The sequence below is a fragment of the Thermococcus celericrescens genome (assembly GCF_001484195.1).
GTDB classification, from domain to species: domain Archaea; phylum Methanobacteriota_B; class Thermococci; order Thermococcales; family Thermococcaceae; genus Thermococcus; species Thermococcus celericrescens.
The window spans coordinates 55427-110809 of sequence record NZ_LLYW01000035.1; the positions used below are offsets into that span (position 1 = coordinate 55427).

The following is a 55383-nucleotide window of genomic DNA, read 5'->3' on the forward strand; positions in this document are numbered from 1 at the left end:
AGAACGGCATCGAGGCTGACCCGAGGAGCGAGATAATGATCCTCGTGGGCGCCAACCAGGCTTTTATTCTGGGTCTCGCCGCGTTTCTCAAAGAGGGCGAGGAAGTCCTCATTCCGAGCCCGATGTTCGTTAGCTATGCCCCGGCCGTCATCCTGGCGGGCGGAAGGCCCGTCGAGGTGCCGACCTACGAGGAGAACGAATTCAGGCTGAGCGTGGACGACCTTGAGAAGCATGTGAGCGAGAAGACCCGCGCGCTCATCATCAACAGCCCCAACAACCCGACTGGAGCAGTTCTCACCAAGAAGGACCTCGAGGAGATAGCCGACTTCGCCGTTGAGCACGACCTCATCGTCTTCAGCGACGAGGTTTACGAGCACTTCGTCTACGACGGCGTCAAGAACCACAGCATAGCCTCCCTCGACGGCATGTTCGAGCGCACGATAACAATAAACGGATTCTCCAAGACCTTCGCCATGACCGGCTGGCGCCTCGGCTTTGTCGCGGCCCCCTCCTGGGTAATCGAGAAGATGGCGCGCTTTCAGATGTACAACGCCACCTGCCCCGTTACGTTCGTCCAGTACGCCGCCGCCAAGGCCATCCACGACCCGCGCAGCTGGGAAGCCGTCGAGGAGATGAGGCAGGAGTACGACCGCAGGAGGAACCTCGTCTGGAAGCGCCTGAACGAGATAGGACTTCCAACGGTCAAGCCCAAGGGTGCCTTCTACATCTTCCCGCGCATTAGGGACACCGGTCTGAGCAGCAATGAGTTCAGCGAGCTGATGCTCAAGGAGGCAAGGGTCGCGGTCGTCCCGGGAAGCGCATTCGGAAACGCCGGCGAGGGCTACATCAGGATAAGCTACGCGACGGCCTACGAGCAGCTTGAAGAGGCCATGGACAGGATGGAAAAAGTTCTGAAGGAGAAGGGACTGGTCTGAGGCCTAAAGCCTCTCCAGCTCCACACCATCCACCCTCTTCTTTTCCGCATCATAGTCCACAACGGCGTAGTATCCCCTGAAGAGGGGACCGGGATTCACGATCACTGTTCCGCCGATTCTATCGACGCTCCTCGCCTCGTGGATGTGGCCGGTGAGAACGAGCGGGGGTTCTCTCCTCTCTATAAACTCCCTCAGCGCGGGACTTCCCACGTGGAGGCCCGAATGAACGCGGTCTGCATTCGTATCTTTTGGGGGCACGTGGGAGAGTATCACGTCCCCGTCGCGGTAGTTCCGCTCCAGAATCCCCTCAATTTCGTCCTCCGTGAGCTCCCAGAACGTGCGGAACGGTGTTATGTTTGAGCCGCCGATGCCGACGATTCCAACTCCCCCAATTTCAACGTGCCTGTCGTGGGCCCATACCCCCACACCCTCCAGAAAAGGAGGAACGTCCGGTCCATCGCAGTTGCCGTGAACCGCAACCACAGGCCTCTTCAGCTCCAGCAGGGGGTTTAGGACCTCGCGGGCCCTTTCAGCACCTCCAAAGTGGGTTAAATCTCCCGCCACCGCCAGGATGTCAAAGTCCATCCCGCGAAGGACCTCTACGAGCTTTCCAACCTTGCTCCTGTTTCCGTGGATGTCCGTGACGGCCACGATCCTCACGTTACCACCTCCTCACTGGTACGCCCCCGTTTCTCCGTGGGGAAAGCGCTCACATCCGACCACTCCCCAGCCGCAGGTATGGTAGCACCTCGTCATACACGCCGCTCCAGTCAACGATTCCAAACCGCCTTTTAATTCCCCTTTCAAGGAGTTCGGATATCTCCTCCACAACCTCGCCGGGAGTCTTTCCCGTCGTGTCAATCTCCAGAACGTTCTCATTTTCCTCAAGGGCCTCGACCAGGATGACGTCCACCAGCTCCGCCTCAACGTTCTCGGCGAGCTTCTCCTTTGAGTAGCCCCGTTCCATCAGTCTCTCAGCAACAAGCTTGGGATTGGCGCGGAGGACTATTACGACGTCCGCCGGTACAAAGTGGCTGAGGTGGCCGTCTATCACAACATCCCTCCCGTGAAACTCCCGCGACATGGCTTCGGCCAGCTCATCAACATCTATCTCCAGCTCCTCGCCCACCATCTCACCGATACCCTTTTCTCTGGCGAATTCTTTAACGCCCACGTATTCGTAGCCAAGCTTCTCGCTGAGGAGCCTCGATACAGTGGTCTTTCCGACCCCCGGCGTTCCGGTTACCGCTATTATCATCCACTCTTCACCGGGTGCGAGATACGCGCCGGGGCTTATATCCTTGTCTTCCGTCGATTGCCGAATGTACATGTAGCATTTATCGAAAACCTTATAAAGACCGAGAGCACCTAAGAGTTTAGGTGATATCTATGGAGAAGTTGAAATCCACCCTACTTCAGAAGAGGCTTGAGGTTGTTAAGAAGAGGAAGGAGCTCCTCGCCCTTGAGGAGGCCCGCCTCGTGAGGATGGCCCGCCAGAAGAAGGCCACCGCTTCTGAGCTCGCGAAAGTCAAGAAAGAGAAGGTCTCTATAGCGCTCGAAGAGGCAAAGCTCATAAGGGTCCTCAAGCAGAACGGCTACCCTGCCGTCTGAGGCTTCTTCCAAAACTTTTAAACTCCCAACCGAATCTCGGGCTTAGAAAAACCTGGAAAGAGAAAGGGGATCAGAAGACGTTGAGCTTGTCCTCGAGTATCATCTTCTGTATCTTGGTTATGTCGGCGAGCCATGCATCCGCTATCTCGTAGGCCGGCTTCTGGATGGTCTCGAGGTGGTAGCCCTTCTTCGGGATTATCTGGACGCTCGCCACGAGCGGCTCGTCGATGGGCTTGCCTATCTGGCTGAGTATCCTGACGTAGACCTCCTCGACACCCTCAACCTGCTCGGCTATGTCGTTGGCGATGAGCATTGAGAGGAGGTTGTAAATCTTTCCGACGTGGCTGACCGGGTTCTTTCCGGCCGCGGCCTCCATGCTCATATGCCTGTTCGGGGTGATGAGGCCGTTAACGCGGTTGCCCCTGCCGACGCTTCCGTCATCGCCAGCCTCGGCGCTGGTTCCGGTGACGGTGATGTAGTAGATGCCCTTCTCCGGGTCGTCGGCGGTGTTAACGTAGATGTTGACCTTCCTCTCGGTGTGCTCTTCGGCGACGCTGAGGGCGGCCTCGTAGATGGCCTCCTTGACAGCCATGTACTCGTCCGGGTTGGCAACCTCGCTGTCCACTATGGCGGCGGCGATGGTTATGTCTATCTCGTCGCCCTTCCTGAGGCCCATGACCTTGATGTCCTCACCAACCGCCGGGTACTTCCTCTTAAACTCGTCGCTGTTGAGGAGCCTCTCGGTCTCGTAAACTATCCTCTCGGTCTCGCTGAGCGGGGCGTAGCCAACGCCGAAGCTGGTATCGTTGGCGAGCGGGATCGGGGTTTCCTTGGCCTTGTTGAAGACACCGACGAGGTCAACGCTTCCCTGGCCGATGCGGGAGTCGATGATGACGTGGTTCTCAAGGTCGAGGTGCCTGACGGCCTTCCTGAGGTACTCGCGGGCGGCTTTAATGGCAACCTCGTGAACCGGGAAGAGCTCGCGGTCAACGATCTCAACGGCCCTTCCTGAGAGAAGGATGTATATCGGCTTGATGACCTCACCGCCGCCGAAGCGCGGGTAGGCCTTTCCACCAACGACCTCCACCTGGTCCGTGTTGTGGTGGAGGATGATGCCGTACCTCTTCACGTACTCCCTGCTGAGCGCCCTGCTGACCGCCTCGGCTATGCCGTCGGCAATGCTGTCCGGGTGTCCTATACCCTTCCTCTCAACGAGCTCGACCCTCTGCATCTCAACGGGGGTCCTCATAAGCTCCTCAACAACTATGTTCCTGACCTTCTCAGCCATGAGCGTCACCTCTCAGGGTTTGTATGGTCGGGTCTGTGCATCCGTTTATATACTTTTCGGCATGAATTCGGGAGTCGAATATTCCTGTCAGTTATTTATTCCGAAACCCTTAAAATTTCCCCTGAAAATCATTCGCATGAGCATCCGACGACGCCCGGCGGCCCGGTCCCGGGAGCCGGTGCGGTGCCAGCGATGAGCGGGTGCGACGATACCGGGCGGACAGGGCTCGCCCTCCGGGCCACCGGAGGACGCCGTCCGGCCGCCGATGAGGGATGGAGATGGGTCGAGCCCACATTTTTAACCTCTTTGTCGAACTTCTTCCGGTGAGATCATGGAGCTGAAGGAAATAATAGCCGAGATTAGGGAGGTTCTCGATGAGAAGGATTCGCTCAGGGAGGAGGCGCTGAGGCTAACGAGGGAGATAGTCCGGATGAGCGGGGATACGATAAAGGCCCTGCACAGGGGGGAGGTTGAGGAGGCGGAGAAACGGCTGAGACTCGTCCGCGAGAAGGTTGAGGAGCTGAGGAGGAAGCTGAAGGACCATCCCGACCTTTACCACACCGGCTACGTCCAGAGCGCCCACCAGGAGTTCGTTGAGGCCAGCCTGTTCTTCGCGTACATGACCGGGGAGGACTATCCCTCGCCCGGAAGGCTGGGCGTGCCCCACGCCGACTACGCCCTCGGTATCGGTGACTTCATCGGTGAGCTCAGGAGACACTTCCTGCTGCTCCTCCTCGACGGTAACCTCGAAGAGGCGGAGAGAACCTACCGCACCATGGAGAAGACCTACGAGGAGCTGATGACGCTGGAGTATCCAAAGGGGCTCGTGAACGTAAGGGGAAAGCAGGACCAGGCACGGAACATCCTTGAAAGGACCCTCGAAGACCTCATGAGGGCAAAGCTGAGCAGGAGTCTGGAGACAAAGCTCGACCTTGCGGCCGGGGCGCTGGAAAAACGAAAAGACGGAACAAACCAATGAAACAATTACATAAAAACATAATTCGGTGATTATGTGATTGTCGAATTACAGAAAAAACTTGAGCAGGTCGCCGCGGTCCAGGCAAAACTCGCCGGAAGGGTCGTGGAGATACCCGTTGATTCCGGCAGTGTACGGGTTGTCGCCGCCGTGGACGTGTCGTATAGGAAAAACATGGCGAGGGCGGCCCTAGTTCTCTGCACCTTTCCGGACTGCAAGGTTCTGGGATCAAAAACGGCCGTGGTTGATGTCACGTTCCCGTACATTCCCACATATTTTTTCCTGAGAGAAACCAGGCCGGTTCTCATGGTGCTCCGTGGTGAGGAATTCGATGTTCTCCTCGTCGAAGGACACGGAAGGGCGCACCCGCGCGGCTACGGACTGGCCTCCCACATCGGTCTGCTGATCGGACGGCCAACCATAGGCGTTGCCAAGGGGCCCCTGAGGGGTGCGCCGGAGGGCTCGTTCAGACGGGTGGGAAAAGCTTATGTAAGCGTCGGCCATTTAATCGACTTGGAATCCGCGGTGAGAATCGTCGAGCCGCTGCTCGAGGGGGGTTATCCCAAACCGCTCAGGCTCGCTGACAGACTGTCGAAGAGGGAAACGCTATGAAGAGGATAAAACTGCTCATCCTGCTGGCCAGAAGGGGAGCTATTGGAGAGAAGGTCAAGGTGACACTGAGGGATCTGGGCGATGAGCTCGGGGTTTCCCCACAGTCCGTTCTGAGGCTCCTCGAGGACATGGAGGGGGAGGGATTCATAGAAAAGTCCGTCGAGGGGAAGAAAACCTACGTCGAGATAAGCCCCAACGGCCTGGCCTTTCTGGAGGAACTCTGCGATGCCATATCGGGCGTCCTTTACAACGGCGTTATAATCGGCGAGGTCATCTCAGGAATAGGGGAGGGGGCGTATTACGTAAGGCAGTACTCCCAGCTGATCGAGGAGTACCTGGGCTTCAAGCCGTACCCTGGAACGCTGAATATCCGCGTTATCTTCCCAAGGACTGTATTCGATGCCCTCTGCGGCGTCAGGCCGGTCATCCTTCCGGGATTCGTAAAGGATGGGAGGACCTTCGGGGACGTCAAAGCATACCGGGTTAGGATAGGGGACGCCGAGGGTGCAATAGTTATCCCCTCGCGGACGGTCCATCCACCGAAGATAGCGGAAATAGTGGCCCCTATCTACCTCAGGGAGAAGCTGAACCTTCAGGACGGCTCAAAGATAACGATAAAGGTCGTGAAATCATGAACCCGCGGGATGTAAATTGGAGGTCGCTCCTTGCCTGGGCGGGGGTGGGTTCGTTCATAGGCTTTGCGGTAGCAGTGGCCATGTACTCGCCCAGGGCCGGAAACGAGGGGTTCGTGTATCTGATATACATCGGCCTGCTCGCGGGAGCCCTGCTGAGCCTCAGATACCCCGTTAACGTCAGGGCCTCCGCCTACGCGTTCCCCATGGGTTTCCTAGCCACTTCCCTGCTGGCGGGTCTGTGGACGGTAAGGGACGTCGGCCCCTCGGGGGCGTACGCATTCATAGCCGTTGTCATGGCGGCCATGATGATTGTGGGTCCCTCCAGCTACCTGGACATGTTCCTCGTCCCGCTCGGCTACTTCGGCGGCTTCGCCGTGGCAATGCTGGCCTTCAAAGGGTACGAACCCCTCCAGGGCACCGAGGGGGCCGTTGCGAGCCTGTTTGTTGTCGGGGTCATGGGGGCAGTGCTGGCCTTCTTCGCGGTATTTGCGAGGTGGGCCTTTGAGGTGGCCAGGAGCATTCCGAGGAGGTAACGTTTAAATACGTCCACCGACAACCTATTCCGGTGATTAAAATGGTGATGCGCCTCTCAAAGCTCTACGGGAAGCAGATATACAACACCAAGGGCTACTACGTCGGCTACGTCGACGAGATTCTGATCGATGTTGACAGGGGCCAGGGAAAGGTGCTAGCCCTTGGACTGCCGGGTGAAAAGGTCGGCGTGCCCTACAACAGGGTTACCGCGATAGGTGATATAATACTCGTAAAGGCAAAAGAAGAGTGATCAGCCTTCTTTAACTTTTAGCGCATCGAGGAACTTCTCCGTTATGGCTTCCTCCGCCAGCCTGAGGAGCGAGCCCTTGTCCTTGGCGAGCTTGAAGATTCCAAGCGGGATTCTCGCCCCGCCCGACTGGGAGTGGCCGCCACCACTGCCGATGTCGCCGAAGGCCTCCCTGAGGACCGCCCCGATGTTCACCCTGACGTCGCGGGTCCTGGCGGAAATCTCTATTCTGTCGTCCACTATGCCGAAGACGAGGACCGTGGTTATGCCCTCCAGGCGGAGGAGGAAGTCGGCTGACTCCGCTATGGCGTCGCGGTTGGTGATGAAGCCCACGTTGCTGACGACAACGTTCTTGTAGATGCGCCTGTTCATTATTGCCTTCGCCAGTATCTCGGCTGTCTCGGTGCTTATGTCCGGGTGCTCTATCTTGTCAAGGAGCTCGTAGTCCACCTTGCCCGCCAGGAACTCGATGGCCTTGAGGTCGATGTGGCTCAGCTTGGAGAACTTCTTGGTGTCGATGTAAATGCCGTAGAAGAGGGCAGTGGCCATGAGGGGGGACAGGGAGATGTTGAGCATTCTGAGGTACTCGGCGAGGATCGCGGCGGAGGAGTAAACATCGGGCCGTATGTCGAGGAAAGCGTCCTCCGGGATGAGCTCCTGAAGGTGCTGGAGTATCTGGTGGTGGTCGATGAGTATCTTTATCTTCTTGTAATCGGACTGATCAAGCGTCGTGAGGTTGCCGTTGGGCTGGCAGTCCACGAGGGCTATGAAGGGGTAGCGCTTCAGCTCGTAGGAACCCCTGGAGACCTTCCTGAGATCGATGCCGAGAAGGTTCACGAAAGCCCTGTTCTCGTGGTGGGCTATCTCGCCGCCGTAGACTATCTGGGTCTTGAAGCCGAGGGTCTGGGCTATGACGCTCAGGGCGGTCGCACTGGCTATTGCGTCCGGGTCGGGGTTGTCGTGCATGACTATCAGAAGGGAGTCTGTCTGATTCCTGAGCTCCTTGAGCTTCCTGACGAGGAGGTTAGCGTTTTTCCGCTCGCCGATCCTCTCGACCGTTCTGATGAGGGCATCCTTCAAGGCGTTCCTGGGCGAGACGGCGTAGTCAACCTTAACCTCCGCCTCGTACTCCTCGTTTATCTGGGAGACGAGGTCATCGAGGCCAACATCGTCGGGAAGAACCGTAACGATAGGCACGTCTTTGTTGTTGGTCCTTATCACGTAGACGGTTTTTCTGAGTACATCAACGTTCATGGTGGTGATTATGACGAGTTCGGCTTTGTCAACGCCGGCCTTCAGGAGGGTGGCGGTGTATGAAAAGTCCCCGTTGATGACATGGAAACCGCTCTCCTCAAGGGCCTTGGCGCGGATTTCATCCTTCTCTATCACCGCCACCTCAAACTCTCCCCTAAGTGATTCTGCTATCGCGCGGCCGATTGCCCCGCCTCCTAGTACCAGCACCCGCATGTTCCCCACCTTTTTGCACAATAATGTTTAAATACAAGCGCCAATATACTAGGACGGTGAATTCCTCTTGGGATTTTTTTTGGCTGAAGGATATATATAGCTAATGGTGATGAATATGCAGCTGCCAGACAAGGGGCCACTCATGGAAAACGTGGTAGCAACCTCTGCGGGGGAACTGGGAGCGCTCGTTCAGAAGGCGCTTTCCCAGGGCAACGGAGCTTTTCTGAAGATATTCGCCAGGGGTACCGAGGGTAAATACTACATAACCGTCCTCATTGACAGGTCAAAGGTGCTCGCAGCTGAGTGTCTCGTGGTTGACACGAAGCAGAATCTATCTGGAGAGGAAGCAATCAGAGTGCTGAACTCACTCGTTGGAAGACCCATGGTCGTTGACGTTTATACCCTTGACGAACTCGAGCTCAAACTATCCTTGGCAGATAACGTCGATGTTTACGCTCAGACCCCAAAAGTCCCGCTGGACGAGCTGTTCAAAGCTCCCAGCGAGGGACCTCCCGCAGAACCCGCGAAGAAGGGGAAACCCGTTGAGAAGAGGGCAGCAATGGCAGCAACGGCGGAAGCCGCGGTGACCTCCCAGGCCACGCCCGAGCCGCAGCCCCTGGCGGTGGAGGTGGAAAAGCCCAAGCCCGCCTCGACCCCTGCGGGGAAGCCCGAGGTTGTGGTCAACCTGACCGGTGGGAGCATACCTGAGAAGGCATTCCAGGTCTACGCGGAGGACCTCCTCAAGGAGGCCAAGAAGATAAAGGGCCTTACGATAAACAGAATAGAGTTCGACGCCAACGTGGGAGAGGGCGTTGTCTATCTCAACGTCCACATCTACGGAAACTCCACCGGCGACTCAAGGGACATAGAGGTGGCAGAGAGGAGGATGCTCCACGCCGTCAGCAAGTACGCTCCCGTTCTCCTCAGAGAGGCCGAGACAAAGCCAATAATTAGGGATGTTGGCATAATCATCGACGGCCAGGAGCTCAAGCCCCAGGAGATAGTGGACAGGGACAAGAAGAAGACCGGCAACGTCACAAAGGACGGAAAAATCTCACTGTCCGTTCTCGAAGATGTGTGGCCGTACTTCAGCGCCTACGCAAGGACCGTCGTGACGGAGATAGAGAGCGTGGGGATAAAGATAGACAAGGCCCACTTTGACATCAGGGGAAGGAAGGAGTTCGAGATAAACCTCTCCCTTGTGGTTGAGACTGGCATGGCTAGAGACTCCGTCCAGAGAATGGTCAAAGACATCCTGAATAGGCACGCGAAGGAGCTTGGAAGGAGTCTGAAGCGTTACATAACCGTCCACAACATAGAAGTTGAGACGGTGTCAAAGGCAAGCGTTTCAGGTTCTGCAGCTGCCCCCGTGGCCGGCGAGACCAGCGGCAAGGCCGCGGAGATAATCGCCAAGAAGGAGCTCCTTGAGAAGGAGGTCGAACAGCTCCTGAAGCAGGCGGGAATAGACGAGCTCTCCGCCCTCACAGAGGAAAAGAAGAAGGAAAGCGAGGAAACGATGCTGAAGAGCCGCATAGAGCCCGCAGTGGAGACCCTCAAGAACAGGATTCACGCGGAGCTTAAGCTCGTCCCGCGCGTCACGTTCAAGTGGCTCAAGCTCAATCATGAAATAAGAAGTTCCACGGTCTACGTTGATATCGAGGCCAGCTTCCTCAGGGAAAACGTTGGGGGCCTCTTCGGCTCGTTTTCTGGGGTCTCCGACGAGAAAATAAAGCAGGACATAGCGACAACAATTCAGCGGGTCATCAAGGACGTGTCCAGGGAGTACGGGATTGCACTCAACCTGAGGAAATTGAACGTGGTCATCCGCTGATTCCTTTTTTCTATTGCATTAAACGAATCAGCACTCAAGATCGTCATCATCCTGACGTCAGATATGCCGAGGTCATCATCCGTTCCAATTCCGCGGGAGGTTTAATAACTTTGCCGGCATTTCGTCGAGCATCTAAACGTTAAGCTTTTAAGCTAACTGTACCACCCCATCAACATGGACACCCTAATCCTCGGAGTTCTGGCGGCGCTGGCATCGGCCTTCTCGTGGGCGGCATCGACGGTACTGATAAAGGCAGGAATGCAGGACAAGAGCCCGGTGGCGGCCAACATATTCCGCCTCTACGCCGTCTCGGTGATGTTCGCGGTCATCTTCCTGATAAACGGCACCTTCTCGAAGGTCGCCGGCCTGTCGCCGAAGCTGCTCGCGGTGGCCTTCGTCTCCGGGGCCTTCGGCTTCGTCATAGGTGACTACTTCTACCTCAACGCTCTCAAGATGATGGGCGTCTCAAGAACCGTCCCGATAACCTCCACCTACCCGCTGTGGGCCATACTGTGGGCATTCCTCTTTCTCGGGAGAGATGTAAGCGCCCAGATAATAGTGGGCGCCGCACTGGTGGTTTCCGCGATAGTGGTCGTGAGGAAGGCGGAGGAGGAAGAGAAGATAAACCCCAGAGGCTTTCTCTTCGCTATCTTGGCCCCAATCTCCTGGAGCTTCGCGATACTCACCATGGACTGGCTCACCGGTTACGTGGACGTGCTCACGCTCGCGGGGATAAGAATGATGTTCGCGGCCCTGGCCGTGTCGCTGTTCCTGCCGAGGTACGCGGGTGAGCTGAGGAGGATAACCCTTCGGGAAACGCTCCTCCTGACCGGCGCCGCGGCCACCGGCCTGCTCCTGGGCCAGTATCTCTTCGTTTACTCGATAAATCTCGTGGGCTCCCAGATATCGGCCCCCGTTTCGGCCATAAATCCCATAATAGCCTCCACCCTGGCGATACTGATCCTCAAGGAGCCGCCCAACAGGAAGATACTCGAAGGACTGATTCTGGCGGTGCTGGGTGTCATACTAATCTCCACCGGCTGAGGCTCAGGTTTTTAAGGTGGTCGGCCATAGAACAAATCGCCGACAGTGAGGGGACAATCGTCTCCTCATGGGCTCGGTCAACCCGCCTCCGCGAGGTATCGGGTTCCGTGAGCGGAGCGTGCTCACGCCGAGCCCACAGGGCCGGGAGCATCCACCCGCGCGAGCGAATGAACGCGGGCCTCTGTACCCGGCCCACAATTCGATGCACTTCTGAGGAAGGCTTATAACCGGGAGGGCTGGAGTTAGTTTCCGAGAAGCCGACATAATCGGTGGTTATTTATGGTGATAATTCCCCGACCGATAGAACCACAGGAGATAAGGCGAATTCGCAAGGAGCTCGGAATAACCCAGGAGGAGCTGGCCGAGAAGGCAGGGGTTACGCAGGCTTACATCGCCAAGCTGGAGACCGGCAAAGTGGACCCGCGACTCTCGACCTTCAACCGAATCCTCCAGGCCCTGCTCGAGTGCAAGAGGGCCCAGCTCACCGCCAGGGACGTCATGTCATCCCCGGTTCTCTCAGTCAAACCCTACGACAGCGTTGAGAACGTCATAAAGCTCATGAACAAACACAACATATCCCAGATCCCGGTCATAGCGGGCAACAAGGTGGTGGGTTCCGTCACGGAGAGAACCCTCGTCAGGCAGAGCCTCGAGTACGAGGACATCTACGACCACAAGGTCATGGAGGTCATGGAGGAGCCGTTTCCGATAGTGAACGAGGACGAGGACCTGGAGGTCGTCAAGTACCTCCTGGAGGAGCACCCCGCTGTTCTCGTCCAGAACAGGGAGGGCAGGATAACCGGCATCATCACGAGGGTGGACATATTCAGGATAGGGAAAGGCCGCGACTGAGTTCCCCGCCCGGCAGTCCTTTGCATTCCCCTCTTCTAACCTCCGTGGCAAAAATATCCAACAAGTTTATATACCCCCGGCCCAACCATCAGTGGACAAATAATCCAGGTGGTTGGAATGAAAAAGACCGCGGTTTTGCTCATGGCCCTGCTCATCGGAGCGGTCGTGGCGTCTGGATGCCTGGGCGGTGGAACGACCGAAACGGGCACCACGACGGTCCCCGAAACATCGAGCTCATCGGGTACTGCACAGACCACCACAAACTCACCGACCCCGACTGAAACCACGCAGACGGAGACCCCCACTACCCAATCACCGTTGTTGACTTTGCCAACAGAACCCTCACGATTGAGAAACCTCCTGAGCGCGTCGTGACGCTGGCCCCGAGCATCACGGAGGACCTCTACTACCTCGGTCTCTTTGACAGAGTCGTCGGGGTTACGGACTTCGATGATTTTCCGTCGGGAGTTGCCAACGTCACCCGCGTGGGCGGCTACGGTCAGTACGCCAACCTCGAAGTGATAGCATCGCTCAACCCCGACCTGATACTGGTGGACAGTTACTCTATGACGATCCTCGAGGACCTCCAGAAGATAGCCCCAGTTCTCGTGGTTGATCCACACAGCATCGACGACATCCCAAGGGCCCTTGACCTCCTGGGAGCAGTTTTCAACGCGGAGGAGGGCGCCAGGAAGGCGACGGCAGAGTTCGAAGCAAAGATAAACACGATAAGCTCCACCGTTAAGGATGAACCCCGTGTGAGCGTTTTCTACGTGGTCTGGAACAGCCCGCTCATGACCGCAGGCGGCGGAACCTTCATCAGCGACGTCATAGAACTGGCGGGCGGAGAGAACATTTTCAACGATACGACCGGCTGGCCGACCGTGAGTCCGGAGCAGGTCATAGAGAGGAACCCCGATGTGGTGCTCCTCACCCCACACTGCGGCATGAGCGTCCAGGACGTTTACAGCGGCCCCCTCGCGAGCATAAAGGCCGCCCAAGATGGAAAAATTTACGTCATCGAGAACGAGAACGACCTTATCCACCCGAGTCCCCGCGTTGTCCTTGGACTCGAGGCGGTTGCAAGGCTCCTGCACCCGGACGCCTTTAAAGTGGGCTACCCGCTCACGGTCACAGACCTCGCGGGGAGAACCGTCACGATCGACGACGAGCCGGAGAGGATAGTCACCCTCGCTCCCAGCATAACGGAGAGCCTGTTCTACATAGGTGCAGGAGGCAAGGTCGTCGGAGTGACCGACTACGATGACTTCCCGCCGGCTGTGAGGAACATCACCAGGGTGGGAGGCTACGGAAAGTACGCGAACCTCGAGGCCATAGCCGCACTGGAACCGGATCTGATCTTGGTGGACGGATTCTCCATGGATATAATGGAGAGTCTGGAGAGGATAGCCCCCGTCGTTGTGGTGGACCCCAAGAACATCACCGCAATCTACAACGCCCTTGAGCTCCTTGGAAAGATAACCAACCGCGAGGAAGGGGCCAGGGCAGCGGTGGCGGACATGCAAGCAACAGTCGGCTACGTCACCTCAACCGTGGCGGGACAGTCAAAGCCAAGGACATTCTTCATCCTCAGCTACTACAACGGCTACTGGACGGCTGGAGCGGGAACCTTCGTCAACGACCTCATAACCCTTGCCGGCGGTGAAAACATCTTCAACGACGTCAACGGCTGGGGGGCCGCGAGCGAGGAGCAGATAATCGCCAGGAACCCGGAGGTCATAATAATCTCGCCGAACGCGGGGATAAGTCCGAAGGACCTCTGCTCCGGGCCGCTCTCCGAGGTGGACGCGGTCAAGAACGGGCGCGTTTACGTCCTCAGCGACGAGAACCTCGTCGTCAGACCGGGCCCCAGGATAATGCACGGGCTTGAGGAGATAGCGGAGTACCTCCATCCGGAGGCCTTCAGTTTCCAGCCGCAGCCGCTCGTCTGCAACGCGACTACCTCCGCCTCCGGCTGAGTTTTCATTTTTTCTGGGCAACCGTTAAAAGGTTCCCTCCCTCATTTTCTTCGGGTGGGAGCATGGAGAGAAAGACGTTCTACAGGATTCTGCTGGTCATCGTGCTCGTCCTGACCGTCGTTTATACTATGGGAATAATGGGCGTCATACCGTTCCAGTGGAGCTACTACATCACCATCTTCATGATAATCCTGTACTTCTTTCTTTTGAAAGCTTCGCCCTTTAGGGCGGGGGTGTAGTAATCGAAGAAATAGCCTGTAATCGGGAAAGCTAACTCTTTTAAACTTCTTTTGAAATGAGGCGAGCAGTAACCGTTAAACTCCAGCCGAGCAAAGAGCAGGAAAAAACACTCAAAGAGTTAGTCCTAATCAGCTCCAAAGTCTGGAACAGGGTGAACTACCTTAGGAGACAAGAATTCTTTGAAGAAAACCCATTGATTTCCTCAAAAGAGAAAATAGTTTATGAAGAGTTCAAGAAGGAGATAGGCTCGGCAACAGTCCAGCAAATTTGCAGGAAAAACGCCGAAAGCTGGAGAAGCTTCTTCTCCCTCCTAAGGAACAAACGGAACGGAGAACCCCCCCAACTGGCTCAAACCAAAACCACCAAACTACATCAGGGAAGGCGGATTAATAGTTCTGAGGAGAGACCAATACAGGATTGAGGGGAACAAGTTAATCCTCAAGGGTCTTGGAAAGTTCAAAAGATTGGAAGTCCCGTTCAAAGGGAGAATACACTTGAAGGGCAAACAGGGAAGGTTAGAGATGACTTTTGACCCAATCAAAAGGAAATGGTATGCTCACATTTCATACACGGTGGAGGAAAGGCTTTATGGTCAAGAGTGGGTCAAGCTCCCAAGACAACCATTAGGAAACCTCTCCGCTGGAATAGACCTTGGGATTAACAATCTTATGGCCGTTTACGTTGAGAACGGGGAGAGTTTCTTGGTCAATGGAAGGCCTTTGAAGTCAATAGCCTTCTACTGGAGGAAGAGGATAGCCGATTACCAGTCAAAACTCAATAAGAGTGGAGCTAAAAAGAGTAGGAAACTCTCTAGAATGCATCAAAAGGCTAAGCTTCAAGCGAAACACTACATTAATACCGCCGTAAGGCAGACAGTCGAGAGACTTTATCACCTCGGAGTTTCGAGAATTATCATCGGTTATCCTAAAGGAATTGCCAGGAACTCTGATGGGGGTAAAAAGCAGAATTTTATCCTCTCCCACGTTTGGCGTTTCAATACTGTGATTCAACGGCTCAAGGAGGTGGCCGAGGAGTATGGTATTCTGGTTGAGGTTGTTAATGAGGCTTTCACTTCGAAAACTTGTCCCGTTTGCGGGAAGCCCCACGAGGGGGCGAGGTTTGTTAGGGGATTGTTTAAGTGTCCCGCAACGGGACTTATCTTCAACGCGGACTTGGTTGGAGCTTTCAATATCTTAAAGAAGACCCTAAAAACGATAACCCCGAGTCTGAGCGGGCTTTACGCTCAGAGGAGGGGTAACGGGGGGAAGACCCTCCCCAAGGGGTCGAAGACCTGCTTTAACTTGGGTCTAAATGAAGACCCTCAAACCTCTTCGCCCTTAGCGAGGGGTTAAGCCGAACCCTTGCCCTTCACGGCGGAGAGGAGGTCAGCTGAAGCTGGATAAGATGTCGAGGGGATAACCCAGTACATGCTCAAACCGGTGACAGGCTCTTAAAAGAGAAAGTAACATTAAGAACGGAGCGTTAGAATAGGCACATCATGTTCTTCTGAGATCGAGCGAGCTTTTCCCTGGCTCCAGTGATTACATCCCCAATAAACGGATAACCATCTCTAACTTCTATATAGCCGCGTTTTTTGGCATTTTTTATAAGTTCATCAGCCTTTTTATTTCTGGCAATGAGTATCGTCCAACCCGGTTTCGTCTCAACGACTCCAGCGGAGATATCACTCCAGCTGCCAGTGTAATCTGTGCATACCAAACAGCCAACTTGGAGATACCGATAAATTTCCCTGATCGAGAGTCTCAGAACTCCTCTGGGATGATGAACCTCTATAACGTCTCCTCTGAGAACTATATCCCTCACATCTCGTCCCTTTATACCATGATTCATATGTAGGTAGTTTATGAAGGTCTCAAAGGCAAAGGTGCCCATGCAGAACAGGCTTATGATGTATTCAATTCTCTCACCGAAGTCCGTCTCCAGCATTGGAAAGTCCCTCATCTGACCAAAGAACTGTGCCTGGCAGGGCAAACAGACCACAGCGACTTGATTGAGGTTATTTTCTTCTATTTTTGTCTTTATCCGGGATGCAAAGGGCACAATGCTCCATTTATTGCCTACCGTTGCCAGGAGTTCTTTCCTGCTTCTTGCGACCACGGCGTTGCCCTCAAGTCCGTTGGTTCTCTTTGCAGTGACAACACCGTCTATAAGGCCCTCGTCAAGGGCATAGTTCAAGATGGCAGTCACAGCACCACCGCTTGCCACTTTTGTGTTGAGGACTTCCCCATCAGTCGCCTTAGCAAGGTAAATGTTGAGTACGTGTCCTACAAAGGAGTCAGCGACGTTGATCATCAGAACCACCTCCAAGTGTTAAAATCTGAGTGGCCCGGGGACATCGAATATAGCACGTCCCGCACCGTATGCACCTTTCCTGGACGAGATTTGGCCGTTTATCTACCAGCTTGAGGGCATGGGTGGGACAGGATAGTTCGCATGCCCCGCAGCCGATGCAGAGGCCAGTAAGTACTACATCATCCAAAAGGTCAAAACCGCTTAGTTTCTTTATACTTCCGCAAATTCTAAAAAGCTCCAGTCTTCGTTCGTCTTCATGGAGATAAAATCTGAAAAAGGATTGGAGCATCAGCGGCGCTGGGGGGCAGCCCGGAATGGAGTAATCGACCTTTATAATGCTGTTTATTGGCTGAAAGCTCCTGTGGTCTGGTCGGGGGTCTTGACCACCACGACAGAAGCGTAGGATTCCGCCGAATGCGGCACACGAACCGTAGGCAACGACAACATCGGAGATTTCCCGGATATATTTGAGTTTATCAAGTATTTCCCTTTCGTTCACGCACACACCCCCGGTGATGACCGCAACGTTGTAACCGTCCGATTGGGGGTACCTGTCCACCATATATGGAGTGTCCAGTTTGACGATATCCTTGATTTCAGGATATGCACGCACGATGCTCACACTGCATCCTGCACATCCACCAAAATCCCTGTGGAGAACATCAATCCTTTCCATAGTCTCACCGCCTTAGCCTGGCAACGTGTGTTGTACATGGGATGCATGGATCATAAAGCCTCACAACGGCCTCAGCAGCCTCAACACTTAACCCCTTTACGGATTCTTCCATGACGGGGATATTGAACATCGTAGGGACAACTATCCTCGAATAGAGTGTCCTTCCCTCCTCTCCAAGTTCAACAATATGCACCAAAGTTCCCCGCGGGGCCTCATAGACACCGACGCCCTTACCCGGTCCAAAAACAATGTTCTGGTTCCTGAATGGTTCCTTCATATCAAGGGAATCCAGGATACTGCTCAATCTATGGAGTGCAATGCTGACGTCATCAACCCTCGCAGTGTGGAGGTCGTAGAGCGTCGAATAGCTCTTTTCCCGATAGGTACTCAACCTGGCCCTGGGGCCAACTTCAACGGGTTTCCCCTTGTACATCGCTATCATGGTAGTCGATTCCTTGGAACTGGGGTTATCTTTCCGGAATTCGTAGTATGGAATCAGCTTTATCTTACGAACATCGATGTTGAATCTATCGCCGTAGAAGAGTCCACTGGATAGATACCGGTTATCGAGTTTCTTTTCCCTCAACTCCATCGCAACATCAGTTTGAATGTCCTCGTCAACTAGCAGGTGTGCCAGCTCATTCCACGAGCGGAGCGTCTTGGGTAGTCTGGCCTTGAGGTTATTGAATACACTCCACTTGGGGACGGGGTTTATGCCTCCAACCGTGAGATTGGGTGGATGGGTCATGGCCCCCCCGAGTTTTAGCAGAAAGTCGCCGATTTTTGTGTGGAAATCAATCAGCCTGAGGATTAACTTCTCCCGCTCTTCAGGCACTACCAAGTCGGGGACCACCATGAGGAATTCGAGTAGATGACTCTGAATCCTGTTGATGAGCCCAAGTGCCTCCCTCAGGAGCACTCCATTTTTAGGAGGCTTTACTCCAATTGCATTTTCTATGGCCTCCGCTGCAGCTATGCCATGAGAGGCGTGGCATAGGCCGCATATTCTCATGACAGCCTCCACAACGAAGAATGGGCTCTTCCCGATGACCATTTTTTCAAATCCCCTGACTGGGGCGGTGGATATGAAAAGGGCGTCCTGGACTTCTCCCCCCTCCTCGTACATTACAAGTTTTGCATCCCCGGATACCCGACAGACTTTGCCGAGTTCAATTCCCCCCAAAATGATCTCCCCCGATTTTCTTCTCAATTCGACCTGCAAACCAGCTAATAAAAAGATTTTTTGAACCAAAGGTTAAAAATAAAATACTCATAAAGCAAATAGAATATAAATTAAATCAAAAAGGGTAGAAGAAAGCGTCTCCTTATCCTCTGCCGATAGGGTAAAGTGAATCACGGTATATAGACGCTATTCTCTCCCGGGTAGCCTCCACTGGGGCCATGGAAAGGAGCAGGTCAAGGCTCGGGGTCGTCATGGCCAGCTGTGTTAGCCTGTCAACATCTGCCTCAGTGAACCCGACATCCGCGAGCTTTTCAGTGATGCCGATGCTGAAGAGCCACTCCTCCACCCTCCTGGCGACGAGTTCCACCTCTCCCGGGACACCTTTGGCCTCGGGGACGAGCGGCCTGTACACCTCGGCAAGTACCTTCGCGGTGGCAGGGTAGATGTGCCGGATTACCGCTGGAAGGAGCATTGCAAGGCCAAGGCCGTGGGGCAGGTCCGGCTTGACTGCGCTCAATGGGTGCTCAAGGGCGTGCGTAAAGTGAAGCAGACCATTGTCGAAGCTTATTCCAGCTATGGCCGAGGCGTAGAGCAGGGCATACCTTGCCTGCAGGTTGTCCGGATGATTGAGAGCCTCTGGGAGATAGTTAAATATCAGCCTCGCAGCCTCTTTGGCGAGAAGTATTGAATATGGATTGGCTACCTTGGTTGTGGCAGCTTCGGTGATGTGATTGAGTGCATCGATGGTCACGTACAGGGTCTGCTCCGGAGGAAGCTTTGTTGTTAGTGCTGGGTCATCGATTGCGTAAAGGGGGTAGATGCAGTCGTAAGCTATGGCCGGTTTGTACTCCTTCTCAGGAATCGAAGCCACTGCGAACCTGTCAACCTCGGTTCCGGTTCCATGGGTTGTGTTTATCGCTATTATTGGCTTGGCCTTTACCGGGGTAAACCTGAACTCGTAGAGGTCTCTGGCGGTCTTGTCTGGGTACTCCAGCAGAATCGCAACGCTCTTGGCACTATCGATAGGGCTGCCGCCACCTATGCCTATGACAGCCTGAGCCCCAAACTCTCTTCCCATCTCAGCCGCCTCGTCGATCATGTCAACTGTTGGGTTGGCCCCCACCTTGTCGTAATGAACATACTCAACGCCATTTTCCTCGAGGGCAGGCCTGACAACGTCCCATGCGCCGCACTTCTTGTAGGAACTCTTTCCAGTAACGAGGATAACCTTGTCCACGCCCTTCCCCTTAAGCTCCCGGACAATATCGTTAAATTTGTGTATGGCGCATAGACCAAAGTAGTTGGTTGTTTTGCACCTCATCTCGAAGACTTGGTTTATCGAAACGTGGGATTCCCACACCATCGCAGACCCTCCAAATGTACTCATTCGTATATAGTAGAAGCCCAATAAAAGGTTTTTTTGGACCAAATGTATACAACCATAAGTTTGTAACTTAAGGTGTGATATTTGGACCTATAATCGCAATATTCGAACGTTTAATCAGAATAAGCACTTATAAATGTTACGACAATATTGTCAGAAAGATGTTTTGTTTTCTCAACCCATGATGGGTAAATTATGATGTTTAATTAAACAAATTAAAAACAGACCGCTAAAGCATTCTCCCCACCCCCTCCAAATTCATGGAGGATATCCTTTCTCTTGCTATCTTCTCCGCGGTTCTTCTCATTATTCTGTCCTCAATCTCCCCAGATTCGCCGAAGAATATTGCCTCGGCGGGGCACATTTCCCCGCACGCTGGCTCCATGCCCTCGGCCCTCCTCGCGGCACACATGTCGCACTTGGTCACCACACGGATTCTGACGTTGAAGCTCGGAACTCCAAACGGGCAGACGGCAAGGCACATCAGGCAGCCTATGCACTTCCCGGGATCTATTATCACCGCCCCCTCGTGGTCCTTAGATATCGCTCCAACGGGACATATCTCAAGGCAAGGGGCCCTCTCACAGTGGCGGCAGTTTATCGGCACCGGAAGGCCCGAAACAGTGTAGTATATCCTTATGTTGGGCTTTCCATCGTGGATAAAATCACACACCCCCTGGCAGGTTTCACAGCCAATGCAGAGGCTATAATCAACGTGGAGTATCTTCTTTGCCACATCACTCACCCCCCATCATCCACATGTGCATGCTTCTCGCGGCGTAGAGACCATCTTTAACAGCCTGTCCTACTTTCGACGGGCCTGTGACGACGTCTCCCGCGGCAAATATGCCCTCAACGCTCGTCATGTGTCTCCCATCCACGACCACTCTGCCCTTTTTGTCCCTGGCTATCTCCACGCCCTCTCCGGCAGGCGGTGTGGGGGTCTGCCCCACGGCAAATATGACGTAGTCAACCTCCAACCTGAACTCCGAGCCTTCAACAGGTACTGGCCTCCTTCTTCCGCTCGCATCGGGCTCACCAAGCTCCATCCTGACCATCTCGACGGCCCTTACTTTTCCATCTCCTATGATTCTGACGGGCATGGTTTTTTCGAGCCACTTAACCCCCCTCTGGATGAGCTGATGTATCTCATACGGGCCGGCGGGGGCTTCCTTTATGCTTCTCCGATAGCTGAGGTATACCTCATCAGCCCCAAGGAGAACGCTCTCAAGGGCCGCGTCCACCGCCGTGTGTCCCGCACCAACAACGAGTATTTTCTTGCTCTCAGGATGTATTATGTCCGTCCACTCCATGTGTCCGAGCTTAGCGCTCTTTATTCTGAACAGGTATTCCAGCGCGGGATACACCCCTTGAAGTTCAGCGCCCTCAAGTTCGGGTGTCCATGGCTCCCATGCCCCCGTGGCTATCAGCACCGCGTCGTAATTCTCCTTAAGCTCCGCTATGTGCACAGTCTTCTCAACGAACTCGTCTCCTGCCTCATGTCCACACTCACCGCAGACCACCTTGGTCCTGGGGAAAAACTTGACCTCGAAGAGATCCTTGAGCTCACCACAGCCCTCTCTAACGCGGTATATCGGAATCCTGAACTCGGGGATTCCAAAGAGCATCAAACCCCCAGGCTCGGGGAGCTTGTCGTAGACGTGCACCTCGTGTCCCTGGCAGACGAGGTAACCTGCAGCGCTTAAGCCGGCAGGACCGGCCCCCACTATGGCCACCTTCTTTCCGCTAGGCTCTGGCCGGGACTTGCACAGAAATGCAAACCGCATTCCGCTCATCTTTCCACCTCCATAACATCAATAAGCCTTAGGTTCCATACTGTTGGGTAGGCGCCTTTCATCTCCACAATCCTCTTGAGTGTCCTGGAAATCATCCCCTCTGGGTCGTAAAGAACTCGAAAGTCACCAAATACCTCGGGATGGAGGTTGTGGAGGGAATTTGCCGGCACCACAATCACGTCCAGTCCCTCCCACTTTTCGGCGGCATCGGCGAGTAGCTCCGCCTTGTCCCCCTCTTTCGAAACCACAAGCCATGTCTCGCCCAGGAGTGCAATCCCGAGCAGGTTTTCACCGTAGTGCCTTCTGAACTCTCCAATCATCTACTTCACCCCCGCGATGAGCGCAGCCCGTATGTAACCCTCCACGTCCTTCAGCTGGGCCACGGCAGGGTTCACAACTCTATCGACCAGAATTGGAGAGAGTACCCCGAGAACCAGGCACGCAAGGGCGAGCGTCACAAGTACCGCCACCATCGAACGTGATTCATGGACCTTCCCCTCCCCATCCGGCTTTTTGATCCATAGCCAGTAAAGCATCCTCATATAGCTCACCAGAGCAAATAGACTTGATAACAGAAGTACTGCAACGAGAACGGGGCTTTTCTCTACGTAGGCCCTGTAAAGCAAAAGTTTGCTGAAGAAAACGTTTGTAGGGGGCAATCCCACAAGGCTCATCGTGGCTATCGCCAGGCTCACCGTAGTGAAGGGCATACTTTTCCCAAGCCCCTTTAGCTCATTCAGCTTCCTGCTTCCCGCCGTATGGATGAAGACCCCTACCGCGAGGAAGAGGAGAGCTTTCGCTATCGCGTGGTTTACCATGTGAAACACTGCGCCGGCGGTTCCGGCCTCGCTGTTCGCTCCCACGGCCATCGCCAGGTAGCCCATATTGAGTATTGTTGAGTAGGCTACTATTCTCTTGACATCGTCCTGAACGGTCATTGCGATGGATGATAAAAGGGCAGAGACCGCCCCGAGAATGAGGAGTAGCGTGCACATGATATCGCCAATATGAGAAACTTCCGGGACATAAGTCAGGCTGAGGAATCTCATAAATCCATAAATTCCAGCGTTGACCACCAGGCCAGACAGTACGGCTGAGACCGGACTTGGAGCCGCGGAATGGGCCCCTGGAAGCCAGAAATGGTTCGGCATTATCGCGGCCTTTATCGTGAAAGCCCACGTTATCAGCGCCATTGAAATGGCGAGGATGGGAACAGTGCTGTTCAAGGGTGTTGATATTGGGAATCCAATTCCGTGCAACTTCGCAGAGATGTCTGCAAAGTTCACTGTGCCGAGCCCCCGGTAGATCAGCACTAGGGCAAGGAAGTAGAGAGTCGTTCCTATGGAGCTTATTATCGCGTACCTGAGGCCAGAGTAAGCGGGATAGCCGTCCTCCGTGTAGAACATCACGAGGCCGTATGATGCTATCGCCGTCACTTCGAGCATCACGAACAGATTGAACGCGTCCCCCGTCATGAATATGCCGAGGAGACCCGCCTCAAGGCCAAGGTAAAGGGTGTAGAACCACTCCACACCGTCCTCACGACCCAGGTAGCGGACCGAGTAGACCGCCGTGAGGAACATCAGTGAGGCCGTTACGAGCACCATAACCGCCCCGAACCTGTCCACCTCATAGATTACGCCGACCGGCGCCTTCCAGCCGCCGAAGGAATAGGTTAACGGGAGCTCAGAGGAATAGACATCCCTGAAGAGCTCAACCCCCATCACGAGCGTTGTTCCGGTAATGAGTAGGGCGTAGCCAAAGATAAAGCGCCTACTCTTAATTATGGTTGAGAGTATGGGGAGTATGAAGGCGAAAGCCATTGGAATCGCGGGCAGTATTAATGGATTCATGCTCCTCCCCCCTCGAAGATTTTCTTCGCGTTTTCCTCGAACTCTTCGAGGATTTCCTCCCTGCGTTTTTCAAGGTCCGATGTGGAGACGCTTATCCAGTTCACGTACACACAATGATCGTCCATGTGGACTGTCACGGTTCCGGGAGTATTGGTGATTGAAGCGGCAACGAGGAAACGGGCGTATTCGTCTCCCAGGTTCAGGGGCACTTTAACGATACCCGGCCTGACATCCCCACTGAGTATCCTCCCGATGACGTCGGCGTGGGCCTTCGCCTCGATTACCGTGATGTACTTGAGAAAGTAGAGCGCAAAGCGCACCCATCTCGCCGGATTCAGGGCCTTGCTGGGGTTACTAACGAGGTGCTTCCCGAAGAGCAGTCCTGCCGCAAAGGCAGTTACTGCACCGGTGATTATGTCGTAAGCTGTTATCGAGCCAGTTATGATGATGTAGGTTACGAACGCCGCAATCATCACAGGGACAGACCTCATTCCTCCCACCCCGCAAGCTTCCGGACATCAACCGTCCCGTATTTCCTCTGGATGTGTATCACACCATAGGCCATGAGGACGGTAACCGCAAGGCCGATAACTATCGCAGTTATCGTCAGCGCCTGAGGGAACGGATCAACGCCTCTCTCCACGAGCTTCGTCACACCTTCACTCGAGTACTCAGTTAAAACCGGAGGAAGGGAGTTTTTGACGTCCCTGTAACCGAGGAATATGACAAGGACGTTCACCATATCTGAGAACAGGGACAGGCAGAGCACCTTCTTAACGAGGTTTGGCCTAACCGCCACCCCGTAGAGCGCTATTAGCATGGTGGCTACCGTTGCCGTTATCACCAGAGACGCTGCGAGGCTCATTGCCATCCCTCCTCCGGATTCGCAAGGAGAAGAAAGATTATCGTAAACCCTGCCCCAACGGCTAAGAACTCGGCCAGATTATAGAGAAGCAGGCTTCCGCTCACGAGGAGTCCCCCCACCTTGACTGGATAAACGGGCAGGTTCTGCATAAAATGGAGTCCCCTCAGTAGGGGGTACACCGCGACGCACACTATGGTCAAGAGCCCCGCGGTTCTTATCCCAAGTGCCCGCGTCTTTGTTATCCCGTTCCTCTCAAGGGCATTCTTGGAGAAGCCGACTATGATGAGCAGGGAACCAGCGGCGAGCATTGAACCCCCCTGGAAGCCGCCGCCCGGGGTGAGGTGCCCGTGGAACGCCACCGAAGCAGACGCCACGAACGTGATGAAGGCTACGAGCTTGACCCCCGTTTTAACTACCTCTGTGAACCCTTCTCCCCGGGATTTCGGCCCGTTAAAGCTCCGGAACACCGAAACCGCACTTATTATGGCAAGAAAGAGCACTGCCGTCTCGAAGTACGTGTCAACGCCGCGGTAGTCCCACAGGATTGACGTGACAACTTCAGGCGAGCCGGCCGAACGTTCGCCGAGGTAGCTGTTCCCCAGGTAGAACTCACCAAGCGCCCCGACACCGACGATGCCTTCGACGTGGGGCTGTAGCAGGTATGCGGCGGAGAGTGTAATCAGCATGATCACCAGCATTCCAGCGATCCTCAATCACACCACCTCTTCCCGAGTTGTTTTGCTAACGAGAAACACCATCAGGCCCGTGGATAGAGCGACGGAAATGGCAACGTAGGCGAGTACTATGTCAGGTGCCATGAGGGTGTACGCTGCGAGGATTACGAGACCACCAAAGAGCCCGGTGTAGAGGATGGCCCTCAGCAGATCCCTCTCCGTGACCACAAGGTATGCGAGCCCAAGGCAACCGAGCAGGGCAAGGGCCGCAAGCTCAATCATCCCAATCCCCTCCAAGCTCGTTGTGCTCAATCTTCACCACCCCTGCCCTCTCAGCGGCGTAGGCAAGCGCATGGCTCCCAACGGATGTCGTTATCAACAGGGTGAATGCACTCAGGAAAGCCACCCCCGCCACGGAGAGCAGTCCCCTGTCGAGAGCAATGAGGCCCGCCCCGATGAAGGGGTAGAACTTTCCCCCCACCGTACCAACGGTTGCAGCATGGAGCCTTAGGTAGAAGTTTCCAAAGCGATGCATCCCGATGGCCCCAAATATATCACAGACTGCCCCTACGATGAGCAGTACAACCCCGATGAGCGAGAGTATCATACCCCCACCTCCCCTTTAACGAGGTACTTTGACGCGAACACGTCGAGCACGAACGCCCAGAGAACAAGGAAGAAGGCTCCCCCCGCGAGCAGGTTGTTTTCGTAGTACACCGCTACGAGGAGTGCAATCAATGCGACGTCAAGGCTTACACAATCTCCCGCGAGTATTGAATCGAGAACCGTGGGGCCCAGTAGCACCCTTATGAAATAGACTACCCCCGCAACTCCGTAGAGCGCCATCAGGACGGGAATTGTGTGCTCAAACATCAGGAACCCACCCCACCGTGATTTCTCCTTTCCTGAGGGCCTCCAGATGTTTTTCTACGATCCTCCTGTCCTCCTTGGGGAACGCTTCGATGTCAAGGACACCTTTCTCCAGCAGACTCGCGGTTTCAGGGCTTATCTCGCAGATTACCTCCTCAACCAGTGCACTGGACTCGAAGTGGTCCAGCACCCGGGAGACCTCATTTTGGAAGCCCAACGAGCGCCCTCTTCGCAGCAAGTATGCCCTCATAAGTTCTCACCACCTCAAGATAGTAGGAATAAAGCTTCTCAAGGCCGTATCTGAGCCTAGAATCGCCCTCGTCATTTATGGTCTTCTCAACGAGTTTTTCCAACTCTTCTTTGCTTTCGGAGCTTTCAACGAGTTCCATAAAGCGTCTGAGCAGAGAGTAACCATCGAAATAGCCCAGCTCCTTCCTTATCCTTGCGCGGAGAAGGACCTCTACCCACGCGTTGAAGCTCTCCCTCGGGAGAACGAAGGTGCCCTCACGGAACAGTTCTCCCCTAACTTTTTTCTCCACGATGTTTTTGAGGAGCGCAATGCCGTAGAGGATTTCCTCTGGCCTCGGGGGGCATCCTGGGATGTAGAGGTGCACAGGCAGGAATTCTGAGGTTCCACCCTTCAGAGGGTATTCAAGGGACTCCCTGTACTCGCGCCTCAGGGCGTAGCTGTCGTGAAATATCCCTCCGGAACACGCACAGGTTCCTACGGCTATGACAATCCTCGGCTTTGGTGGCATGGCTTCGTAGGCCATCTTGGCCGCATGGTATGCCTGCCTCGTTAAGGGTCCGGTGACCAGGAGGGCGTGGGCGTGCCTCGGCGTTGGGACGAGCTTTACTCCGAGCCTCTCTATGTCATAGTATGGGATGAGCACGTCTAGTATCTCTATGTCGCAGCCGTTGCAGGCCCCGGTATTCACGTGGAAGACCCAAAGGGATTTCATCACGGCTCCACCTCCCCGAACTTGGTGGCATTGAGTACCGTCAGCTTCAGCTTGCACTCGGAACAGAGGGGGAGTTTTTCCCTCACCCTGTCAAAGTCAAGGATTCCCCTCGGAATCAGAGACAGTACCTTCTCCACCTGCCTTTCAGTGTAGCAGGTATACTTCCCGCAGCCCCTGCACCTGGCGAGCCTCAGCTCAACAATCTCCACGTGATCGTTCCTGTCATCGGTGGCGGCCTCAAACTCCGCGGTGAGCCTGACCGCACCCGTCGGGCAGACTTCCTCGCAGCGGGCGCACCTTATGCACCTGCCCACGTCGAGCACTATCCTTCTCGTCCCGTTTTCGGGGTCGTCTATCCTCAGTATCGCGTTCGGCGGACAAGCGTTGGCGCAGGCACCGCAACCTATGCAGAGCACGGGGTCTATCCGGGGGATGCCCCTGTATTCCGGAGGAGCCTCTTCGGGCTCGAATGGGTACGCCTTGGTCACCGGCAAATTCCCACCCCCAGCCGCACCACCTTTGACTTTCCACTCTCGATATCAACCACCTGAACCCTCTCGGTGCAGGAGTAACACGGGTCGATGCTGGCTATAATCAAAGGTGCGTCCGCTATCGTGTAACCGACGAGCATGTCCGGCACAGTTTGCAGGTTGTTGTATGTGGCGGCCTTCACGCGCCAGCGGTAGATGGTATTTCTGTCCCCCGCCAGGATGTAGTGTACGTTCTCACCCCTGGGGGCCTCCACGGCGGAGATGCCTTCCGCTCCCTCCGGGATATCCCCAAAGTCCGCTAAGATGCCCCCGCCGGGCATCGCGTCGAGAATCTGCTCAATTAGTGAGATGCTCTGCCGTACCTCCTCTATCCTAACAGTGGCCCTCGCCAGAACGTCCCCTTCCGTCTCGACCGGAACTTCAAAGCTCAAATCCCTGTATGCAGCGTAGGGAAAGTCCCTCCTGACGTCGTAGTCCACACCAGACGCCCTTGCAACCGGCCCACACGCGTCCCAGGCCCGCGCCTTTTCTTTTGACAGCACTCCAACCCCTTCACATCTTTTGACGAACCCGCCGGAGGATAGGAGGAACTCCACAACATCGTTGAATTCCCTCCTCATTACATCGAGTTCCCTCTCCACAAGCTCCCTTCGGTAATCAAGGAGGTCTCTCCTCACGCCTCCAACGACGACGAGCCCGTAGGTCTTTCTGTTCCCGGTTAGCCTCTCAGCCAGCCACATGACCCTCTCCCTTATACGCCAGACTTCCATGAACGCGGTGTCAAAGCCCACAAGATGTGCCGCAACACCAACCCACAGGAGGTGGGAGTGGAGCCGTTCAAGTTCGAGAAGCAGTGTTCTGATGTACTCGGCCCTCTCAGGAACTTCTATTCCGGCGGCCTCCTCTATTGCCTGGGCGTAGGCCGTTGAATGACAGAAACCACATATCCCGCAGATTCTCTCGGCTATGAAGCACACCTGGTTGTAGTTCAGCCTGCCCCTCGCGAGCTTTTCAATTCCCCTGTGGGAGTAGAAGCCCCTGTAATCGACGCCTACAATTTCCTCCCCCCTGACAAAGAGTCTGAAGTGCGCCGGCTCGTCGAGGGCGATGTGGTACGGCCCTATCGCGTGGACACTCGTGCCTTCGGGAGGTCGGGCGTAGGGATACCTCTTCTCGCCCGGCGGGCTTTCCGAGTACTTGAAGTCCTCCCTGAGGGGATAAACACCCTCCGGCCAGTCGTCGGGCAGTATCAACCTCCTCCGATCCGGCAGACCCTCCGCCTCAACGCCGAGAAGATCCTGAACTTCCCTCTCGAACCATAGAGCGCCCCTATGGAACTGGGCCACGCTCGGAAACACCGGCTTGTCCTCAGGGACGTATAGCCTCACGCCCAGGAGTTCTCCCTTAGAGGTATCCGCGAACCAGTACGTTATGCTGAATGCATCTTCGACCGCCCTTTCGTCAGTCCCAACCATTGTAAAGAGCCTTACATTCTGCCCAGCGAGAAGGGACCTAACCATATTCTGAAAGTCCTCTGGCCTCGCCATTATCGTGTACAGCGCTTTTTTCTCGCCGAGAGTTCTCTTTTCAAGGATCGGCCCAAACCTAGCCTCAAACTCCTCTATCATATTACCACCCCATCCATCCAACGAGCAGGAAGAAAATTCCGAGGGTCAAGGCCATGGCCCCATTTCTAACGGCCTGATCGATGCGGTAACGGGCGCTCATCGCCTCATACACGACCATTCCAAGGAAAAGGAGTGCAAACGCACCGCACTGGAACAGTAACACAGTACTACCGCTCACGAATGGAAGGACGAGCATTGACGCCAGCAACCATATCATGGCGAACCGCTTTATCTGGAACGCCCACAACATAATTGCAAACAGTCTTCCGCTGTACTCAGCAAGGGGACCACCGAGGAGCTCCGTTTCCGCTTCGGCTATGTCATACGGCACGAAACCAGCCTCAACGTACGTCAGATAAATCAGCAGAAGGTATGCGCCGAGTACTGATATTGAGGGTTTTAATGCTGACGTCATGCCCTCTATGGTTAAAGCACCGGTTTTCATCGCGAATATTCCAATAACAACCGCGAAAAGCGGTTTGAACACTATGGACATCGTGACCTCCCTGCCGGCACCGGCAGATGTGTAGGAGCTGGGAACGTTCAGAGCCCCCATCACGACAGCGGCTGAGAACATCGTGAAGACGTAGATAAAGGCTATGACGTCCCCTTCGAATCCGAAGGGTGCCTTTTCTCCAAAGGGCAGGAACAGGAGCATCCCTATGGCGCTCGCAAAGGCGATGTAGGGGGCCAGTCTGAATGTCAGGGAATCCACGGGGGAGTTACATTCTATCCTCAAAAAGCTCAGCAGGTCGTACCAGCTCTGGACAATCGATGGGCCGACACGCTTCTGAATCACTGCTCGGACCTTTCTTGCAACCCCATCAATGAAAGGGACCATCAGAGGCACGATGATTGGGGCGGCGTCCTGAGCGTTCATCCTATCACCCCCACGAAGGCTAGGAACGCGATTACCATCGCCACGAGCACGAGGAAAGTTGTCGCGAGCATCCCGTTCAGCTCCTTCGACAGCTCCTTGAAGCATGCACCGAACCCGCAGGAGAGCCTGATCAGCGGCATGAACAGTGCCTCGTCAATGTAACCCCCTCCAGTCGAACGGTAGAACCTGCTCCCGGATAGTGTCAGGGACTGGATTCTGTCTCCCGCTGCCGAGATCCTCTGCACTGCCCCCGAAACGCCGGTGTACATGTGCTCCGGCTTTATCTCAAACTCCTCTACGGGTTCCCCGTTGGTCCAGACTCCGCTCTCCCTTGCCCGGGGAGGCAGTGCCACGAGCAGGGACGCAATGAGCACAGCTATTATCAGGGTGAAGAGCGGGAGGTCAAGCGTTGCTGGGTATGGAAGGCCCACTGGGCGCAGGAGCATACCGGGAACAACACCACCCACAACGCAGAGGACCGCAAGAATCCCCTCGCCAAGAAGCATTGGTAAGGGAGCCTCCTCGGCTTCGACGTTTGGCTCGCAGGTAAACACACGGTAAAGCTTGAGGTAGGCCGCCAGGGTGAGCGCGCTCCCGAGGAGTGCAACTGCACCGCCCGCCACCAGGAGAGGGTTCTTCGATAGGAATGTCGCCCTGTAAATCAGCCACTTGCTCGCAAAACCATTCAGGGGGGGTACACCTGACACTGCAAGGATTCCAACGATTGACAGCCCGAACGTGATAGGCATCTCTCTTGAGAGCCCCCTGATGCCCGTGTCCTTCCTTCCTGTTGCGTGGAGGATGTTGCCAGAGAGCATGAAAAGGAGGTTCTTGAACAGCATGTGGTTGAAGGAGTGCAGTAGGACGGCTGTTATGGCCACTTCCTTGAGCTCCCCCGAAAGGAGCAGGTACGCCCCAATGGCGAGGAATATGTACCCCATGTTGTCGATGCTTGAGTAGGCCATCATCCTCTTGATGTCCTTCTGGTTGAGTGCCAGCAACGAACCGAGGGCGATTGTGACGATTGAGAGCACCACAAGCGGGACTGCTATTGAACCCGCCCTACCGAACGTTTCCAAGGTTCTTAACATCCCATAGACCGCCATTTTGAGCATAACCCCACTGAGGAGTGCCGAAACATTACTCGGTGCAACGGGATGGGCCTCAGGGAGCCAGAAATGCAGGGGGAAAATGCCCGCCTTTGCTAGGAACCCCACGGTCAATGCCCAGATTACCCATGAGGGAACTACAGTACCGCTTAGCGCCGAATAGTCGAGGGTTCCCGCATGACTGTAGACATAGCCCAGCCCTATAATCAGGGGTGCAGTGTTCAGGGCGTGCATTGCAACAAGGTACACGACGCTGGCCCTCAGGGTTTCCCTCCTCTCGTGGTTATACATGATGAGGACGTAGGAGGCGGCCGTCATCAGCTCCCAGAAAATCAGGAGAGTGAGGAAGTCCCTGGCGAGGACTATCAAGGCCATAGAAAGCACAAATAGGGGGTATGCTGCGGTCACGAGGTGCCTCCTGCCCATATAGGAGAGCGAGTACACGGAGACAGCAAAGCCCGCCACCCCCACGAGTATGGCGAAGAACCTGGACAGTTCATCGGTGGCAAAGGCAACGGTGATTCCTGAGATGGCGGCGTGGAAGACAATTCCCCCAGTAGCCTCAACCACCAGGGAAATGGACGCGAGCGCCGAGAGAACGCTCACTACCTTTGAGTTTCTGGACACCAGTCCTACGATGATAGCCAGGAGAAACATCAGCGCAAATATCATTGTACCACCCCCAGAAGGGCGTAGCCAATAAATGCAGACGTGAGAGAGAGGAGGATAAGCGAACACAGTGCCCCACTTACGATTCCGTCCACCCTTCTCGGCTCCCCTTCACTGAATATCATGGAGTTGATATTCCTCAGTGCTGAGTACAGAAGAACTACCGAATCCGCGAGAACCACGAGGAGGAGCAGGATTCCGAGCGGGACATCGTACATCTTCCCGGCGTTGAGGTATATGTAGAGCTTGCTAAAGAACACCCCAAACGGGGGCAGGCCCGCGAGTCCAAGTAGGGAAAAGCTCCATGAGTATGCCAGGAGGGGGGTTTCCTTCAGGCCCTTTATCCTCCCCATGTCCAGCGTCCCGTAGTAGTAGGTAAACGATCCAGCCGTCAGGAAGGCCAGTCCCTTGAGGTAAGCGTGGTTCATCAGCTGAAAGAGCGCGGCTTTAATTCCGAGGGGGTTTCCGAGGATGGCAATGGCGACACCGGTGTACATTATGGCACACTCCGCTATCGTGGAATACGCCAGCAGTTTCTTGGCATCGCTCTGCCTTGGATACTGGAGCATTGCAACGGTGAGGGTTGCCACGAGAATCAACGCCATGGGGTAGAAAACGGTGACTGGGGGCTCCATGAACCGGACGACCCTTATCAGAAGGTAGACCCCCATCTCTACCATGGCTGCACCGTGGAGAAAGGCACTTGCCGGGGTCGGGGCCTCCATTGCGTCCGGGATCCACGAGTAGAGCGGAAACTGGGCGCTCTTGGTAAACGCGGCCACCATAAAGCACAGGAACAGTATCATCTTCTCCCTCTCAGGAAGTGCTCCCAGGAAGTCAAGCCCAAGGTCCCCGTATTTGATTCCATACGCCACCGCTGTGTAGAAGCCGATTATGGCCCCGAAGTTGGGAATCAGCAGGGCCTTGAGCGCCGCCCGTTCCGCCCTTTTACTGCCATAGAACCCCACAACACCCCAGCACGCGAGGCTCATAAGCTCAAAGAATATTAGCATCTGGAGCACCGTGGAGGAGTATATGAAAGCCAGCGTTGAACCAAGGAACAGCATCATCCAGCCGTAGAACCGGCCCTTCTGCCCCCTGTGTGGGTGGCCGACGTTCTTTTCATCCATATAGCGGACGGCATAGGTCAGAAACACCGCCCCTGCCGTGGAAACAACAAACGCCGTGAAGACGCTCGTGCCGTCTACCCTAAGGCCGTAAACCTCCCCAAATCCATTCATGTCAAGGAACACAGCGTGAATCGGGTCTGGGGAGCGGTAAAACACCGTCGCAACAAGAACCTGAATCAGGGAAGACAACCAGAGCAGGGGGAGCATTACCGTGTCTGCCCTCCTGTCATCGAGCACGAAGCATACAACCCCGAGATAGGCGAGCGCTATTGAAGAGAGTACGAGCGCAATCATGGCCCACACCCCATCATGTCTTCAACTTTCCTGATGAACTCCTCCCTCCTGACGGCAGCCTCCTTCAGCTTCATCCCCACTATCTCCTCCTCGGTGGCTAGAATCAGCGCATCCATTGGGCAGGTCTCAACGCAGGCTGGAAGCTTGCCCTCCGCCCTCCGGTTGGCGCAGAGGTCGCACTTCACCATGACCTTGAGGCGTTCGTCAAAACGCGGTGTTCCAAAGGGACAGGCAATAGAACACAGCATGCAGCCAATGCATTCATGGTATTTAACGCGAACGGCCCCGTCCTCGTCTCTGTAAAGCGCCCTCGCTGGACAGATGAGCATGCAGGGGGCATTCTCACAGTGACGGCAGTTGAAGGACATCATCATTAGTTCGGACGTCTGCACGATGGATATGTTCGGCTTCCCGCTGTGCTCCCTCGCGCAGGCCGCCTCGCAGGAGCCGCAACCTATGCACCTCCTGAAGTCAATGAACACCTTCTTCACATTTCATCCCTCCGAATCCTGCAGGGGCAGGCCTTGGATACCAAAAAGTTCCTAAGGGGCCCTAACGACAATGCGGCCCGCACAAGGTCCCAGTGCACCACAACGACTCCCTTAAGCGTGCGGTTTGAGATTTTAGCCCTTACAACTATCTTGTTGTCCCCGACTTCAATCGCAATCTTGTCGCCGCTTGAAACGCCGAGGCGCGATGCATCCTCGGGGCTTATGAGGGCGGTATCAGTCTCCCCCATTCTCCCGGCCAGTAAACCAGGCATAAATCGACCGGAATGCCCCCGAATGAGAAGTATCTCCCCTTCAGGAGGCCTGGATGGAATTACGGAGGCAAACCTTCGCTTTGCCCCGGGAGGTCTTTCGAGTAAAACACCTTCTGGAATCCCCACTAGCTTCCTCGGCCCAGGATATTCCGGAATAAGAAGGCTTATCTCCCTAAGCACCTCTTCGGGAAAGGTATAACCGAAGCTTGGGAGGTTCATGGCCTTTCCAATCTCCCCAAGAATCGAAACCGCACCCCGCGCTTCACCGGGAGGTCTTTTGGCTTTTCCACACCACAGAACCCTTCGTTCGAAGTTCGTCGTCGAGCCGCCTTCCTCGTAGAGAAGAGCACTTGGAAGGATTATATCGGCAAACTTGGCCGTCTCGGTCATAAACGAGTCCTGCAGAATAACGAATTCCGCGTTCCTCAGGGTATCGATGGCACCCGGGATATGGCGGGTTAAATCCGCCCCGAGGATGTAGAACACATCAATACCGCCATTCAACATTTCAGCAAGCGATTTCCCGGGATTAGGATTCAGACCCTCAACAAGCCATGCCTTCTGAAAATCCCCTCTTTCACCGCAGGGGGTATAACCCGGGAGCAGGTCGGGAATGAGTCCCATGTCGAGGACACCCTGGGAGTTCCCGTACCTCGAGATGGGAAGAAACTTCATTCCTGAAATGAAGGTGAGCGTGATTAGAGTCCTCACGCAGGAGGCACCGTTTTCATTCATTGTAACTCCTGAACCCCAGAGAATGATTCCACGAGAGGATCTGAGGATTTCCTGTGCAACGGCGTCTATAACCCTCTCCTGAATCCCCGTCAGCTCCTCTCCATACGACGGAGGGAACCTCGATACGAGTCTTAGGACGTCCTCCGGAAGGACTGCTCCGAAGCGTTCGTCGGTTTTTATCAGGTGGTTCATAATGGAGAGCGCGAGGAAGACGTCCGTACCCGGCAGGGGCCGAAGGTGGAAATCGGCAAATTTCGATGTTCTCCCGGTTACAGGATCCACGAGAATTACCCTCGCCCCACGCTCTCTTGCCCTGGCAATCCTCCCGAGCAGTACCGGGTAATTTCCCGCCAGATCTGCTCCCCAGACTATGATCAGGTCTGCCCCGTCGATATCCGTAAAGGTTGCCCAGTGGCCCCACGCGTCCATTTCAAGAACCGCCCTAATCGAAACCCCATGGGAAAGGGAGGCGGTTGTATCGACGTTGTTGGTACCAAGCAACCTGGCAAGCTTCTGAAATAGATACGCCGACTCATTTGATACAATCTCTCCACCTATGAAACCAAGCATCTCAGGGTCATCGCGGGCGTATTTAGATAACTGAAAACCAACCTCACGAAGGGCGTCCGTCCAGCTAATCTCAACAAACTTTCCTTCCTCCAAAGCCCTCATAGGGCGTTTTATTCGGTTATTCCCAACGCCAGGTTCGAACATCAGATTTCCCCGCGAGCAGAGCTTGCCGGAGCCATTAGGGACGTCCAAATCTCGAAGATAATTTATCTCATGGGGACGTGAATGTTTTTTCTTCACCCCCATCCGGCAACCAATGCCACAGTGAAAGCACGTGACGATGGTGCGCATCCAGCTCCCTCCCAGTGATGAACACGATGGAACATATCATCATTTATGTTCATTCAGAAGTTGTGATAACTCCACTTAAAGGACTTTCCAAAACCGTATTTCCAAAACTAAAGGTTCTGGAGCCTTAAAATCAGAAATGCACACTTAGATTCCGGCGTGACCAGAAAAAAGAATAAACTCTTTTGTTTTATATCCCACATGATACGAAAACAAAACCGTTTCAACCTTTGGTTTAGAATTTTCGGGTTTAAAAACGCTTTTTTAACCTCCAGAGAAGCCTCAATTGAGGGGATAAACATGAGCACATGTATATTTATGTTCACTGGAGGTGGTTGGTTTGAGATATGTTAAGCTCCCGAAGGAGAACACCCACATTTTCCTCGAGAGGCTGAAGGAGTGGGGCAAGCTCTACGCCCCGGTTAAGATATCCGAGAAGTTCTACGACTTCAGGGAAATAGACGACGTCAAAAAGGTAGAGTTCAGCTACAACAGGACGATAATGCCGCCGAAGAAGTTCTTCTTCCTTCCCAGGGAGAAGCTCTTCGAGTTTAACCTGGCGAAGGCCGAGTACAGGGAGGTCATAGAGGACGTCGAGCCCTTCGTGCTCTTCGGTCTCCATGCCTGCGACATCTTCGGCCTCAAGGTGCTCGACACCGTGTACCTCGACGAGCTCCCGGACAAGTACTACAAGGTCCGCAGGGAGAAGGGCATAATCATAGGCATCAGCTGTATGCCCGACGAGTACTGCTTCTGCAACCTGCGCGAGACCGACTTCGCTGACGACGGCTTCGACCTGTTCCTGCACGAGCTTCCGGACGGCTGGCTCGTCCGCGTCGGAACCCCGACCGGCCACAGGATAGTGGACAAGAACATCAAGCTCTTCGAGGAGGTCACCACCGAGGACATCTGCAACTTCCGCGAGTTCGAGAACAAACGCTCGAAGGCCTTCAAGTACCACGAGGACTGGAGCAACCTTCGCTACCTCCTCGAGCTCGAGATGGAGCACCCGATGTGGGACGAGCAGGCTGAGATATGCCTCGCCTGCGGCAACTGCAACACCACCTGCCCGACCTGCCGCTGCTACGAGGTGCAGGACATAGTCAGCCTCGACGGTGAAACCGGCTACCGCGAGAGGCGCTGGGACTCCTGCCAGCTCAGGAGCCACGGCCTCGTTGCAGGAAACCACAACTTCAGGCCGACCAAGAAGAGCCGCTTCATGAACCGCTACCTCTGTAAGAACTCCTACAACGAGAAGCTCGGCATAAGCTACTGCGTCGGTTGTGGCAGGTGCACCTACTTCTGCCCAGCGGGCATAAGCTTCGTGAAGAACCTGCGCACGATAATGGGACTTGAGGAGAAGACGTGCCCGGGAGAGGTAAGCGAGGAAATCCCGAAGAGGGGATTCGCCTACGCCTCGGAGATAAGGGGTGAGGACATATGAGCGAGGTAGTTCCCAGGGAGATTATGATGCCAGAGGAGAACCCCTACGCGCTCCACAGGGCGAAGGTTCTCAAGGTTTATCAGCTGACCGAGACCGAGAAGCTGTTCCTGTTCCGCTTCGAAGACCCCGAACTGGCCGAGAAGTGGACCTTCAAGCCCGGACAGTTTGTCCAGCTCACAATCCCAGGTGTCGGCGAGGTTCCGATAAGCATATGCTCCTCCGCGATGAGGAAGGGATTCTTCGAGCTGTGCATCAGGAAGGCCGGAAGGGTCACCACGGTCATCCACAAGCTCCAGCCCGGTGACACCGTCCTCGTTCGCGGCCCCTACGGAAACGGCTTCCCCGTTGACGACTGGGAGGGAATGGACCTGCTCCTTATAGCTGCGGGTCTCGGTACGGCTCCGCTCAGGAGCGTCTTCCTCTACGCCATGGACAACCGCTGGAAGTACGGCAACATAACCTTCATCAACACTGCCAGGTATGGCAAAGACCTCCTGTTCTACAAGGAGCTCGAGGCCATGAAGGACCTCGCCGAGGCCGAGAACGTCAAGATAATCCAGAGTGTCACCCGCGACCCCGAGTGGCCGGGACTCCACGGAAGGCCGCAGAACTTCATAGTTGAGGCCAACACCAACCCGAAGAAGACCGCCATAGCCATCTGCGGTCCGCCGAGGATGTACAAGTCGGTCTTTGAGTCCCTCATCAACTACGGTTACAGGCCTGAGAACATATTCGTCACGCTGGAGAGGAAGATGAAGTGCGGAATAGGAAAGTGCGGCCACTGCAACGTCGGAACGAGCACGAGCTGGAAGTACATCTGTAAGGACGGCCCGGTCTTCACGTACTTTGACATAGTATCAACGCCTGGCTTACTGGACTGAGGTGGTGGAGATGGAAGGAAAGGTCAGAATTGGGTTTTACGCTCTCACCTCATGCTACGGCTGTCAGCTCCAGCTGGCCATGATGGACGAGCTCCTCCAGCTGCTCCCGCACGCGGAAATCGTCTGCTGGTTCATGCTTGAGCGCGACAGCTACGAGGACGAGCCTGTGGACATAGCCTTCATCGAGGGAAGCGTCTCCACCGAGGAGGAAGTCGAGCTCGTCAAGAAGATACGCGAGAACGCGAAGATAGTCGTGGCGGTTGGCTCCTGTGCAATCCACGGTGGTGTGCAGAGCTGGGAGAAGGACAAGAGCCTTGAGGAGCTCTGGAAGACCGTCTACGGCGACGGAAAGGTCAAGTTCGAGCCGAAGATGGCCGAGCCGGTCGAGAACTACATTAAGGTTGACTACCGCATCTACGGCTGCCCGCCGGAGAAGAAGGACTTCCTCTACGCCCTCGGTACCTTCCTCGTCGGCTCGTGGCCGGAGGACATAGACTACCCGGTCTGCGTCGAGTGCAGGCTGAAGGGACACCCGTGCGTACTCATAGAGAAAGGAGAGCCGTGCCTTGGCCCGATAACGAGGGCCGGCTGCGACGCGAGGTGCCCAGGCTTTGGAGTGGCGTGCATCGGCTGCAGGGGAGCGATAGGCTACGACGTTGCCTGGTTCGACTCACTCGCCAGGACGTTCAAGGAGAAGGGAATCAGCAAGGAGGATATACTCCAGCGCATGAAGATGTTCAACGCCCACAACCCGAAGCTCGAAGAGATGGTTGAGAAGATATTCCAGGGGGTGGAAGAATGAAGAACCTTTACCTTCCCATCACCGTTGACCACATAGCGCGCGTTGAGGGCAAGGGCGGCGTTGAGATAGTCGTCGGCGACGAAGGGGTGAAGGAAGTCAAGCTCAACATCATAGAAGGCCCGAGGTTCTTCGAGGCCATCACCGTGGGTAAGAAGCTCGACGAGGCCCTGGCAGTCTACCCGAGGATATGCTCATTCTGTTCGGCTGCCCACAAGCTCACCGCGGTGGAGGCTGCCGAAAAGGCGATAGGCTTCACCCCGCGCGAGGAAATCCAGGCACTCAGGGAGGTTCTCTACATCGGCGACATGATAGAGAGCCACGCGCTCCACCTGTACCTCCTCGTCCTCCCGGACTACCTCGGCTACTCCAACCCGCTCAAGATGGTGAACGAGTACAAGAAGGAGATAGGCATAGCCCTCGACCTCAAGAACCTCGGAAGCTGGATGATGGACGAACTCGGAGCGAGGGCGATACACCAGGAGAACGTGGTCCTCGGAGGCTTCGGCAAGCTGCCCGACAAGGCCACCCTTGAGACCATGAAGAAGCGCCTTCAGGAGGCCCTTCCGAAGGCGGAGTACACCTTCGAGCTGTTCTCCAAGCTCGAGCAGTACGAGGAGGTCGAGGGGCCGATAATCCACATGGCGGTAAAGCCGAGGGGAGACGTCTACGGCATCTACGGCGACTACATCAAGGTGAGCGACGGCTTCGAGTTCCCGGTCGAGGACTACAAGAAGCACATCGTCGAGAAGGTCGTTGAGCACAGCTTCGCCAAGCACAGCTTCTACAAGGGCGAGAAGCCCTTTATGGTCGGTGCGCTTCCGAGGCTGGTCAACAACGCGGAGACACTCTACGGAAGGGCCAAGGAGCTCTACGAGAGCCACAGAGACCTGCTCAGGCCGACCAACCCCTTCGCGAACAACCTCGCCCAGGCGCTTGAGCTGGTCTACTTCACGGAGAGGGCTATAGACCTCATAGACGAGGCCCTCGCCAAGTGGCCGATAGCACCGAGGGACAGGGTTGAGGTGAAGGATGGCTTCGGCGTCAGCGCCACCGAGGCTCCGCGCGGAATCGTCACCTACGCCCTTGAGGTCAAGGACGGAAGGGTTGCCTACGCGGACATAATCACGCCGACGGCCTACAACTTCGCCATGATGGAGGTCCACGTCAGGATGATGGCGGAGAAGCACTACAACGACGACCCGGAGAGGCTCAAGTACCTCACCGAGATGGTCGTTCGCGCCTACGACCCGTGCATCTCCTGTTCAGTGCACGTTGCGAGGCTTTAGACAACTTTTTATTCTTCTACCCTATTCTTTCCAGGAGGTTCACAAATGAGGACATTGATTCTCGCACTCGGCAACGAACTGATGAAGGACGATGGAATAGGACTGAAAGCCGGCAGAATACTCTCGGAGAAGGGGTACAACGTCCTCGACGTTGGCACGGACATATTCATGCTCTCCGCCCATTACAGGGGTGAGGAGAGGCTGATAATCATAGACGCGATCCTGAGCGAAAAGTTCCGGCCGGGCGAGATAATTCACCTGAGGGGAGAGCAGGTCTTCGATAAGCTGAAGGCCGAGATAAGGAGCGCTCACTTCATGGGGGCCATAGACGGGCTCAAACTCCTGATGGCGATGGACGAGCGCCTCGCCAAAGCGGATATACACTTCATCGGCGTCGTTGCCAAGGAGATAGACCTCGGAATGGAGCTCACCGAGGAAGTTGAAAAGGCCCTGCCAAGGGTCGTCGAGCTGGTTGAAGAACTCTGCAAAGAATGAATTAAATAATTGAACAATCAAAGAATTGGCCGGGAGCTCACATGCCCCCGCTCACGGCCAGCTCTATTATCCTCCTTATCTCCACGAGGAACTCCATCGGGATGTCCCTGAGCATCGGTTCGAGGAAGCCTTTGACTATGAGCTGGGTCGCCTTCTCCTCGCTCAGACCGCGCGACATCAGGTAGAACAGCTCCTCCTCGCGTATCTTGCCTATCGCAGCTTCGTGGCTCAGCTCGGCGTCGTCAACCCTGCTGACGAGTCCGGGGTAGGTCTCCATCGTGGCTTTATCACTCATCAGCAGTGCGTCGCAGCTTATGTGCCCTTTAGTCCTTGGCGCCTCCGCCTTTATGACGCCCCTCGTTATCACGGTGCTGTCGTCCATTATGACGGCCTTGCTGGCGTTTATTCCAGCGGCGCCCCTGCCCTGGAGGTACATCTCGCCGCCGAGATCAACGTACCAGTCCTTTTGACCGAGGATTATTCCGTTCAGCTCGACATAGCCGTTCTCGTCCACCCAGTACTTGGGGTTGGCTATGTTGCTCCTGCCCGTTCCGAGACCAACGGTGGTGTTGATGAAGCGCGCTCCTTTGCCGATTCTCGCCCTGGTCATCGGCCTCGTGTGAACGTACTCCGGCCAGTTCTGGAGGACGGTCAGCTGGGCCTTGGCCCTATCGTGGATGTAAGCCTCGGTCATGTCAAGGTGGAGGGAGTGCTTGAGCAGAATCGGCGCGGTACAGCCCTCGATGAGATGGAACTCCGTGTTCTTCTCGGCGATTATGATTATGTGCGGTGCCTGGGCCAGTGCGCTCTCCTGGATGAGGAAGAACAGGTGAAGCGGGAACGGAACTTTGAGACCCTCCTTGAGGTAGAGGAAGATTCCACCGTTCCACACCGCGGTGTGGTAAGCCGTAAGCTTGCTCTCGTCCGCCCGGAACATCTGGAGAAAGTGCCTCTTAACGACGTCCGGGTACCTCCTGACGGCCTCTTCCATGGGCAGGACTATGAGACCCTTCTTCTCCCATTCCTTGAGGAACTCGTTGTAGATGACGCCGGTGTCCGTCTGAACCGCCAGGCCGGCTATGTACTTCTGCTCGACCTCGCTTATGCCCAGTCTGTCGAGGAGGGCCTTCATCTCTGGGGGCAGGTCATCGAGACTCTCGATGTTCTCGGGAACGCCGGCTATCTCCGGCTTGGCGATGAACTTAAGCAGCTCCTCCTCGCTGATTATGGGGTCCCTGTGCGGGGCCCTCTCGAATGCTTCGAGCGCCTTGTACCTTATCCTCGTCATCCACTCCGGCTCTTTGTTCCTGCGTGCCAGGTTCTCTATCTCCTGTGCTATGATCTCCTTGGCCTCCTGAATGGTCACGGAGTCGGAATGGGGGTTCATTCTCCCACCTCCTCGAATATCCTGCCGAAGCCCTCGCTCTCTATCCTCTCCACCAGCTCGCCGCTTCCGGTCTTCACTATCCTGCCGTCCTTCATGACGTGGACCCTGAGCTTCTCCCGATCGAGGTGTCCGAGTATCCTGCCGTAGTGTGTGATGAGGAGCACGGCCGTGCCGCGCTGGTGTAGCTCCTCTATCGTCCTGCTGATGACGCTCAGGGAGTCAACGTCGACGCCGCTGTCGGGCTCGTCGAGGATGAGAAGCTTCGGCTCTATGAGGAGCGCCTGGAGGAGCTCAAGCCGCTTCCTCTCGCCGCCGGAGAAGCCAACGTTAACGTAGCGGTGAAGGTCCTCCTCCCGGAACCACAGCTCCTCCGCCTTTTTGACTATCCTGTCGTAGGCCTCTACGGGATCAACGCCCTTCGTCTCAACCAGAACCTGCTGGAGGAACTCGATGATCCTAACGCCCTCAACCTCGTGGGGGTGCTGGAAGGCCAGCATTATCCCCCTCTTGGCCCTCTCGTCGGGGCCAAAGCCGGTTATATCCTCCCCGTCGAAGAGTATCCTTCCACCCTCCACGGAGTACCTGGGATGACCGGCTATTGTGAGGGCCAGCGTTGATTTCCCAGAGCCGTTCGGTCCCATGACAACGTGAAACTCACCGGGATTCATCTCAAGGGTGAGGCCTTTGAGTATGGCCCTGCCCTCTACCGAGACGTAAAGGTTCTCAACTTTGAGCATTAGCTCACCTCCGTGGGTAACGTGGATGGGACGTTTTTTAAGTATTTCCGGACATGAATGGGAACCACGAACCGAAACGTGGCGACCAGGAAAAGCTGCGGGCGACGGGAGAAGAGAGAGGGAAAGTTCAAAGGGAAAGCGGGATGGCCTCCCTTATGCGCCTGAGAAGCTCATCCTTCCTCTCGTTGTCTACGAGGGCGATCTCGAGGACCTGGTCAATGGTCTCAACCGGGAATATCTGTATCTTCTCCGCCTTGTCCTTGCTGAGGAAGACGTCCTTCTCGTTGGCCTTGGGGATTATGACGGTCTTTATGCCGGCCTCGATTGCGGCCTCTATCTTCGGCGTGGCGCCCCCTATCGGGAGCACCTCACCGAGGACACTGAGCGAGCCCGTCATGGCAACGTCCTGCCTTATCGGTATCTCCTCCAGCGCGGATATAACCGCGGTGGCCACGCTTATGCTCGCCGAGTCGCCCTCGACACCCTCGTAGGTCTGGAGGAACTGGACGTGTATATCGTAGCGGCTTATGTCTTCGCCCTTGTAGCGCTTGATTATCGCCGAGACGTTCTGAACTGCTTCCTTAGCTATCTCACCCAGCTTTCCGGTGACTATAATCTTGCCCTCCTCCTTGCTGGCGGCGGGGGCGACGACCGCCTCTATCGGCAGGACTATACCGCTCTGCTCGCCTATGACGGCGAGACCGTTCACGCGGCCGATTCCCTTGCCGTCCGCCTTGATGACCTGGTACTCCTTCTTTCTCTCGATGTACCAGTCGGCGAGCTGCTTCTCGAGCGGCTTTGCCATTCTGACGGCCTCTATCACATCCTCCCTCTCGACGTACTTCCTGCCCTTCTTGACGGCTATGTCCCCCGCGGCCCTAACGATACCGCCGAGGTCGCGGAGGCGAAGGGTAAGGTGTCCCTTTCTGCCGGCCCGCTTCTGGGCCTCCCTGACTATCTCCTCAACGGCCTCCCTGGTGAAGTGGGGTATCTTTCCGTCGCGGATTACCTCCTGTGCGACGAACTGGACGAGCTTCTTTCTGTTCTCCAGGGTGTCCGGCATCGTCGTGCGCATGTAAACCTCGTAGCCGTAGCCCCTTATACGGGAGCGCAGGGCAGGGTGCATCTTGTCAACGGTGTCGAGGTTTCCAGCCGCGACGAGGACAAAGTCGCACGGGACCGGCTCGGTCCTGACCATTGCTCCGCTCGACATCTCGCTCTGGCCGGTTATCGGGAACCTCTTCTCCTGCATCGCGGTGAGGAGGCTCTGCTGCATCTTGAGGCTCAGGGTCGCCACCTCGTCTATGAACAGGACTCCCCTGTGGGCGCGGTGTATCATGCCAGGCTCCACCCTCTCGTGGGCGGGCGTTCCGAGGCCACCGCTCTGGAACGGGTCGTGCCTGACGTCGCCGAGGAGCGCGCCCGCGTGCGCGCCTGTAGCGTCGATGAACGGTGCCTTGGTCCTGCCGCAGTTGTCCACGAGAAGCTTCGGGACGAGAACGGAGCCCTTGAGGCGCATGTTGGAGAGCGCCATTATGGTGAGTATAACGACAAAGAGACCCATCAAGAGCGTCGTCGCGCTGAAGTCTATGAAAAGGGCGAGCATGACGGTGAACATAACGAACAGCAGGATGTACGATTTTATACTCTCCTGGCCCTTGGCCTTCTCCCGGTACTTCTCGACTATCCTTCTTCCCTGGCAGGCGGGAACGGTCTTTATCTTGGGCATGTTCTCGTCTTCTGGGTTCGGGAAGACCAGTATGTCTTCGAGGTTCTCCGTCGGGAGAAGCTCCGCCATGGCCTGACCGAGCATGGACTTGCCGGTTCCGGGTTCTCCGATTAAAAGGACGTGCCTCTTCTGGTTCGCCGCGGTTCTGATGACCTCGACGGCATGTTCCTGGCCGATGACCTGGTCTATGAGCTTCTCCGGAACCTTGATCTCCTCGGTGGTGCTGAAATCCACGCCCAGCTCCAGGCTCTCGCCGTACTCCCTGGGGGCCAGGGCCTCTTCAATCTTTTCTTTGTCCCCCATTTTTCTTCCCTCTTTCGTTCTCTCAACTCTGAATGCTCGGGGCGATTTATAACTTTTTTGAGGCACCTGAGAAAAAGCTAAAATAGTGCATAGAATCCATAATGAATGGTGAAAGCGATGAGGGTAGAGGATCAGATAGTGTTTACGGCGCATCACGGGAACTGGAAGGTGGCGGACAGGCTCCTCGATATGGACGATGAGAAGGTGGCTCACTTCATAGCGAGCATCGCCAACACGGTCAACGCGAAGATACCTGAGTACCTCACGGAGGTCATGAACGTCGCGGGAATATCGAGCCTCGCCGAGGAGCTGGCGCAGAAGAACCTGAGCGATGCTGTCGTAGCGCTCAAATCCCCGGGAACCGCGAGGAAGCTGGGCCAGCTCGTCTTCGAGGACGACAAGAAGCTCAGGAAGCACCTCGTTGACGTCGCCAAGGCGCTCCTCGTCAGGGAGGTTCTCTCCAAGAAAGCCTCCGTGGACTACCCAGAGGGGCCGCTGAGCGAGGTCAGGATAGTCTTCCCTTACAACGAGGACCACGTCAACTTTACGGCGTTCCACCTCAGTGCGGAGCACGGCAAGTGGAGGGCCGTCCGGAGGCTCATAATCGACGACAAGACGCCGATGGCGGACGTCGCAAGGCTCCTCGCGGGCATAAACGAGAGCATAACCCTGAAGCTCCCCGTCTACGCCGGCATCGACGTGGATGGAATAGACGCATGGTTCGGGGAGTTCAAGAAGGTTAGAAAGGCCGAGATCCCGGCGGTCGTTGAGAAGTACATGCACTTCCCGGCCGAGAACTACGCTCCCAAGCCGTTCGTTGAGCATGCCCGTGTTTACGCCCTGAGGAAGGCCCTGGAGAAGATAGGCCTGCCCCTCGATGTCCCGGCCAAGAGCCTTGAGAAGTACCTGGAGAAGAAGTGAACCGGAGGGAAGTGATGAAGCCGAGGACACCCGAGGGGAACCAATGAGGAGTCTTCGCTTCGCTGATTCCTCTTTGGAGGTGGGAGAATGAAGGAAACCGTCTTTACTGAGAGGGCCCCGAAGCCGATAGGTCCCTACAGCCAGGGGATCATTGCGGAAGGAAGGCTCCTCTTCGTCTCCGGACAGATACCGATAAACCCCGAAACAGGGGAACTTGTGGACGGGGACATAGAGGAGCAGGCCAGGACGGCGATTGAGAACCTCTTGGCGGTGGTCGAGGCCGCGGGGGGAAGCGCCGAGAACGTGGTGAAGGTCACGGTTTACATCAGGAACATGGGTGACTATGCCAGATTCAACGAGGTTTACAACCGCTACTTCTCCAGCTCCAAGCCCGCCAGGGCGGTTGTTGAGGTCTCAAACCTGCCTAAGGGCGTGGCGGTTGAGATAGAGGCCATCGCCGTCCTCTGAGTCTTTTCCTATTTTCATAGACCAAGAAGGTGGAAGCATGGAAGCCGTGAGAATAAGGAGGGAGCTGCTCGAATACCTGCTGGAGCTGGCGCGCGAGTTCTACCCAAACGAGTTCGCTGGTTTCCTGAGGGAGAAGGACGGGGTCTTCGAGGAGGTTCTCATAGCCCCCAACCCGCACTTCGGCACGAGCTCGGCTTTCTTCGACACCTGGATGCTGCCCTACGACGAGAGCATAAAGGGAACCGTCCACTCACATCCCGGCCCGAGCGCCAGGCCCTCCCAGGCGGACCTCCACTTCTTCTCGAAGTTCGGAGGCGTTCACCTGATAATAGCGTATCCCTTTACGGAAGACGCTGTCAGAGCGTACCTGAGCAGCGGCGAGCGCATCAGGATGGAGATAGTGGACTGAGACCACCGCGCAAGGGATCGACGCTCGTTCATGTGAAAATTCTTAAAAAGGTGGGCCGCACTAAGAGTTTTGGTGTTGGACATGAAGGTGCGTGACGTCCTGGACAAGCTGGACGAGAAACAGAAGAGGACAGTGATGCAGTGTTTTGAGACATGCAACATACCCGACCTCGACAGGGAAGTGGACATCCACGTCGATGACGAAACGATGAGGTTCCTCAAGGCGATATCCAATCCCCTGCGGTTCAGGATACTCAAGCTTCTTAAGGATAACTGGATGTGCGTGTGCCTGATATCCAAGATACTCGAGCAGGACCAGACCCTGGTCAGCCACCACCTCCGTACCCTAAAGGCCCTAAACCTGATCGAGGAGCGCAAGGAGGGCAAGATGCACTTCTACAGAACCAACAAAGATGTGCTCGAGGAGTATCTCACAAAGGTCCGTGAGGGGCTGGTGTGACCGTGAACGAGCACCAGGAAAAAGTTGAGGGGCTCGTCAGGGAGTTCGGCGGCTACTGGAGCCCCTTCGAGATGCTCGCAGCGCTGGTAGAGGAGGTCGGTGAGCTGGCTGACGAGCTTCTGAAGGTCGAGGGTGTAAAAGGCACGGGGGAGAAGGAACGTCTGGAGGAGGAAATTGGCGACGTGGTCTTCGCACTTGCATGCATCGCGAACTACTACGGTGTCGACCTCCTCACTGCGCTGGAGAAAAGTGTGAAAAAGTACCGGGTCCGCGATGGAAACAGATGGAAAGAATCCGATGAAGACTCAGAAAAATAAAGATATTTCACTGTAACAACTGGTTTCACTGTATAACCAAGTTTTACGCATATACTACATCCGTGGAGTGACCGAGGGGTTAGAAATAATCCAACTTATAGAAACATTTTTATAATCGAATGGCCAAACTAGGATAAAAGCACCCGGAGGTGAAGGGATGGCGGATAAAATAAACGGAATAGACATCCGCATTTTAAAGCTCCTCTCAAAGAACGCCCGCCTTACTTACAAGGAGCTCGCCGAGATTCTCGGCACCACCAGACAGAGAATATCCAGGAGGATGGACCGTCTCGAGAGGAACGGCGTCATAAAGAAGTACACCGTTATACCCGACTACGATGCCCTCGGCTACGTCCATGTGATCCTTGGAATAACCGTCAAGCCGTCGGTCAACATCGACGAGATAATCCCCACCCTGGTTGAGGACGAGAACATCAAGATCATCCAGCGCGCCATCGGCTCCCACAGCCTGGTCATACACATAGTCGGGCCAAAGGACATGAAGGAGCTCGAAAAGATCATCTCAGAGGTCTCTCGGAAGATACCCGGAATCGATACTCTGGATATAACATTCGTCACAGAGACCGTCAAGTTCGAGGTTCTTTGATTTCCCTTACTTCCTTCGTCAACCGCCGAGGGAAAGAATAATAAACGCACCGCAGCACTTCTTCCCAAGGTGGCAACGATGCTCGAAAGAATCGCCATGGACTTGGCAGTGGTCGCTGGGCTGGGCCTCGGCTCGTACCGATTCAAGGCCCTCGACGCAAAGGGTGCCGTCGCAGCGGCGGCGCTGGGGCTTGTTGTCATAGAGCTCGGCGGGATTTATCCGTTCCTGGCCATGGTAGCCTTCGTTGTCATCGGCGTTCTTGCAACCAAGTACCGGTTTATGGAGAAGGTCAGACTCGGCACGGCCCAGAGCAGAAACGGAGTCCGGAGCTGGGGCAACGTCCTTGGAAACGGGCTCGCTGCCGCCATCTTCCTAGTCTTCGAGCAGCTGTCCCATATGGATGTCTTCTGGGCGGCGACGTTCGCGGCCATTGCAACCGCAAACGGGGATACCCTTGCCAGCGAGCTCGGAAAGGTTTTCGGGAGGAGCCCGAAACTGATAACCAACTTTAAACCCGCCAGGCCAGGAACCAATGGCGCCGTGTCATGGGCAGGAGAGCTCTTTGCCCTTGCCGGAGCGCTGGCGATAGCACCCTTTGCCCTCCCCCTGACCGCGGAGAAGGGCCTCATGCTCCTCGCGGTGACTCTGGGCGGCTTCATCGGGGTCAATCTGGACAGCCTCATAGGCGCCACCCTGGAGAACGAGGGCATCACCAACAACAACTCCACCAATTTCCTGGCCTCACTCCTGGGCGGCTTCGTGGGCGCTGGCCTGTTCTACATCCTCAACGGAGGGGCGTGAGATTTTAAAACCTCAAAGGGAATCCCCCTCGGCGGATGATGACTACGGCGGATTCCCGAGCGGTGAGGACGACCTTAGGGTCTGACGCCGTTTGCATAACGTGCAATTCCATAACTGAAGAATTAAAGAGAGGTTCGGTGGGTTAATCGGAAACCGCCTCCCCCTTTGCCTCCCGCTTCCCTGTGTATTCCTCGTAAACCTCCCAGAGGGACACGAGTGCGGCTGGAATGCCGTGCTCGGTGGCAAAGGTCATGTACGGGGCAAGGTCGATCACGTAATCCGCGAACCTGAAGAGGCCCCTCGGAATCCCTTCTCGGGAGCCTATGAACACCACGACCTCCTTCGCATGGAACATGTCGCGCGCAAGCCTCTCTCCAACCTGTGCCACGGTTGGGCCCTTGGGGTCCGTTATTATGAGGAGCCTTTTGTCCCTCCTTTTGTCGCGAACTACCTGATAAAGGTCCCACACGCTGACGGGAACCTTCTCAACCTTCCATGGATAGCTCTCACGCTGTATTCTGTGCCTGCTCTCCTGACCAACCCTGACCCCCTTGATGAACTCGGCCAGCTCAAGGGCATCCATCTTCCCCTTCGGGGCTATTATGAGCTCCTTCACCTCGAAGGCCTGGGCGGCCCTTCCGATCTTCTCCCCAAAGGAGCGGCAGACCTTGTAGCCTCCCCAGTACGGCATCTGGACCACCGTGACCTTGCGGAAGAGCTCCCTGGCGTCCCTCTTGTCCGGAGTGAACTTCCTGAACTCCTCGCCCGGAAGAACCGAAACGTATGCCCTGTCTCCGATTATCTCAACCTGAACAACCTTGTCCGGCCAGCTGAGGTTCACGTCGGCGCCCGTGAGCTCGCGCACCTTCGCCCCGAGCTCCCTGTTGACGTCGATGCTTGAGAACCCGTGCTTTCCGCGCCTCTTTGTCTTCACTGCGAAGGTCTCGTTTTCCCCTATGAGAGGGGCCACCTTCTCAGCGATTTCAACGATCCTCTCAAGCTCGGCCGGAACCTCCGCGAGAACGGGAATGATCCTCTCGATCTCGGGGATGCCGAGCATCACCTCGCCCGCGTTCTCGTCCCCAGTCTCCACGATGACGAGTCCGTAATAGCCCATCGGAGAGATCCAGACCTCGGCGTCCGGGAGCGCCTCCCCGATGTAATTGGCCGCAACGCCCTCCATACCCTTCTGGGTCTTCACGAGAAACTTCACACCCTCACCCCCAGAAAACACTCGCGGGGGTATTTAAAAGCATGTGGGAAGCAGCAGAAGATTGGAGAATAGAGAATTGAGAGGCCCTCAGGCCTCCGGCTCGGCGAGAACCTTGATCTTCCTGATCTCGGCCCTCTTGATCGGGTAGATCTTCCTGGCTTCCTTGGCCATCTCAGCGGCCATCTTGCCGCTGACAGCCTCGAGAACGAAGTCCCTGTAGTTAAGCTCCTCGGCCTTCTTGTAGATGATGTCCCTGATGATCTCCCTTATGGCCCTCTCCTGGCTGGTCTGAATCCTGCGGTAGGCGATGACCATGCCCATGACGCGGAGCTTGTAGCCGTCCTTGGTGGTGACGTTGTAGATACCATCAACGCGGGTGGTTCTCCTCCTGACGAGGCTCCTTATGTAGCTCCTCGAGAGGGTGTGGCCCTTGAACTTGGTGTAGGCGTTCTGGCCCTTGACGTCGTAGACCTGGAAGTAGAGCTTGACCTGGCCCTTGGTGAAGTCGCCGGTGAGGTCCTTGAGGGTGGTCTCGATGACCCTTCCTATGACCTTCTCCGGCTCGTCGGCCGGGGTAAGGCCTATCTCCTTGCTTCCGAAGAAGTCTGGAGCGTAAACTATATACCACTCCTTGCTCTTCCACTTATCCTTGGTAGCGGCAGCCTTCTTCCTTGGGTTACCCTTTGCCATCTTAACACCTCCACTTCACACCTTTTCGGTCACATCTTCGGCGATTTTGATTGAAAACACCAAATCGTCCAGCGCTTTGATGAGTGTTTCAATCTCACCCGAGTATTTAACCTTTGTTATGACGTCCCCATTTTCCCATCGGGTCAGCACATTTAAACTTTTCTTTAGGCTTTCCGGAATGCTGGCGTTGTCCACTTCGAGGGACCGGGCTATGGCCTCGGCCCTCCTCGGGTCGCCGTAGTGCCAGACCATCTCCACCCTGGCCTCAACCCTCACTGGATTTTCCCTCCAGGAGCTGCCTTCCAAGGGCCTCGTTGAAGAGCCTGATGAACTCCTCGATCCTGTCCCTCGGGAAGCGGATTCCAGCGGCTATCGCATGCCCTCCGCCCTCTCCGCCGAGCTTCTCCGCGACCTCACGCAGTGCATCGCCGAGGTGGTATCCCTTTTCAAGGGCCCTCTCCGTGGTTCTTGCGGATCCCTTCACGAGGCTCTCGTCCTCGTCGCTGTCGGCCAGCACTACGACCGGCTTCTCGGGGTCAACCAGCCCGGCGTTTATCGCTATGTTGGCGGCGATGCCGACGAGAGTGTCCCGGATGCTCCTGCCTGCGTAGAAGACGTAGGCGTGCTCTCCCTCGTCCGCCATGCTCCAGTTCTGGATTATGAACTTCCTGGCCTCTATCTGTTCCCGCTTGTAATCGTCAAGCATCTTCCTGGCGCGCCTGTAGGCGTCCTCGTCCCCGAGGCAGATGGCAACGCCGAGCGTTCCAGCGTTCAAGCGACCGGTGGCGTTGAGGAGCGTGGCGAACTCCCTCGCCTCGTGCCTCGGGTCGCCCTCCGGGTAGAGCGGGCTTACCACCACGTCCCCAATGAGCCGGTCTATGGCCTCTTTAGGGGCGCCGTGTTTGATGAGGTGTATCACCAGTGCATCGTGAAGCTTCCGCTTCTCCTCCTCGCGGAGCTGCCAGTACTTCACCTCCGGGTCGAAGCCCTTGGCGCGGAGCCACTCTATGGCCTTCCGCTCATCGCCAGTTACCTCTGGAATCTCCGGGTTGGTGGAGTAGGCCAGCATCTGGCGTAGGGGCCGGCTTTCGCGTCCGAAGAGGCGAAGTTCCTTCCGGACCTCCAGGATGCCGAGATCCTTTCCGTCATCTATGATGTCCGTGTTCATGCCGTGGAACGTGCCGTCTATCTCCTGCATGTCGCCGACGGCACCGACGAGGGCGATATAGGCCAGATCACGATTCTTCTCGTTCATCTCCCTGGCGACGAAGTAGGAAACACCTGAACCGCTGAGATCGCGGACGCTGTTGGCGCCAAAGGGGACTGGGTTAACGAGAACGTGGGACTCCGTGGAGAACCCGTCCCTCTCGGGCGGATGGTGGTCTGCAACAACGACCGTGGCGCCTTCAAGGTACTTCTCGATGAGACCCATCGAGCCGCTCCCCAGGTCGCTGAAGACGTATATCCTGTGCTTTTCAGCGGCCAGGTCCTTGATGAGTTCCTCGCTTACCTGTTTGACGATGCTGAGCTGGAAGGTCCCGCCCTCGCGCGCCACCGCCCTGGCCAGGATCGCCCCGGCGGTTATGCCGTCCGCGTCGCGGTGGGAGACTATGCGGATGGTGTGCCCTAACTCAATGTGCATTCTGATCAGTTCGGCGCCTTCCCTGGCCCGCTCCAAAAACGCCCCTCTATCCACGGCAGGTTCACCACCGCAGGTTTAAGAAGAAGGAAAGGGATCAGCGGACCAGGAGCTTGGCCTGCTCCGGATCGTAGCGCCACTTGGCCGGAAGCTTGCCGGTCCTGCGGTAGTACTTGACGAGGCGCCTAATCTTGCTCTCGGTGAGCTGGAGACCGCGCCTTGAGTGCTTGTCCTTCGGGTGCATCTCGAGGTGCTTCCTGAGCTTGACGGCCTTCCTGATGAGAGCCATGAGATCCTCCGGGATGTTCGGCGCGAGGCCGTTCTCCTCAAGGATCTTGGTTATCTTCTTGCCGGTGACGAGCTTGACGCTCGGGATTCCGTACTGGTCCCTGAGGATGGTTCCTATCATGGCAGCGCTGTAGCCTTCCTTCCTGAGCTTAACAACGAGCCCCTCAACCTCCTCCGCCGTGTACTCCACCCAGGTCGGCGGAGCGGTCCTCGGTGGCCTCTTTGAACCTGACTTTCCTCTCTTTCTCGCGTGTATCCTTGCCATACACAACACCTCCCGGTGACGGCCAGCTCCCGCCAGCCGCCCCTTCGCGTTGGGAATTGAGGGGAGGTTTAAAAAGGTTTGCCCTTGGGACGTATCCCCTGCTTCCCCTCCCGTACTCCTCATGCCATAGCCTTACGGCCTTCCCGTTTGGATAATGGAGTTTTAATTCAATCGCCCGCCTGAGTTTTGCTTCTTTTCTCCATGCAGTGAAGCCAATCTCCCTGGCAAACCACATGACGTCACCAAAGCGGGAAATCCATAAGATGAACATATCAACGTTTGACGAGTACTCCTCACCGCGGATAACGACCCTATGCCCCTTTGAATACAGTTTGGATATTTCGGAACGTATTCCAAGTGTTTCCAATAGCTTTCTAACGAACTCCAAAACCATCAGATCAGAGTTGACCGCGGCAACCCGCACTGTAAAGGTCTTTCCGGCGGATATTGCCGGGAACCCCTCACTGTCAAAGAAACCCCTAAGGAATTCAGTCGGATATTCGCCGGCCAGAGAAAGCAGCCTCTCCCGAGGGCCACTCAGGAGCTGAAATAGGGCCTTATTGCTCCCTTCCACGTAAAATCTATCCACGCGGGTTGAGTCCCTTTCAAATCCCATCGCGGCCCTAACCCCAAGTTTTTCTAAAGCGTTCGCAAACTCTTCCGCAAATTCCCGGTCAATGACCTTAAGTTTAACTACGTATCGCCCGTTGCCCTTCATGTGGATGCTACCATCTCCCAGGTAAACACCGATTATGTAGGAAAGTTCGGGCTGTTTCATAAATAGTTAAGAGCGTAAAGTTTAAATATTTTTGAGTCATTATTTGTTTTGGTGAAGTTCACTATGAAGCTTTATCGGACAGGAAAAGCCTCAGAACTCTTAGGCATCAGCAAACCAACACTCTTAAGGAAAATCAAGACAGGTGAGATTAAGGCCTACAAAATAGGCAGAGAATATCGCATTCCAGAAAGCGAAATAAAGAGACTTCTTGAGGGCAAAATCCCCGATAAAGTCGTCATTTACGCCAGAGTCTCAAGCAGAGACCAGAAAGAAGACCTTGAGAGGCAGGTCGAATACCTTAAGAACTACTGCTCTGCCAAAGGCTATCAAGTGGCTAAAATCCTCACCGACATCTCATCAGGCTTGAACGAGAACAGAAAAGGCCTAAAACAACTCTTCAAACTCGTGGAAAGCGGAGAAATAACCAAAGTCGTGATAACCTACAAGGACAGGCTCACCCGCTTCGGCTTCAAATACCTCGAACAATACTTCAACTCTCACGGTGTCGAAATTGAAGTAATCTTTGACGATGAAGAGAAAACACCAGAGAAAGAACTCGTCGAGGATTTGTTAGCCATCGTAACTTCCTTCGCTGGAAAGCTTTATGGTATGCGTTCTCACAAGAAAAAACGTCTCATTGAGGCGGTAAAGAATGCCCTCAGAGACGATTAAGCTAACCGCCAAGTTCAAGCTCAAAAACCCGCCAGAGGAATTAAACGACCTCTTCTCCACCTATCGGGAGATTGTGAACTACCTAATCTCTTACGCTTTTGAGAACAACATTACGAGCTTTTACAGGCTCAAAAAAGAAACATACAAGAGCCTTCGAAAGGAGTATCCAAAACTACCGAGTCATTACCACTACACGGCCACTCAAATGGCGACAATGATTTACAGGAGCTTTCGGAAGAGAAAGAAGAAGGGGAAAGCCAGTGGAAGGCCAGTATTCAAGAAAGAAGTCATAATGCTCGATGACCACATCTTCAAGCTCGACCTAGGGGCTGGAATAATCAAACTCTCAACTCCTAGCGGGAGGATTGTTTTGGAGTTTTATCCTGCAAAATACCACGAGAAGTTTAAGGAGTGGAAAGTTGGCCAAGCGTGGTTGGTTAGAACGCCGAAAGGAGTTTTAATTAACGTTGTATTCTCCAGAGAGGTTGACGTGGGAGAGCCTAAAACTTTTGTTGGCGTGGACTTGAACGAGAACAACGTTACGCTGAGCCTTCCAAACGGCGAGTTTGTCCAGATAATCACTCACGAGCGGGAGTTAAGGACTGGTTACTTCTTAAAGCGGAGGAAAATCCAAAGGAAGCTTAGAACGGGAAAGAGGCGGAAAGAACTTCTCGAAAAGTATGGGCAAAGAGAAAGGAACAGGCTAAACGATTTGTATCATAAATTGGCTAATAAGATTGTTGAATTAGCCGAGAAATACGGTGGTATCGCTCTGGAGGACTTAACCGAAATCAGGGATTCGATTAGGTATTCGGCTGAGATGAATGGCCGGCTTCACCGCTGGAGTTTTAGGAAACTCCAGTCAATAATCGAATACAAGGCTAAGCTAAAGGGAATAAAAGTTGTTTTCGTTAATCCTGCTTTCACGTCCTCCCTGTGTCCGGTATGTGGGGAGAAATTAAGCCCGAAGGGACACAGGGTTTTAAAGTGTCCGAACTGTGGTTTTGAGGCCGATAGGGACGTTATCGGCTCTTGGAATATTAGTTTGAGAGCCTTGAAGATGTGGGGAGTTTCCGTTCCCCCCGAAAGCCCCACGATGAAGGCGGGAGTGGGGAAGGTCAGCCGTAATGATGCTTACGAACTTTACAAAAGTTACGGCTGACCAGAACGGGAGGGTTCCGTGGAAATGGCTCTGATTCTGTTAAACGGGCTATGCGTACCTTCAGACCAACGAATCACAGTTGCCTTTGAGAGTCGGACATTGTATTCGTCAGAAATCATCCCGACAATTCTCCCATAGCTGTGTCCCTCAGAACGCAGTGCCTTCACACGTTCTACGATCTCACGAAGTTCATCAATATGGAGGTCCTTAATTCGCCGCATGACTATCGATAGCAGTAATAACTGG

62 protein-coding genes and 1 pseudogene (1 of these 63 running past the window's edge) are annotated in these 55383 nt (G+C 55.2%); 27 read left to right on the top strand and 36 right to left on the bottom strand.

Annotated elements, in window-relative coordinates; genetic code table 11:
* A protein-coding gene (locus tag APY94_RS09970) for a pyridoxal phosphate-dependent aminotransferase (RefSeq protein WP_058939484.1) crosses the window boundary here: on the top strand, nucleotides 1-935 show its 3' portion. 235 nt of this gene lie to the left of the window's left edge; only the last 935 of its 1170 coding nucleotides appear in the window; the start codon falls outside the window, past its left edge; its stop codon occupies nucleotides 933-935.
* Nucleotides 936-938: 3 nt separating this feature from the next.
* Here APY94_RS09970 and APY94_RS09975 read toward each other — a convergent pair whose 3' ends face one another.
* Both APY94_RS09975 and APY94_RS09980 read right to left on the bottom strand, forming a co-directional pair.
* Nucleotides 939-1595, bottom strand: a complete 657-nt coding sequence (locus tag APY94_RS09975; RefSeq protein WP_058939485.1) for a metallophosphoesterase — start codon at nucleotides 1593-1595, stop codon at nucleotides 939-941.
* Nucleotides 1596-1644: 49 nt separating this feature from the next.
* Nucleotides 1645-2193 carry an adenylate kinase family protein gene (locus APY94_RS09980; RefSeq protein ID WP_058939486.1) on the bottom strand — a complete coding sequence of 183 codons (549 nt, stop codon included), beginning with the start codon at nucleotides 2191-2193 and terminating at the stop codon, nucleotides 1645-1647.
* Nucleotides 2194-2324: 131 nt separating this feature from the next.
* Here APY94_RS09980 and APY94_RS09985 point away from each other — a divergent pair, with 131 nt between their 5' ends.
* A complete protein-coding gene (locus APY94_RS09985) occupies nucleotides 2325-2546 on the top strand; it encodes a hypothetical protein (RefSeq protein ID WP_058939487.1) in 222 nt (73 codons plus the stop codon).
* A 70-nt stretch (nucleotides 2547-2616) separates the two neighbouring features.
* Here the strand turns inward: APY94_RS09985 and APY94_RS09990 are convergent, their stop codons facing one another.
* Complete coding sequence (locus APY94_RS09990; RefSeq protein ID WP_058939488.1) at nucleotides 2617-3834, bottom strand: methionine adenosyltransferase; 1218 nt, start codon at nucleotides 3832-3834, stop codon at nucleotides 2617-2619.
* Nucleotides 3835-4165: 331 nt separating this feature from the next.
* On the opposite strand from APY94_RS09990, the gene APY94_RS09995 reads away from it, so the two are divergent.
* From APY94_RS09995 to APY94_RS10015, 5 genes are read left to right on the top strand one after another with little or no spacing between them, the layout of a single operon-like run.
* Nucleotides 4166-4813 (top strand): translin family protein, encoded by a 648-nt coding sequence (locus APY94_RS09995; protein ID WP_058939489.1) that lies wholly within the window; start codon nucleotides 4166-4168, stop codon nucleotides 4811-4813.
* Between the two features lie 33 nt (nucleotides 4814-4846).
* Nucleotides 4847-5422, top strand: a complete 576-nt coding sequence (locus tag APY94_RS10000; protein WP_157065524.1) for an endonuclease V — start codon at nucleotides 4847-4849, stop codon at nucleotides 5420-5422.
* Nucleotides 5419-6057 (top strand): DUF120 domain-containing protein, encoded by a 639-nt coding sequence (locus tag APY94_RS10005; RefSeq protein ID WP_058939490.1) that lies wholly within the window; start codon nucleotides 5419-5421, stop codon nucleotides 6055-6057. Before APY94_RS10000 ends, APY94_RS10005 begins: the two co-directional genes overlap by 4 nt.
* On the top strand, nucleotides 6054-6590 hold the full coding sequence (locus APY94_RS10010; RefSeq protein WP_058939491.1) for a hypothetical protein: 537 nt from the start codon (nucleotides 6054-6056) through the stop codon (nucleotides 6588-6590). The genes APY94_RS10005 and APY94_RS10010 overlap by 4 nt, the downstream gene beginning before the upstream one ends.
* 41 nt (nucleotides 6591-6631) lie before the next feature.
* Complete coding sequence (locus APY94_RS10015; RefSeq protein ID WP_058939492.1) at nucleotides 6632-6841, top strand: PRC-barrel domain-containing protein; 210 nt, start codon at nucleotides 6632-6634, stop codon at nucleotides 6839-6841.
* Here APY94_RS10015 and APY94_RS10020 read toward each other — a convergent pair whose 3' ends face one another.
* A complete protein-coding gene (locus tag APY94_RS10020) occupies nucleotides 6842-8305 on the bottom strand; it encodes a DHH family phosphoesterase (protein WP_058939493.1) in 1464 nt (487 codons plus the stop codon).
* A 115-nt stretch (nucleotides 8306-8420) separates the two neighbouring features.
* Here APY94_RS10020 and APY94_RS10025 point away from each other — a divergent pair, with 115 nt between their 5' ends.
* From APY94_RS10025 to APY94_RS10045, 6 genes and pseudogenes are all read left to right on the top strand, one after another.
* Nucleotides 8421-10136, top strand: coding sequence for a DUF2226 domain-containing protein (locus APY94_RS10025; protein ID WP_058939494.1), 1716 nt, complete (start codon nucleotides 8421-8423; stop codon nucleotides 10134-10136).
* Between the two features lie 174 nt (nucleotides 10137-10310).
* The gene (locus APY94_RS10030; protein WP_058939495.1) at nucleotides 10311-11180 is read left to right on the top strand and encodes a DMT family transporter; all 870 of its coding nucleotides are present in this window, start codon (nucleotides 10311-10313) and stop codon (nucleotides 11178-11180) included.
* Nucleotides 11181-11459: 279 nt separating this feature from the next.
* Nucleotides 11460-12032 carry a CBS domain-containing protein gene (locus tag APY94_RS10035; RefSeq protein ID WP_058939496.1) on the top strand — a complete coding sequence of 191 codons (573 nt, stop codon included), beginning with the start codon at nucleotides 11460-11462 and terminating at the stop codon, nucleotides 12030-12032.
* Between the two features lie 371 nt (nucleotides 12033-12403).
* Nucleotides 12404-14011, top strand: a complete 1608-nt coding sequence (locus APY94_RS10040) for an ABC transporter substrate-binding protein (protein ID WP_245610458.1) — start codon at nucleotides 12404-12406, stop codon at nucleotides 14009-14011.
* 62 nt (nucleotides 14012-14073) lie between these two features.
* Nucleotides 14074-14250, top strand: a complete 177-nt coding sequence (locus APY94_RS13410; RefSeq protein WP_169791813.1) for a hypothetical protein — start codon at nucleotides 14074-14076, stop codon at nucleotides 14248-14250.
* A 56-nt stretch (nucleotides 14251-14306) separates the two neighbouring features.
* Nucleotides 14307-15603 (top strand): annotated as a pseudogene (locus APY94_RS10045) (RNA-guided endonuclease InsQ/TnpB family protein).
* 130 nt (nucleotides 15604-15733) lie between these two features.
* Here APY94_RS10045 and APY94_RS10050 read toward each other — a convergent pair.
* The 23 genes from APY94_RS10050 to APY94_RS10160 all read right to left on the bottom strand — a co-directional run bounded on the left by APY94_RS10050 (nucleotide 15734) and on the right by APY94_RS10160 (nucleotide 35240).
* Entirely contained in the window at nucleotides 15734-16564 is an 831-nt protein-coding gene (locus APY94_RS10050; RefSeq protein ID WP_058939497.1) for a Coenzyme F420 hydrogenase/dehydrogenase, beta subunit C-terminal domain, read from the bottom strand.
* Nucleotides 16548-17240 carry an NADH-quinone oxidoreductase subunit B family protein gene (locus APY94_RS10055; protein ID WP_058939498.1) on the bottom strand — a complete coding sequence of 231 codons (693 nt, stop codon included), beginning with the start codon at nucleotides 17238-17240 and terminating at the stop codon, nucleotides 16548-16550. The genes APY94_RS10050 and APY94_RS10055 overlap by 17 nt, the downstream gene beginning before the upstream one ends.
* Nucleotides 17241-17244: 4 nt before the next feature.
* Entirely contained in the window at nucleotides 17245-18450 is a 1206-nt protein-coding gene (locus tag APY94_RS10060; protein WP_245610459.1) for a nickel-dependent hydrogenase large subunit, read from the bottom strand.
* Nucleotides 18451-18565: 115 nt separating this feature from the next.
* The gene (locus APY94_RS10065; RefSeq protein ID WP_245610460.1) at nucleotides 18566-19810 is read right to left on the bottom strand and encodes an iron-containing alcohol dehydrogenase; all 1245 of its coding nucleotides are present in this window, start codon (nucleotides 19808-19810) and stop codon (nucleotides 18566-18568) included.
* A 226-nt stretch (nucleotides 19811-20036) separates the two neighbouring features.
* Entirely contained in the window at nucleotides 20037-20543 is a 507-nt protein-coding gene (locus APY94_RS10070; RefSeq protein ID WP_058939500.1) for a 4Fe-4S dicluster domain-containing protein, read from the bottom strand.
* Between the two features lies 1 nt (nucleotide 20544).
* On the bottom strand, nucleotides 20545-21603 hold the full coding sequence (locus APY94_RS10075; protein ID WP_058939501.1) for an FAD-dependent oxidoreductase: 1059 nt from the start codon (nucleotides 21601-21603) through the stop codon (nucleotides 20545-20547).
* Nucleotides 21600-21923, bottom strand: coding sequence for a hypothetical protein (locus APY94_RS10080; protein WP_058939502.1), 324 nt, complete (start codon nucleotides 21921-21923; stop codon nucleotides 21600-21602). The genes APY94_RS10075 and APY94_RS10080 overlap by 4 nt, the downstream gene beginning before the upstream one ends.
* The gene (locus APY94_RS10085) at nucleotides 21924-23456 is read right to left on the bottom strand and encodes a proton-conducting transporter transmembrane domain-containing protein (RefSeq protein ID WP_058939503.1); all 1533 of its coding nucleotides are present in this window, start codon (nucleotides 23454-23456) and stop codon (nucleotides 21924-21926) included.
* Complete coding sequence (locus APY94_RS10090; protein WP_058939504.1) at nucleotides 23453-23947, bottom strand: Na+/H+ antiporter subunit E; 495 nt, start codon at nucleotides 23945-23947, stop codon at nucleotides 23453-23455. Before APY94_RS10090 ends, APY94_RS10085 begins: the two co-directional genes overlap by 4 nt.
* On the bottom strand, nucleotides 23944-24321 hold the full coding sequence (locus APY94_RS10095; RefSeq protein WP_058939505.1) for a sodium:proton antiporter: 378 nt from the start codon (nucleotides 24319-24321) through the stop codon (nucleotides 23944-23946). The genes APY94_RS10090 and APY94_RS10095 overlap by 4 nt, the downstream gene beginning before the upstream one ends.
* The gene (locus APY94_RS10100) at nucleotides 24318-25034 is read right to left on the bottom strand and encodes a Na(+)/H(+) antiporter subunit B (protein WP_157065525.1); all 717 of its coding nucleotides are present in this window, start codon (nucleotides 25032-25034) and stop codon (nucleotides 24318-24320) included. Before APY94_RS10100 ends, APY94_RS10095 begins: the two co-directional genes overlap by 4 nt.
* Nucleotides 25035-25277, bottom strand: coding sequence for a hydrogenase subunit MbhD domain-containing protein (locus APY94_RS10105; RefSeq protein ID WP_058939506.1), 243 nt, complete (start codon nucleotides 25275-25277; stop codon nucleotides 25035-25037).
* Nucleotides 25270-25602, bottom strand: coding sequence for a monovalent cation/H(+) antiporter subunit G (gene mnhG / locus APY94_RS10110; protein ID WP_058939507.1), 333 nt, complete (start codon nucleotides 25600-25602; stop codon nucleotides 25270-25272). Before mnhG ends, APY94_RS10105 begins: the two co-directional genes overlap by 8 nt.
* A complete protein-coding gene (locus APY94_RS10115) occupies nucleotides 25599-25868 on the bottom strand; it encodes a monovalent cation/H+ antiporter complex subunit F (protein WP_058939508.1) in 270 nt (89 codons plus the stop codon). The genes mnhG and APY94_RS10115 overlap by 4 nt, the downstream gene beginning before the upstream one ends.
* Nucleotides 25861-26055 (bottom strand): hypothetical protein, encoded by a 195-nt coding sequence (locus tag APY94_RS10120; RefSeq protein WP_245610461.1) that lies wholly within the window; start codon nucleotides 26053-26055, stop codon nucleotides 25861-25863. Before APY94_RS10120 ends, APY94_RS10115 begins: the two co-directional genes overlap by 8 nt.
* A gap of 10 nt (nucleotides 26056-26065) precedes the next feature.
* The gene (locus tag APY94_RS10125; protein ID WP_058939510.1) at nucleotides 26066-26827 is read right to left on the bottom strand and encodes an NADH-quinone oxidoreductase subunit B family protein; all 762 of its coding nucleotides are present in this window, start codon (nucleotides 26825-26827) and stop codon (nucleotides 26066-26068) included.
* Nucleotides 26827-27315, bottom strand: a complete 489-nt coding sequence (locus APY94_RS10130; protein ID WP_394325673.1) for a 4Fe-4S dicluster domain-containing protein — start codon at nucleotides 27313-27315, stop codon at nucleotides 26827-26829. The genes APY94_RS10125 and APY94_RS10130 overlap by 1 nt, the downstream gene beginning before the upstream one ends.
* Nucleotides 27312-28946, bottom strand: a complete 1635-nt coding sequence (locus APY94_RS10135) for a hydrogenase large subunit (protein WP_058939512.1) — start codon at nucleotides 28944-28946, stop codon at nucleotides 27312-27314. The genes APY94_RS10130 and APY94_RS10135 overlap by 4 nt, the downstream gene beginning before the upstream one ends.
* A 1-nt stretch (nucleotide 28947) precedes the next feature.
* The gene (locus APY94_RS10140; RefSeq protein WP_058939513.1) at nucleotides 28948-29826 is read right to left on the bottom strand and encodes a respiratory chain complex I subunit 1 family protein; all 879 of its coding nucleotides are present in this window, start codon (nucleotides 29824-29826) and stop codon (nucleotides 28948-28950) included.
* Nucleotides 29823-31607: a proton-conducting transporter transmembrane domain-containing protein gene (locus tag APY94_RS10145; RefSeq protein ID WP_058939514.1), complete on the bottom strand. Its 1785-nt coding sequence runs from the start codon at nucleotides 31605-31607 to the stop codon at nucleotides 29823-29825. Before APY94_RS10145 ends, APY94_RS10140 begins: the two co-directional genes overlap by 4 nt.
* Nucleotides 31604-33028 carry a hydrogenase 4 subunit D gene (locus tag APY94_RS10150; protein WP_058939515.1) on the bottom strand — a complete coding sequence of 475 codons (1425 nt, stop codon included), beginning with the start codon at nucleotides 33026-33028 and terminating at the stop codon, nucleotides 31604-31606. Before APY94_RS10150 ends, APY94_RS10145 begins: the two co-directional genes overlap by 4 nt.
* Complete coding sequence (locus APY94_RS10155) at nucleotides 33025-33519, bottom strand: 4Fe-4S dicluster domain-containing protein (protein ID WP_058939516.1); 495 nt, start codon at nucleotides 33517-33519, stop codon at nucleotides 33025-33027. Before APY94_RS10155 ends, APY94_RS10150 begins: the two co-directional genes overlap by 4 nt.
* Complete coding sequence (locus tag APY94_RS10160) at nucleotides 33516-35240, bottom strand: molybdopterin oxidoreductase family protein (protein ID WP_169791814.1); 1725 nt, start codon at nucleotides 35238-35240, stop codon at nucleotides 33516-33518. Before APY94_RS10160 ends, APY94_RS10155 begins: the two co-directional genes overlap by 4 nt.
* Nucleotides 35241-35724: 484 nt before the next feature.
* Between APY94_RS10160 and hydB the strand changes: the two genes are divergently transcribed.
* The 5 genes from hydB to APY94_RS10185 are packed head-to-tail and all read left to right on the top strand — an operon-like array spanning nucleotide 35725 to nucleotide 40292.
* Nucleotides 35725-36828 carry an NADPH-dependent hydrogenase/sulfhydrogenase 1 subunit beta gene (hydB, locus tag APY94_RS10165; RefSeq protein WP_058939518.1) on the top strand — a complete coding sequence of 368 codons (1104 nt, stop codon included), beginning with the start codon at nucleotides 35725-35727 and terminating at the stop codon, nucleotides 36826-36828.
* On the top strand, nucleotides 36825-37709 hold the full coding sequence (hydG, locus tag APY94_RS10170; RefSeq protein WP_058939519.1) for an NADPH-dependent hydrogenase/sulfhydrogenase 1 subunit gamma: 885 nt from the start codon (nucleotides 36825-36827) through the stop codon (nucleotides 37707-37709). Before hydB ends, hydG begins: the two co-directional genes overlap by 4 nt.
* A 10-nt stretch (nucleotides 37710-37719) precedes the next feature.
* Nucleotides 37720-38511: an NADPH-dependent hydrogenase/sulfhydrogenase 1 subunit delta gene (hydD, locus tag APY94_RS10175; protein ID WP_058939520.1), complete on the top strand. Its 792-nt coding sequence runs from the start codon at nucleotides 37720-37722 to the stop codon at nucleotides 38509-38511.
* Nucleotides 38508-39797, top strand: a complete 1290-nt coding sequence (gene hydA, locus APY94_RS10180) for an NADPH-dependent hydrogenase/sulfhydrogenase 1 subunit alpha (protein WP_058939521.1) — start codon at nucleotides 38508-38510, stop codon at nucleotides 39795-39797. The genes hydD and hydA overlap by 4 nt, the downstream gene beginning before the upstream one ends.
* A 45-nt stretch (nucleotides 39798-39842) precedes the next feature.
* A complete protein-coding gene (locus APY94_RS10185; RefSeq protein WP_058939522.1) occupies nucleotides 39843-40292 on the top strand; it encodes a hydrogenase maturation protease in 450 nt (149 codons plus the stop codon).
* A 37-nt stretch (nucleotides 40293-40329) separates the two neighbouring features.
* Here APY94_RS10185 and APY94_RS10190 read toward each other — a convergent pair whose 3' ends face one another.
* From APY94_RS10190 to lonB, 3 genes are all read right to left on the bottom strand, one after another.
* A complete protein-coding gene (locus APY94_RS10190; protein ID WP_058939523.1) occupies nucleotides 40330-41679 on the bottom strand; it encodes an SUF-like minimal system protein SmsB in 1350 nt (449 codons plus the stop codon).
* Nucleotides 41676-42416 carry a Fe-S cluster assembly ATPase SufC gene (gene sufC / locus APY94_RS10195; RefSeq protein ID WP_058939524.1) on the bottom strand — a complete coding sequence of 247 codons (741 nt, stop codon included), beginning with the start codon at nucleotides 42414-42416 and terminating at the stop codon, nucleotides 41676-41678. The genes APY94_RS10190 and sufC overlap by 4 nt, the downstream gene beginning before the upstream one ends.
* A 127-nt stretch (nucleotides 42417-42543) precedes the next feature.
* Nucleotides 42544-44448, bottom strand: a complete 1905-nt coding sequence (gene lonB / locus APY94_RS10200; protein ID WP_058939525.1) for an ATP-dependent protease LonB — start codon at nucleotides 44446-44448, stop codon at nucleotides 42544-42546.
* A gap of 117 nt (nucleotides 44449-44565) precedes the next feature.
* Here lonB and APY94_RS10205 point away from each other — a divergent pair, with 117 nt between their 5' ends.
* From APY94_RS10205 to APY94_RS10235, 7 genes are all read left to right on the top strand, one after another.
* Complete coding sequence (locus APY94_RS10205) at nucleotides 44566-45369, top strand: DUF2666 family protein (RefSeq protein ID WP_058939526.1); 804 nt, start codon at nucleotides 44566-44568, stop codon at nucleotides 45367-45369.
* 87 nt (nucleotides 45370-45456) lie between these two features.
* Nucleotides 45457-45837, top strand: a complete 381-nt coding sequence (locus tag APY94_RS10210) for a RidA family protein (protein WP_058939527.1) — start codon at nucleotides 45457-45459, stop codon at nucleotides 45835-45837.
* Nucleotides 45838-45874: 37 nt separating this feature from the next.
* Nucleotides 45875-46246, top strand: a complete 372-nt coding sequence (locus APY94_RS10215) for a Mov34/MPN/PAD-1 family protein (protein WP_058939528.1) — start codon at nucleotides 45875-45877, stop codon at nucleotides 46244-46246.
* Between the two features lie 81 nt (nucleotides 46247-46327).
* Nucleotides 46328-46705, top strand: a complete 378-nt coding sequence (locus APY94_RS10220) for an ArsR/SmtB family transcription factor (RefSeq protein WP_058939529.1) — start codon at nucleotides 46328-46330, stop codon at nucleotides 46703-46705.
* A 2-nt stretch (nucleotides 46706-46707) separates the two neighbouring features.
* On the top strand, nucleotides 46708-47022 hold the full coding sequence (locus APY94_RS10225) for a MazG nucleotide pyrophosphohydrolase domain-containing protein (protein ID WP_058939530.1): 315 nt from the start codon (nucleotides 46708-46710) through the stop codon (nucleotides 47020-47022).
* Between the two features lie 157 nt (nucleotides 47023-47179).
* A complete protein-coding gene (locus APY94_RS10230) occupies nucleotides 47180-47629 on the top strand; it encodes an Lrp/AsnC family transcriptional regulator (RefSeq protein WP_058939531.1) in 450 nt (149 codons plus the stop codon).
* 78 nt (nucleotides 47630-47707) lie between these two features.
* Entirely contained in the window at nucleotides 47708-48430 is a 723-nt protein-coding gene (locus APY94_RS10235) for a DUF92 domain-containing protein (protein WP_058939532.1), read from the top strand.
* A gap of 142 nt (nucleotides 48431-48572) precedes the next feature.
* Here APY94_RS10235 and APY94_RS10240 read toward each other — a convergent pair whose 3' ends face one another.
* The 6 genes from APY94_RS10240 to APY94_RS10265 all read right to left on the bottom strand — a co-directional run bounded on the left by APY94_RS10240 (nucleotide 48573) and on the right by APY94_RS10265 (nucleotide 53303).
* On the bottom strand, nucleotides 48573-49643 hold the full coding sequence (locus APY94_RS10240) for an SPOUT family RNA methylase (RefSeq protein WP_058939533.1): 1071 nt from the start codon (nucleotides 49641-49643) through the stop codon (nucleotides 48573-48575).
* An 87-nt stretch (nucleotides 49644-49730) separates the two neighbouring features.
* On the bottom strand, nucleotides 49731-50333 hold the full coding sequence (locus APY94_RS10245; RefSeq protein WP_058939534.1) for a 30S ribosomal protein S3ae: 603 nt from the start codon (nucleotides 50331-50333) through the stop codon (nucleotides 49731-49733).
* A gap of 15 nt (nucleotides 50334-50348) precedes the next feature.
* Nucleotides 50349-50609 carry a KEOPS complex subunit Pcc1 gene (locus APY94_RS10250; RefSeq protein WP_058939535.1) on the bottom strand — a complete coding sequence of 87 codons (261 nt, stop codon included), beginning with the start codon at nucleotides 50607-50609 and terminating at the stop codon, nucleotides 50349-50351.
* Nucleotides 50599-52029: a DHHA1 domain-containing protein gene (locus APY94_RS10255; RefSeq protein WP_058939536.1), complete on the bottom strand. Its 1431-nt coding sequence runs from the start codon at nucleotides 52027-52029 to the stop codon at nucleotides 50599-50601. Before APY94_RS10255 ends, APY94_RS10250 begins: the two co-directional genes overlap by 11 nt.
* 40 nt (nucleotides 52030-52069) lie before the next feature.
* Nucleotides 52070-52525 (bottom strand): 30S ribosomal protein S15, encoded by a 456-nt coding sequence (locus APY94_RS10260; protein WP_014012099.1) that lies wholly within the window; start codon nucleotides 52523-52525, stop codon nucleotides 52070-52072.
* A complete protein-coding gene (locus APY94_RS10265) occupies nucleotides 52425-53303 on the bottom strand; it encodes an LAGLIDADG family homing endonuclease (protein WP_245610462.1) in 879 nt (292 codons plus the stop codon). The genes APY94_RS10260 and APY94_RS10265 overlap by 101 nt, the downstream gene beginning before the upstream one ends.
* Before the next feature lie 63 nt (nucleotides 53304-53366).
* Between APY94_RS10265 and APY94_RS10270 the strand changes: the two genes are divergently transcribed.
* Both APY94_RS10270 and APY94_RS10275 read left to right on the top strand, forming a co-directional pair.
* The gene (locus APY94_RS10270) at nucleotides 53367-53975 is read left to right on the top strand and encodes an IS607 family transposase (protein ID WP_058939537.1); all 609 of its coding nucleotides are present in this window, start codon (nucleotides 53367-53369) and stop codon (nucleotides 53973-53975) included.
* A complete protein-coding gene (locus APY94_RS10275) occupies nucleotides 53956-55137 on the top strand; it encodes an RNA-guided endonuclease InsQ/TnpB family protein (RefSeq protein ID WP_058939538.1) in 1182 nt (393 codons plus the stop codon). The genes APY94_RS10270 and APY94_RS10275 overlap by 20 nt, the downstream gene beginning before the upstream one ends.
* The last annotated feature ends 246 nt before the right edge of the window (nucleotides 55138-55383 follow it).

Bases quoted from the DNA above. Each gene is read 5' to 3' on its own strand.
- APY94_RS09980 (WP_058939486.1), bottom strand. From the start codon at position 2,193: ATGATAATAGCGGTAACCGGAACGCCGGGGGTCGGAAAGACCACTGTA.
- APY94_RS09985 (WP_058939487.1), top strand. From the start codon at position 2,325: ATGGAGAAGTTGAAATCCACCCTACTTCAGAAGAGGCTTGAGGTTGTT.
- APY94_RS09990 (WP_058939488.1), bottom strand. From the start codon at position 3,834: ATGGCTGAGAAGGTCAGGAACATAGTTGTTGAGGAGCTTATGAGGACC.
- APY94_RS09995 (WP_058939489.1), top strand. From the start codon at position 4,166: ATGGAGCTGAAGGAAATAATAGCCGAGATTAGGGAGGTTCTCGATGAG.
- APY94_RS10005 (WP_058939490.1), top strand. From the start codon at position 5,419: ATGAAGAGGATAAAACTGCTCATCCTGCTGGCCAGAAGGGGAGCTATT.
- APY94_RS10010 (WP_058939491.1), top strand. From the start codon at position 6,054: ATGAACCCGCGGGATGTAAATTGGAGGTCGCTCCTTGCCTGGGCGGGG.
- APY94_RS10015 (WP_058939492.1), top strand. From the start codon at position 6,632: ATGGTGATGCGCCTCTCAAAGCTCTACGGGAAGCAGATATACAACACC.
- APY94_RS10020 (WP_058939493.1), bottom strand. From the start codon at position 8,305: ATGCGGGTGCTGGTACTAGGAGGCGGGGCAATCGGCCGCGCGATAGCA.
- APY94_RS10025 (WP_058939494.1), top strand. From the start codon at position 8,421: ATGCAGCTGCCAGACAAGGGGCCACTCATGGAAAACGTGGTAGCAACC.
- APY94_RS10030 (WP_058939495.1), top strand. From the start codon at position 10,311: ATGGACACCCTAATCCTCGGAGTTCTGGCGGCGCTGGCATCGGCCTTC.
- APY94_RS10035 (WP_058939496.1), top strand. From the start codon at position 11,460: ATGGTGATAATTCCCCGACCGATAGAACCACAGGAGATAAGGCGAATT.
- APY94_RS13410 (WP_169791813.1), top strand. From the start codon at position 14,074: ATGGAGAGAAAGACGTTCTACAGGATTCTGCTGGTCATCGTGCTCGTC.
- APY94_RS10050 (WP_058939497.1), bottom strand. From the start codon at position 16,564: ATGATCAACGTCGCTGACTCCTTTGTAGGACACGTACTCAACATTTAC.
- APY94_RS10055 (WP_058939498.1), bottom strand. From the start codon at position 17,240: ATGGAAAGGATTGATGTTCTCCACAGGGATTTTGGTGGATGTGCAGGA.
- APY94_RS10065 (WP_245610460.1), bottom strand. From the start codon at position 19,810: ATGAGTACATTTGGAGGGTCTGCGATGGTGTGGGAATCCCACGTTTCG.
- APY94_RS10075 (WP_058939501.1), bottom strand. From the start codon at position 21,603: ATGAGCGGAATGCGGTTTGCATTTCTGTGCAAGTCCCGGCCAGAGCCT.
- APY94_RS10080 (WP_058939502.1), bottom strand. From the start codon at position 21,923: ATGATTGGAGAGTTCAGAAGGCACTACGGTGAAAACCTGCTCGGGATT.
- APY94_RS10085 (WP_058939503.1), bottom strand. From the start codon at position 23,456: ATGAATCCATTAATACTGCCCGCGATTCCAATGGCTTTCGCCTTCATA.
- APY94_RS10090 (WP_058939504.1), bottom strand. From the start codon at position 23,947: ATGAGGTCTGTCCCTGTGATGATTGCGGCGTTCGTAACCTACATCATC.
- APY94_RS10095 (WP_058939505.1), bottom strand. From the start codon at position 24,321: ATGAGCCTCGCAGCGTCTCTGGTGATAACGGCAACGGTAGCCACCATG.
- APY94_RS10105 (WP_058939506.1), bottom strand. From the start codon at position 25,277: ATGATTGAGCTTGCGGCCCTTGCCCTGCTCGGTTGCCTTGGGCTCGCA.
- mnhG (WP_058939507.1), bottom strand. From the start codon at position 25,602: ATGATACTCTCGCTCATCGGGGTTGTACTGCTCATCGTAGGGGCAGTC.
- APY94_RS10115 (WP_058939508.1), bottom strand. From the start codon at position 25,868: ATGTTTGAGCACACAATTCCCGTCCTGATGGCGCTCTACGGAGTTGCG.
- APY94_RS10125 (WP_058939510.1), bottom strand. From the start codon at position 26,827: ATGAAATCCCTTTGGGTCTTCCACGTGAATACCGGGGCCTGCAACGGC.
- APY94_RS10135 (WP_058939512.1), bottom strand. From the start codon at position 28,946: ATGATAGAGGAGTTTGAGGCTAGGTTTGGGCCGATCCTTGAAAAGAGA.
- APY94_RS10140 (WP_058939513.1), bottom strand. From the start codon at position 29,826: ATGAACGCTCAGGACGCCGCCCCAATCATCGTGCCTCTGATGGTCCCT.
- APY94_RS10145 (WP_058939514.1), bottom strand. From the start codon at position 31,607: ATGATATTTGCGCTGATGTTTCTCCTGGCTATCATCGTAGGACTGGTG.
- APY94_RS10150 (WP_058939515.1), bottom strand. From the start codon at position 33,028: ATGATTGCGCTCGTACTCTCTTCAATAGCGCTCGCCTATCTCGGGGTT.
- APY94_RS10160 (WP_169791814.1), bottom strand. From the start codon at position 35,240: ATGTTCGAACCTGGCGTTGGGAATAACCGAATAAAACGCCCTATGAGG.
- hydG (WP_058939519.1), top strand. From the start codon at position 36,825: ATGAGCGAGGTAGTTCCCAGGGAGATTATGATGCCAGAGGAGAACCCC.
- hydD (WP_058939520.1), top strand. From the start codon at position 37,720: ATGGAAGGAAAGGTCAGAATTGGGTTTTACGCTCTCACCTCATGCTAC.
- hydA (WP_058939521.1), top strand. From the start codon at position 38,508: ATGAAGAACCTTTACCTTCCCATCACCGTTGACCACATAGCGCGCGTT.
- APY94_RS10185 (WP_058939522.1), top strand. From the start codon at position 39,843: ATGAGGACATTGATTCTCGCACTCGGCAACGAACTGATGAAGGACGAT.
- APY94_RS10190 (WP_058939523.1), bottom strand. From the start codon at position 41,679: ATGAACCCCCATTCCGACTCCGTGACCATTCAGGAGGCCAAGGAGATC.
- sufC (WP_058939524.1), bottom strand. From the start codon at position 42,416: ATGCTCAAAGTTGAGAACCTTTACGTCTCGGTAGAGGGCAGGGCCATA.
- lonB (WP_058939525.1), bottom strand. From the start codon at position 44,448: ATGGGGGACAAAGAAAAGATTGAAGAGGCCCTGGCCCCCAGGGAGTAC.
- APY94_RS10205 (WP_058939526.1), top strand. From the start codon at position 44,566: ATGAGGGTAGAGGATCAGATAGTGTTTACGGCGCATCACGGGAACTGG.
- APY94_RS10210 (WP_058939527.1), top strand. From the start codon at position 45,457: ATGAAGGAAACCGTCTTTACTGAGAGGGCCCCGAAGCCGATAGGTCCC.
- APY94_RS10215 (WP_058939528.1), top strand. From the start codon at position 45,875: ATGGAAGCCGTGAGAATAAGGAGGGAGCTGCTCGAATACCTGCTGGAG.
- APY94_RS10220 (WP_058939529.1), top strand. From the start codon at position 46,328: ATGAAGGTGCGTGACGTCCTGGACAAGCTGGACGAGAAACAGAAGAGG.
- APY94_RS10230 (WP_058939531.1), top strand. From the start codon at position 47,180: ATGGCGGATAAAATAAACGGAATAGACATCCGCATTTTAAAGCTCCTC.
- APY94_RS10235 (WP_058939532.1), top strand. From the start codon at position 47,708: ATGCTCGAAAGAATCGCCATGGACTTGGCAGTGGTCGCTGGGCTGGGC.
- APY94_RS10245 (WP_058939534.1), bottom strand. From the start codon at position 50,333: ATGGCAAAGGGTAACCCAAGGAAGAAGGCTGCCGCTACCAAGGATAAG.
- APY94_RS10260 (WP_014012099.1), bottom strand. From the start codon at position 52,525: ATGGCAAGGATACACGCGAGAAAGAGAGGAAAGTCAGGTTCAAAGAGG.
- APY94_RS10265 (WP_245610462.1), bottom strand. From the start codon at position 53,303: ATGAAACAGCCCGAACTTTCCTACATAATCGGTGTTTACCTGGGAGAT.
- APY94_RS10270 (WP_058939537.1), top strand. From the start codon at position 53,367: ATGAAGCTTTATCGGACAGGAAAAGCCTCAGAACTCTTAGGCATCAGC.
- APY94_RS10275 (WP_058939538.1), top strand. From the start codon at position 53,956: ATGCCCTCAGAGACGATTAAGCTAACCGCCAAGTTCAAGCTCAAAAAC.